Here is a 57671-nt window from a genome sequence, read left to right as displayed (position 1 = left end):
GAAGGGTTGATTTGTGCCATTTTGTTGGAATACCCTCAATTTCACTTTTACTGAAATTGATATGCAAATGTGGTAATAACTTATCGAGCGTAAATATGAAGAGTCCTCCTAGTAAAAAACCTCCGGCAACAGGTGCCCAGTGGTAACCTGGATAGATTTCTTCAGCGAAGTTGAGGCTTGGTGTAAGCAGTGACCAGAAACTTGCAGCAATCATTACTCCACCAGTAAACCCCAACATGGTGTCAAAGACAGATCTTTTGATGGTTTTAAAAAAGAATACTATCGATGCGCCCAAAGCTGTCATCAACCAAGTGAATACAGTAGCCAGCAATGCGGACCGTACCGGTCCCATCGCCAAAGCCCAAGCCTCTAATTTTTCTACCATAGTGATCAAATCAAAGTGAAATATGGTTGTTTTTAGCTGGACTTACAAAGGTTTGAGTTGTTTAGTTGAGTCACTTGAATAAAGCCTTTTCAAACTTCTTCATTGGATTAGAAATTGGCCATAAGGGCTACTACGAAATTTCTGCCTGGAGCAGCTATTCCCGAACCGTAGGTCCTATATCTGACATTGGTTATGTTTTCCACACCGGTACTTATGGAAATGTTTCCAATTAGTTGGTAGAAAGATTTAAAGCTAATTGTAGCCCATGAAGGGCTGAACGGGTTCCCATTTTCATCTACCGCATACAATTCTGGTTTTCCTCTTTCCTCCAGAGGTAATTGCTCAAAGGAAAATCCACTGGCGTATTCGGTATAGAGCTGCATTCTTAACTTTTCTCTGCTGTATTCCAATCGGGTAACTCCAAAAGTCGGGGGAGCATGTCTAGAAGGGCTTCGCTGTCCATCATCCATTTCTTCAGTACCTCTTTGTATATTGATTCTGGATGAAAATGTAAGGTAATTTGGTAGTTTGACTTCCAGGGCGGCTTGTAGTCCTAAGATGCTTACAAAAGCTGCATTTTGCAATGACAGTACCCTGCTGAGTTCGCCATCATAAAGGATGCTGTCCTGTCCATTTAAGCTTGTTTCTCTCCTGACAAGTGCATTTTCCAATCTGGTGTAGTAAGCGGTGAGGTCAATCATAATGTTTTCATTGATGACTTTTCCTGCGTTAGCTTCCAGGTTGTATGCATATTCAGCTTTAAGATTTGGATTAGGAATCATCACCGTGCCCGGTTCAGAGTCAAAAATTTTACCGATATCATCAACGTTGGGAGCCCTAAAACCGGTGGAGGCATTCAAATGAAAGGTCCATGTGTCAAATGGAGTGTAGACCCAGCCAGTACTTGCTGTTAAAGCACCTTCTTCATTTCTGCTCTCGGTGAACGGCAGTGGGTAAAACTCACTGTTTGCACTGAAATCAGCTCTAAGTCCAAACCTATTGTACCTTAGGCCACCTTGAATGAGTGAGGATGGACTGATTTTTTTCTGATAAGTAGCATATGCGGCATAGGAATTCCAACTAGCCATAGGGTATCTTGCTGCCGTCGAACTGCGCTGACCCGTCAGGATGTTGACTGAATTGCCCGTTGAGCGTACATCGTTCCAAACGTATTCCAAACCATAAAAAACCTTAGCATCATTGGGCAGTTCCTTGATGAAATCCAGATTTGCTGAATAGGCATCCACCTCTTCTTCTCTTGTTCTTCGATTGGGGTTATTGAAGTTTCTGTCAATCCTGCTTTCCCCAAAATGTTGCAGGGCAAGGCTCAGAGAGAATTGGTCATAGAGGATGTCTTTTTTTGCTGTGTGCGTAACCTTCAGGTGATTCATCATCCATGTTTGAGGACCATATTTCCATTCACCCGAAGCAGGAAGGCCGTTGGGGCGCATTCTAGTAAGTCTATCATACCTGTCAAACTCTGAACTAGCTGAGTAATGAAAGCCATATTGAAAATCCCATTTTTCATTGGGTGAAAAACGGAGTTTCTGCAAGATATTGATCTGATTGTATGCTGTTGGTGTTTGTACCTCGGGATCTGGATTGTCAACTACAATATCTTGGTCATTCTCTCTGATCACATTAAAAGGTCTCAAAAAGGCATCTGGACCACGGCTGCCCATCCTTAGGTCTCCATACTCTTGTCTACTGAAACTGGTCACACCTGCCCATTTTTTGCCACCATATTTCACATGAATATGACCTGTTTTCTCTCCATTGGCAGTACTGGTTCTCAAGCTTGTGTTTCCGCTGATAAGGAGATTGTCCTCAGTTGAGAATTCCGGTTGGAGGGTTTGGAAACTCATCACTGCACCGATGGCATCACTTCCGTAAATGATTGATCCCGGTCCAAAAAAAACTTCAGTGCTTTCTGTGGCAAAAGGATCCAGTGAAATAACATTTTGAAGATTCCCACTTCTGAAAATAGCGGTATTCATTCTGACTCCATCCACAGTGTACAGTAGTCTATTTGTCGAGAACCCCCTGATCATGGGACTTCCACCACCCTGTTGGCTTTTTTGAATGAAAACCTCACCTGAAATGGCCAGTAAATCAGCGGCTGTCTGAGGGTTTAGGAGTTCTCTTTCTTCCTTGGTGATAGAGGTGATTCTTGCGGGTATTTCCTGCCGGGATTGACTCCATTTGGTAGCTGATACGACGGCCTGTTCCAATGCAATAGTGCTAGATTCCAAATAGACAATAAATTCTTTTGCCTGAAGTTCGGCAAAAGTCCTTAATTTAGGTTTGTAACCATATAGCCTGATTTCGACTTTATCAGATGTGGAAAATGAGCTTAAATCAACCTGGCCAGATTTATCTGTAAATGCAATGATATTGTTTTTGGATTGGGAAACGGCTACAAATTCAATGGGTGAGTTGCTTTCTTTATCCAGAATTTTTAATGTCTGACAATGTACTTGTCCGATAGTTGATAAAAAAACTAAAAAGAAAATAGATACTTTCAAATTCATCATTTGGGTCAATGGATTTGTTCAATATTACTTCTAATTAATCTATTTTCAAGGCTCTTTAGGATTACCTTTGTTTTCTTCTTAGGAGTGGATAAAATCAAGTGTGAACTTTTCAAATTTTAATAATAAAGGGACTTTTCATTTAAAATAGTATGATTATTCACCACTTTGCCAGTAGATTATAATTCTAGTTTTAATGTTTGATTCAGATCAATAAATAACTTGGCAGAGACGGATCCAACTCGTCTCTCAGAGGACAGGTATCCCTTTGCCAAAAAAACCTCGTTTAATTGATTAGTGGCTTGATTGCGGATAATCATATAAGCATATTTTGTTTAATGGCATTTGGGATTTATAAAAAGTTTAAAAATTCTATCTAAATTTTAGTTTTATGATTATGTTTTTAATTGTATTATTTTAATAAATAAAATCATTTTTCATTGCGATTAAAAAATTAATACGCTAACTTTCATTTAGTTAACGCTGTTTTTGAATTTTGTTCTTGTGCGGTGATTGGAAAAGTTTTTAGGTTGGAAGCATAATTTTTTTGGTGGGATTTAAAAAGCTGCAAACTGTTTTTTACCTCTTAACCTTTTATGCAATGGAAGAAATGCAGAACATTCAGGAGCTTCTGTCCTCTGTTTTTGGACAATTTCAGACATTTACCAAAAAACAAAGAGATGACTGGGAGGCCGCTTTGCCTATAACGATTTCGGCTTTGGCAAAGCAAGATGTCAGTCAGATTAGAAATCAATCCTTTGTATTTGACAGGATGGATTTGTTTCAAAAAAATCAAATTGACGAACAAAAGAGGGCGTCGGTCAGGAAGGCAGTGAAAGACATAAGGCAGGAGGAGAGATCCTCAGATACCCGAGTATTTCTCAGAGAAGTGCCAATACGTAGTACTCAGGTACCTAATAGTGTGCCGCAGTGGGCTGCAGGTTCTAGGCCCGAAGTCACTTATGGACCTCTTCCACACATTGATGGGCGCGAGATTTTTGTAGATGTATATCGTGTAGAAAAGATGGTAACGCTCTTTCAGCCAGGTAATAACCAGCCTGCGCTGCTTTTTACAGGTCGGTGGAGTTCATCTGGTAGATTGGTATTGCAAAGTGATAAACTTACTGATTCGTCCAGAAATGAATATAGTTTGGTAGAAGGGTCTGTTTGGATAAGGGCTGATCTTTTTGCTGTTGGCCTTCCTTCAGATAGGTACATTGGATTGGCAGTAAAAAACGGTGCAGTCAAGCTCAGTACCAAACCATCTATTGTTGGAAACAGGCTGGTAATTCCCAATCAGTCCAAAGTAAGTGTTGCTTTGGAGCTTAAAGCGCAAGAATTCACTTCACAGGGTGAAGAAGGCTTAGGTCAGGATGCAAGAGAATTGAAATTAGACCAACCGGAAAAATTTGAATTTGAGTTTACAAGTCCAGGAATCGCCAAAATCAACAATATTACAGAAGCATCTTGCATGCTCTATGGGGAAGAGATGAGATTCAGCCATCTTACTTCCGGTACTCCATTTTTTCATCAAAGGACCAATAGGTTGATGATACCTATGCGATGTGATAAAGAGGAACTTGAAATCCTTGACCAAAAAAGCCCTTACGTGAAGTTAAATGGAAAAGCAGGTCTGGAAGCTTCATGGTGGGCTATCCCTGCAGCATTATTGGATATCAATGCTCCCCTTCAAGCTTCAGGTGCAGGAGGCTTGGCTGTTTTGACCAAAGAGGGTTTTAGGGTTTCCTGTCTTGGGCAGCATGGTAATGAAGGGAGATTGATTTCACCTTTGTTTTTATTGGATCCTGGAAGGATAGGCATAACCGATGTCAAGTCTAATTGGTTGGGAGTCTATCAGGATATTCAACATTACAAGGATAATCTAAATCCCCACGGCACTTCCTTACATCTCTTTTTTTCAAAAGAAAGTCCGTTTGTTTATAATGTGCTTGCAGAAGGTGTTGAGTTGACGATGACTGAAGTAAATGCCGATGTACAACTGGATAGACCAGTGCAAGTAAATGGCCATGCTTTTGAAATAAAGACTAAGAATTCAGTCTTTGTCACCTTTGCTTCCGCCGAAAAAAATGCAGTTTATTTTTATGATGGTAACATCATTTGGGACAACCAAGAGGGCAAAGCGGATCGTAGGATGCCAGGTTTTAAGACAAGAGCCATAGCTCTGGAAAACGGACTTTTTTCAGTTTCTCCTGTGAATTCCTGTATCATTTTCGGAGTAATCAATTCAACTTGGGACAAAATAACTGAAAGCCATACTTTTTTACAGTTTGGTCTATTTGGATACATGCCTACTTTGCCTGATCCTTATTTGGTCAATTATAAATGGAGGAGAGATACCCGAGTGAATATCCAAAAAGGATTGGATGGGGTTCAAAATTGGTTGATCTGTCAGCTTGTACAAAAGCCATTGGAGAAGGATTTGGATGAGTTGACAGTTAGTTTTCATCATGCGCAAGCGCTACAGGGGTTTCCTTCAGCCCCACAAAACGCTCCTGTGTCAACCGCTACTGCCCAACAAGCCTCTGTATACAAACCCATAAGGGAGTTTAAACCTATAGTTCCTGAAAACCGCAAAAACGATTCTAGGTTGGTAAATGAATTACCGGATTATGAAAAGCAATTTGGCGACTTGTTTGGTCAACAGCTGCTGGACTATTTTACCTTGTTGGATGTCAGTAGCAATGCCAATCAAATGGGGGTAGCCGTTGGGCCTGGGAACTATCGCCCTGGCAGAGGACGCAGAGATGAAAGGACAGGAGTGGCTAAGGAAGTTGAACAAGGGAATTATGATATTGAGGCAGTTAACCATTCAGGGTTGATCATTGATGGGATGCAAGTTCAGTTGCCTGCTACTATGGCTAGGGTATTTGTTTTGCCTCAAGTAGCTTGGGAACCAGTATACAACTTAAGTCCTCCTGATGCAGTGGAAGATACCAATGGTAACGAAATTACCATGCCAGGTGATCCCAAAGGAGGTTTTAATTATTATCCAAATGATGGTGGACCAACTAGGATTTTCAACAATTACCCAATTCCCATTCAGCTTGCCCCCCTTCCTTTAAGTCATTTTATTACGCAGAGATACAAAAATGACCAGAACTCCATACTTCAATGCTTTTTTACACTTCCGTTTGGCTTGAAGGCCGTTTCATTCCTGACTTATATAAATGAAAAGGAAAAGACTAAACCCTCAGTACAGATGGTTCAGCCAAGCTTCTTTGAAAATGTAAAAGGTGGGCTGCACATCAGTACAATAGCAGGAGATCACGGAAAGAAATTTTCTGATAAGGAAGTTGAATCCCCTGATAAAGATGACAAACCCATGTTTGCCGGAATGACCGTCCAACTTTCCAATATTCTGGATAATAATGGAAGCGCAACAGGTACAAGTACTTTAGGACACAGCGTCACCTACATTTTCAATGGAGAATTTTTTATAGATCAGGCACAACCTAGTCAGGTCACAGGCAGGGGAGTTCCGCTTTCAAGAATCGACTTTACAGGCTATGGAGCCAGTACTTTCAGTGATTGGGTCAGTCCTTCAGCAGCAATAGCTCAGACCTCCCAGGCCAAGTTTGAAGTGATGCTGGGGCGTACTGCTCATGAAGTGATTCAAGTGAAGAGTTTGATTTATCCTTGGGGCATTCGGGTAGTCAGAACGATCACAATTTTTAGGGGAGCAAATGGTTTTGTCTTCCGTACTGACAGTGGTTGGCAGGCTGAGTCAGATGGACTTTTTGATTTTAGTTATCAGTTCAAAAGGGACGGGGAGCTACACAAGGAAAAAAGTCCATATAAGCTGCATCCAGGCTTGGTCTATGGGCTTTTTGATATCAAAAATATAAAGGAAGACCCTACAATGCCTGAGTTTAGTGATACCAGGGATTATGTCAAGAATGAAGCATTTATCAATATTTTTGGTGAAGAGGTTGAACTTGGTGCAGCTAGAAAGCAAGATATAAAGTGTGTGCCGGTATGGTTTGATGCGGATATTCTGCTGGAAAACACAGTACAGGGGCATAATGACGGTAAAGTGCCTGCCAAAAAAATCCTAGGTTATGTACAATTGGCCCCAACTGGTATTCCGTTGACAGAGGACCAATTTGTTTCCTTACTGGACCTCCAAGGGGGCATCATAGGGGCTGATGTAGATTGTATTATTGACCTCAATAAGAGTGGTCAGCAAATGAGAGTAAGCAGGGTAGACTTTACCCACGCCAAGGACAATTCAGGTTCTCCTGTTTTTGTGATTGCTCCAAAAGGGTCGGTATTTCTTCCTAAAGATGGCAGTTGGACCTTGGTTTCTCATGAAAGGGGTACAGGAGATGTCACTCCATTGCCTATTCATGAAGCTATTCCTGTGATCAGAACAGGTGAGTGGATCAAAGAAAAAGTAGTCAATCCTGAAGTAGTCCAAAAAAACTTAATTCGCTTGGCCAACCCAGGTGAAATAGTAAGGAACCCTCAGCCTGATACCCTGAACTTTGGATTTTTACAATCCACAGCTACTCAAAAAGCACTGTTTCTTACACCATCATTTGCAAGAAATTCCAAAAAAATATTGAGCAAAACGCCACCATTGTTTGCTGATGCATACAGGCTCATGCGGGATAATACGATTTTCCCTAATAGTGGAAATGCGAGTAGTGATTTTGGATCAGCTGTACCCTTATACAACGTTTTTGCAGCAAATAATCCCAATATTGCTATTAAGGCTTTCAATGAGGTTGATTACCATGATGGCAATATCAAGGTCATGGAATTGCTGGAAATAGATCCTGTCAAGGCAGGTGAAGCTGTAGTTGCTCAAGGATTTAAGCTTTTGTCGGGAACAAAAAACCCATTAATAGGTCAGGCAGTATCCTTTGAAATGCCAACAGCCAATGAGGTGGAAATAGTGAATATGCCTAATGTCCTGAGGATTTATATGGACTATAAAATCACTCCCAACAATGGATCCCAACAAAATTCCAAGCTGGATTTTGACATCAACTCATTTGCTCAAAATGCAGCAGATACATGGAAGAGCCGGGTTAAAGATGTGGCCATGGTGGTAGACTTGGGCAGTTTCAAAAGGTTGATGAGCATCAAAGGAAATTTCGATGCCTACAAAGGGAAAATGCCCGGATATGAAGGAGACTTGTCTTCAGGAGGTAATTCATCCAATGGGATTTCTGTTCCTGAGGTACAACTTTCAAAAGAGTTGGAAACTGTAGTAAATATTTTGCAGATCCTCGCTTCTTTGGGCAATGGAGATTATGCCGATATTATGAAAAAAGGCTTAAAAATAGCCATGGGGAATGCAGGTGAGATTTGGGAATATAAATTTGAGGCTTCACAGGAAATCCCAACCATTCAGTTTCCTCCGGGTGAACTATACAATGACCCCAATACACCACTGAGGCTTGAAGCTTCCATGGCGCTTGGATTTTTCTTCAATGCCGCATTAAAGGTTACTTCTCAGCCAAATCAATTGATTCCCACAGCAGGGGCTTTTCTTCAGTTTAAAGGAGGCTTACAGGTGATGTGTGCCACAGTTAGTGTAGCCACCATTTATGCTGTAGGAAAAGTGGATTTGAAGCTTGCCTGCGATACCAAAGATGGCCCCAATGTACGTATGAAGTTTGGTTTTGGGGCAAACATCACTGTTGGGCTACCTGTCATAGGGAATGTGAGTGTGACTTATTTGGTAGGAGCGGATCTTTTTATAGCAAAGGATAAATTCCAACTGCTCGCTGTGATTCTGTTCAAGGGCCGGATAAGTCTAGCCATGGGACTGGTGTCAGTCACCATTTATATAGAAGCAGCTGGAGGTGTTTCAAGGTCAGGTAATAGAACAGAATGTGTTGCCTCCATGACATTTGGTCTGGAAATCAGCATCTGCTTTGTCATAGATATTAGTTTCGAAGAAACTTGGCAAGAAAGAAGGCAAATCGCCTGATCCAAACCATCATTTTTAAATAATCTTAATTATGGAAAAATTCAGAGCTTTCACCACGATGGTTTTCCCTCAAAGATTTGATGGGAAAAGCCTTCATGTTAACATAGTCATCGTTCCAAGGAATCATAATCCATTTGAACCATTTCAGCTAGGGTTAAGTCCAGTTCAGCAAGTGCCTCCTTTTGTAACACTTCAACCTGAGTTTTCTCTGGCATTTGTCAAAGGCTTGGACGATTTTCCGCTAAGCAATGCTTCAGCAGCCAATAGGCAACCAAGATTGGTGACTGCTGCCATCAAGCCCAGCGAAAAAAAGTATGATACCATTAAAGGTGTTGCAGATATTTTTGGTATTGACAATATCAGTGATACACAAGACAAACTTGGTGATGTGCTGGACTTAAACCTGAGTGTGAAGAAATTCCTTCCGGAGTCCTACAGACGAAGTTTTAATTTTACCCGACCTGCCCACCCCAATGCTGTCACGGACGATAGTTATGAATGTGCCTTGAAAAAAGAGGTTGATGAAATTATTGACTATCAACCCAAGAAGGTGTTGAGCTGGGGAAAAGTATTTGCCTACATATTCAAGCAACCTCTTTTAGCTGAAGCTTGCGGAATGATCTACAAAACAAAAATCGACTTGAGTCCTGATGAAATCGCAGATGGCGGGTATTTGTATGTAGATGTAAGCAATCAGGCATGGGCTGAAATCCAGAATCAAACTTTGGAGCATGATGATGGTCCCCTTATCAAAAGATACGCCGCTAGAATTCCCAAATTGGAAGAAGAGAAATCACGTCCGGTTTTTGCCCCTATTCTTTTCCCAGTTTTGTATAGAAAAAGTGCTCAGACAGAATTTGAGGTGGTTCCTCCAGCCCCATGGGACACACTTTTCAAAGAAAGTATCGTGTATGATGACGGGTTTGCCAAGATTGTCCATGCAGGTCAGGCAGTAAGCACAGATATTCTTAAAGAAATTCCAGACGGCATTCATCCCCAATATGAGTCTGGTATAAGGTTGGCTTGGGATGATGAACAGATCTTAATTTGGTATATCAGGCAACTGGTTGAGAATGAAGCAGAAATACCTGGAAATGGGAAAAGGGTAGACTCGCCTTTGGGAGTGGCAGGTTACAAAATTGATGTCAGGGAGCAGCAGGAAGGAGCAGAATGGGAAAACCTCAACAAGGCTTTTTTGAATAGGGGTATTATTGCACTTACAGATAACCTAGAAGATAGGACTGTTGAACTGCCACATCAGGTTTACCCCTCCAAGAAGCGTACCCTGCAGCCTAACCCTTATTGGTTGCCGATGTACTTTGCTAACTGGATCGGGAAAAGTATGGCTGTCGAAGATAGGGATGCCATAGAGATTTATAAAAACGATAAAAAAAATAAAGGTTTTATTGACGATAAAGAAAATCCAAAAGAAGAACCAAAACAAACCGAAAAAAATGATGTGTTGACAGCTCCGGAAATAAGAACGGAGCTGAGGTATGGGAAAACTTATCAATTCAGAATAAGAATGGCCGACCTTAGTGGGGGAGGGCCATCCCTTGAGGATGACCCGCTTCATGCAGGACCTTCTCCTCAGACCACTGTTTCTTTCAAAAGATATTTAGCACCTGATAATTTAAGAATAGAAAAACCGGATCATATCTCAAAGCTAGAGGGGAAATACTTTAATGCTGAGGATAAGGAGGAAACCACCTTTTTAGACAATCAGCTGTTGAAGATCCAAAGGCCACTTATGGAATATCCGGGAGTGGTATTGACTGGTAAATACCAACAAAGGGGACAGGATCCTATTCAAATGCTGAAAAATCTTGACTTCAATACGGATGATCAGTTGGTCTTGGGAGTTCCTGATCCCGATGCCAATATGGTGGAGTTCAAAATAGAAGTGAAAACATTACAAATGGACAATCAGCTCAGTCTTGAAGGGAATGAAAATTATATCACTTTGTACACCACCAAAAGAAATTTTTCGGAGGACTTTACTGAGGGATTAGAGGTTCCTATTGCTTTCATTGATGTGCCTGTTTTGAACCTTGGAGAACCTACCAACCCTTTTTTAAGGGACGACCTCAAAAAAGAAGATTTGGATAAAATGGAAGGAATTATCCTTCCAAAAGGAAGGCATATAAGATTAAGCCTAAGGGCAGTAGCAGATGGAGGCTCTGTGGATGATCAGACGTATTTTGGATTGATCAATGAAGGAAATCCAGAACTGGATAGCAGGTATGGGAAAGTATTGCAGTTTTTGTTTTATAAAGAAACTGATTCTGAAGAAAGTCTTTTGATACCATATAAAAATATTCCGACACATCAGGCATTGTTTTTAAGGGCAAATGAAGTCCCCGTGACCAAAGGAAATCTAAAGGATATTCTTAAATTTCATTTGCTCAAAAATAAATCTCAGGAAATCCCTGATATCGTTCAACGCTTGGCGATGGCATTGGGATTGAGGGCCAAAGGCATGACACTGTATGCTCCTAAAGGTGAAAGGATAGTGTTTGGAGTAAGCAGTAGAATCAGACATTCGCTTGCACCCGATGGCAGTAGTGTGACTTTTGCCAGCAGGTCTGAACTTCAGGATCATTGGTTAGGTTGCCTCAGCTATCAAGTCAATAGAGATTGGGCTTGGGACAGCCTTGAAACAACAGCATTCAGTATTGGCAAAACAACTGTCTTCAGAAGGGATATGATAGAGGCCGCTTCAGGTAATTACACGGCACGTCAAATCCTACAAAGAAAGCTTAAAGAGGTGCTTGGCTTAAGTATCGATTACCCATCAGATGGCCCTGCACCCATTCAGGAATCCAATGTAGGAGATATTGAATTTCTGGAGACCGCTTCATTCGAATCCTTGCAGGAGAATAGGTTTGGACGTGTTGAAAGAGGGTTCACACGGATAGTTTTTATAGATGCTGTTGAACCCAAATCTCCATTTAGGAGGTCGGTGTCCAATAGCAACCCTAGATTTCCTGATGAGTTATGGGTAGATTATACCATTACACCACATGTCAAAAAAGGTCATGCCCCGATAGATCAAGTGCTGGCTGAGGACCTTAAATTGCCAACTGTTTTACGACCAAGTCAGGTTCCTAAAATTGTATCTGTAGGATTAGCCTTTTCTCCTTATCACCGTTCCGATGATTACAGCAGCACCGAAGCACGCAGCAAATACCTTTGGGTGGAGTTTGATGAGGCTATTCAGAGTCCCGATGATACTTACTTCTGTCGGGTGTTGGCTAATTCCCCAGATCAATTGCTGAGTTCTAATAATTTGGATCAGTTTGCGGCACCGGAGGAATCTGACTTACCGATTGCCCCTGAGTTTACTCGTGTCGTTGTACCTGGACAATCCGATGATATGGCAGGCTTGGACGCCATGCAGCCCATGATCAAAGCCAATGACAGTGATAGGCATTATATTTTGCCTCTTCCTCCGGGACTTCATCCTGAAAGTCCTGAAATGTTTGGGTTTTTTACTTACGAGTTTAGGGTTGGGCATACCCATTGGGCGGAGCAGGAAGATAATTTGTGGTCTACTGCCCAAGGGAGGTATGGAAGACCAATTAGAGTGACAGGACTTCAGCACCCATTTCCGAATTTGCTTTGTAGTGTTACCAGAGATGAAAATTTTCTATATGTCAGTGCACCTTTTGCTAAGGCAGTTTTAAAAGGGAAAAATGTTACTGCAAAACCACCGAGAACAAGTTTGTGGTCTTTGCTTTATACCCAGGTAAGTCAGGCAGACGGACTGGATTTTAGAAATATCTTATTGTCAGAAAAGATTATGAGACATGATTTCGAAAAAGAGAAAGAGCAAAAGGCATCTGAAATTGAAAAAAAGCTTCAGTCTTTTACTTTTGTACCAGCAGCGTCTAATACCCCAAGCAAGCCAGTTAGTTTTGAATTCAAGCCTGAGATAGTGGATATTGGCGCTTTTCTTTCCCTTCACAAAAATCTACATTCAATGGGAACTGTCGCTTTTTCCAGCTTGGAAATTGCGGAATTATTAAAGAATATGGGACTACCTGAGGATAGTCCATTGAGTGTGATTGTAGTGGAAGTGTATGGTAATATCACCAACTTTTCGGATCATATTAGAAACATGAGAAGAGGTATGACAGGGTTTGCGGGATTTGCGGCAAACCAATGGTCCGGTGATTTCCAAGGTGGGAATCATTCCCATGAAAACCAACTGCCTCTTTCATCAGGGCTAGGACAATTTAGGATTTTGAGGACTTCTCCGCTCACAAAAGTACCATTTGTCTGTTGTCCTACTTGTGAAAATTATTAAGCAGAAAAGACCTGCTTTGGAAAAGGCAGGTCTTTTTTCATTTCAAGCTTTTTTTGATCAAGCTCGTCCCTTTAACATCAGGTTCCAATACATGAAAGGAAGCCCGTACTTTTTGAGTAGCCACATGGAGTACTGTTCCTTATTGGTATTTACAAACTTGGAAATGATTGGGTCGCTATCCCTTACATTGTTATATTTAAATTCTGCCAGGACCATCTTTCCGTAGCCCGTTACCAGAGGACAAGAAGAGTAACCTTCGTATTTTTGCTCTCCTATTTTCTTGCTTTTTATCAGCTTTATGATATTGTCGACCACTACAGGTGCTTGTTTTCTGACAGCTGCGCCTGTTTTTGCAGTAGGCAAAGCAACGACATCACCTAGCCCAAAGACATTGTCAAACCTTTTATGCTGTAAGGAGAATTGATCTACTTCTAGCCAACCTTTGTTTGGGCCTTCTTGATATGAAAATGGGGATTCAATGATGAAATCAGGAGCCCTTTGGGGTGGGGCAAGATGTAGCAGGTCATATTTCATCTTTATTTCGGATTCTCCCACAATATCTTCTCCTAGATTATTGTCCACTACCATTGCGCAGTTTTGCAAATGGCTGTTCATAAATCGATACGTAATTTCTTTTTTTTCTCCATCTATTTTGACGGGAGCATAATAGGTCTTTAGATTGATGTCCCTATCAATTATGATTTTGCTTAAAGTTTTTGCAATTTCCTTTACCCCAAATATCACAGTCCCTGGGGTTGCAAAAATCACATTAACTTTGTCCCTAATCCCTTTTTTCCTAAAATAATGCTCCGACAAATACATGATTTTTTGAGGAGCTCCACCACATTTTATAGGTGTATTGGCTTGCGTAAAGACCGCATTTCCTCCTTTGAAATTTTGCAGTTTTTTCCAAAAACCCTCCGGATCAGTATAAATACTTCCAACAGAATCAGTTTGCATTGCCTCTTTCAATCCAGGTAGCAAACTGAAATCAACAACTAAACCTGGAGCCACTACTAAGAAGTCATAAGTGTACTCCGAACCGTCTTTGGTGACTACTTTGTTGTTTTTCGGGTCAAAAGATTGTGCGAAATCCTTGATCCAATCTACCCCTTTTGGGATGTAATCAGCTTCTTTTCTCTCTGTTTTTTTAAAGTCGAAAGTACCCGCACCTACCAGCGTCCAAGCCGGTTGGTAGTAGTGTTTTTCTGAAGGTTCGATCAATGCTGTTTTGATTGACTTGTCTTTTCTGCGTAGTTGAGCAGCGACAGTAATGCCTGCTGTACCTCCTCCGATTATTATTACGTTATAGTGGCTCATGGCTATTGGGGTTTGATTTGATAGTAAAGCTAAACCCTTCAGAGCACTATAACAGTGATAAATCTCACATAAAAAAAGCTCCTTCTCTGGAGAAAAGGAGCTTTTATAACTTATAAAGGAAGGATGTTAGTTCTCAACCTCTTCTACTGGCTCTTCGAGCTCAATGTCTAAATCCATCATTTTAGGGTCAATTTCAAGCAGATCGGCAGCCTCATCGCCTGACACCAAACCTCTGTCCACCAATTCTGCCATCATGTCCAATTGGCGGGTCATATCCAATCCGTCCTTATGCGCTTGTTTGAATCTTTCTAGCAAATCATCGTCAGAAAATTCAGCATATCTTGACTTTCTGGCTTCTTTTAACTTGTCTTTTTTCTCAGCCAAAAGCGACTCTTTTCTTGCCAAATATCTGGACTCAAGACTATTGATATATTCCTCAGAGAGCGCAGACTCATAGAATGGAGTTTCGTCTATAGCAAGTTTTTCTTTGGATCCATCTTTATGTATTACTGTGATCACATCATCTTCTTCCATGATGTATTCATCTCCTGTAACTTCGTCTACGATTTTATCACCTTCGTATACATATCTTTCTTCTTCTGTTTTACCACCCGAACAAGCTACTGTAAATGCCATTCCGGTAGTTATCAAAAACATACTTATCTTTTTCATAATTGTTGGTGTTTGGTTTTTAATATAAAGTTTTATTTTGCTTCGTAATCCATTCTTCAAAAACTGTTTTGGCCTCCTCTTTCATCATTTGTTGAAATGGAATTCTCCTTTCGGAATCCGTCATTTCAATTTCTTCATAGATAAACTGATCATCAAAACCAGCCTCAGCGGCATCATTTTTATCATTAGCATAGAATACCTTACTGGGTCTTGCCCAATAAATAGCACCCAGACACATCGGACAAGGTTCGCAAGAAGTGTAAACTTCACAACCTTCAAGCTGAAAATGGTCAAGGTTCTTACATGCATCTCTAATGGCTACTACTTCTGCATGCGCTGTGGGGTCATTGGTTGCCAAAACAGAATTGGAACCTATCCCGATCACTTGATCGTTTTTCACAATCACACAGCCAAATGGACCACCTTTTCCTTGATCCATTCCTGACCTTGATAGGTCAATAGCCATTTTCATAAATGATCTTTGTTTTTCAGTCATCTCGAATATAAAATAATATAACGAAAACTCATCGTTTCCATCCTCAAAAATACGGCTTCTGCGGGATATTGTTCGGAATAATTAACTGAATTATAATTTAAAAGTTTTTATTTCAGTATAAAACAGCTGTTTTTGTATAGAAATAGTAATAAAAATTCTATAAATAATTTGAACTTCAATTTATCTCATCCACTTGTCCATAAATTTCAAAAATTCTTCTTTATAGTTGTCACTTACAGAAATCTGTGTCTTTCCGATGTTGACAATATTCCTGGTGACAGAATCGATATGGTCAAGGTTGATGATAAAGGACCTGTGGATTCTCATGAAAGTGTCTGAGGGGAGAAGTTCCTCCATATTTTTCATACTGGTCAAAGATAGCAATGGGTTGGGTTTGTCTTTCAAATAAACCTTTACATAGTCTTTATAGGCTTCTATGTGAGTGATTTCTTTGAGGATGACTTTGACAAGTTGATATTCGACTTTTAGAAAAATATAATCGGCAGACTTGTCCTGACTTCTATTCTCACCAGAGGAGGTTTCTAGTTTTTCATAAAATTGGTATGCTTTGGTGGCAGCTTTCAAGAACTCCTCATAGCTATATGGCTTCAATAAATAATCCAACGCATCGACTTTATATCCTTCGATTGCGAATTGGTTGTATGCTGTGGTGAAAATTATTTTGGGTTTTCGAACTTGATTTTTTCCATCAAGAATTCTGGCCAACTCCATCCCTGAGAGGTCTGGCATCTGAATGTCTAAGAAAATGAGGTCAACTTCATTTGAATTTAGATACCCTAAGGCCTGTATGGCATTGTCGAATTTTTCTGCCAGTTCCAAGAAAGAGGTTTGTTCAATAAACTTGCTGATGAGGTCCAAAGCCAATGGCTCGTCATCCACTGCTATGCATTTGATTTTCATGTCAGGGTTATTTTAAGGTCTACAGAAAAAGTATTGGATGCAGTGTCATTCTTAATTTCCAATTGGTTTTGATTTGGATAAAGCAACTCAAGACGTCTTTTGGTATTCGCTAGCCCTATTCCACTGGACTGTCCTTCCGGAGTATTGTCTTTGGCTTTGAAGATATCATTTTTAGAGTAAAAATGAAGTTGGTCACCAACTTTAGCCAAACGGATAAAAATCTTACTTTCGTGTTGGGAACTCACGCCATGTTTGAAGCAATTCTCAATAAAAGGTAAGAATAACATTGGGGCTATTTTTGCTTCTTCAATCCGTTCGGGTAGCTCAATTTCCAATTTCACCTTGCTTGACAGCCTCATTTTCATCAGTTCGATAAAGTCTTTGATAAAATCCAGTTCCTTGCTCAATAGGGTTTGGTTTTTTTCAGTTTCATAAAGCACATAGCGCATCATTCTACTCAATTTCAGAAGCGCAGTTTTAGCTTGCTCTACATCAATATTGGTCAAAGCATATATATTGTTAAGTGTATTGAAAAAGAAATGCGGATTAATTTGAGCCTTCAGATATGAAAGTTCAGAGTTGGTTTTTGCTTTTTCCAGTTCAAACCTCAGCTTCTCATCAGCTTGCCATTTTTTCACTGCAGCCACACTTGTACTTACTCCTACTGCCATGTAGAAGATCATGATATTGTAAAAATCGTAGGAATAGTTTCTAGGCCTAGGGACATGGGGGGTACCTGGCCTAAAGACCTCGTGCATCAATTGTTGCATATTTACCAGCTCATCAAATAGGATTACTAAGCCTATGTATGCAATCCCACCTATCAGGTTAAGTCCAACGAATAAGCCCGCTTGATTATTAAATAAAATTTTGGGGATCAGATAAAAATAATTGAAATAAAATGTAGCAATAAGCGCAAGGAACATCAAAGCCTGCTTCATCCAAAATTCATTTGGGAATTCAAGTTTGGTAGTCAACGGGGTCAATAGAAAGAGCACCGCCCCAAATATTGCCCAACCCAAAATGTGGGTGATAATTGAAATATTCTTTTTGATGATCACTTCCTGCATTTTATTAAAATAGGTGAATTTTTAGTAAACTAAAATAAAATTTTGCGATTTGGCTACTTTTATCTACCAATAGGGTGGTTTGGACGATGGATAACCGTATTTCTAAGATAAAATTTGGGTTCTTAAATGCCTCATGCCATTCATCCTTGTATTACTCTTATTCATCGATTGAATAAGCCATATGGTCTATTTGATTTTTTTTTGATTATCCATTTAGAAACCTTTGTTACCGGAAACTGTCTTAACTGACATACAACACATTCTACCATATACAAAAACATGAAGACCTTTTACCAAAAATTATTTGCACTCTCCTTTTTGATCTTGTTTGTCAATATTGATTTATTCGCACAAACAGTTGAAGTCGAAACTCCAGTTTATAAAATTTCCGGAAAGGTAATGGAAAGTGGCTCTGGTGAGCCTGTTGCTTATTCAGCCGTTTCTTTAATTGATGTGGAATCGGGCAAAACTATTGCCGGTGCCGTTGCTGACTTTGACGGAGAGTTTATCATTACCAATTTCACCAATGGGAAATATGTAGTGCAAGTATCCTTTATGGGTTTTGAGCCTTTTTCTTCACCTACTATAACGGTAACAGATACCAATTTCGATATCAATTTGGGTAACCTTTCTTTATCAACAGATGCGGTTGCTTTGCAAGAGGTTACTGTCATGGGACAAAGAGACTTGATTGAAGAAAAGGTTGACCGGACTATATATAATGCAGAAAATGACAGAACCCTCGTGGGTGGCGATGCAGCGGATGTAATGAGAAGGGTACCAATGCTTTCTGTAGATTTGGATGGGAATGTGTCTATGAGGGGTAGTTCTAATATTTTGGTCTTAATCAATGGCAAACAATCAGCCATTGTGGCATCCAATGTTTCTGAAGCATTGAAACAGATACCTGCCGAAGAAATCAAATCTATTGAAGTAATTACATCTCCATCAGCCAAATATGATGCGGAAGGTACAGGTGGGGTAATCAATATAGTTACCAAGAAAAACAACCTTCAAGGTGCTACCTTGAATATCAATAGCAGCGCAGGTCTAAGAGGTTCTAACCTTGGATTGAATGCTAGTTTGAAAAGAGGAAAAATGGGTTGGACTTTGGGTGGTTTTGGAAGAGCAGGATACAATATCCTGGGTTCTTTCGAAAACAATCAAATGGTGACTGGTGCTGATGGCACTGTGGCCAATATCTTTCAATCGGCAGATACAAGAACAAACATGATGTTTGGTAGATATAACTTTGGTTGGGATTATGAAATCAACAAATTCAATTTCATGACAGCATCTGTTAGCTTTGGTTTGAGAAATATGCAAAACCGTCAGGACGGATTATTGACAGAGACATTTATTGAAGAAGAATTAGTCAATTCTCTTTTGAGAGATGTCAACACCCGAAATTTTTCTAACAATGTAGATGTCAACTACAACTATACCAGGACTTATGAAAAGCCTTTGAAAGAATTTAGTATTTCAGGCCTTTATTCTCAGAACAACCTGACAAATGACTTTGTAAACAGTCTGTATAACGGCACTTTTGACGATATTTTAAGCAGAATAAAAAACAACAACCTTGGAAGAAACCAAGAGTTTACCATTCAGCTTGATTATGTAACCCCAATAGGAGACAATAAAAACCAAATACTGGAATATGGTGCTAAAAATATCCTAAGAAGAGCTGAAAGTGACTTCGCATATTTTACAGCTGAAGGATCTGATGGTGAATTTGAGAAAGTAGATGACATCAATCTTTCCAATGAGTTTAGCTATGATCAGAATGTAACAGCAGCTTACGCATCTTACATGACTAATTTTCTGAAAGACTACTCTTTTAAAGGTGGTTTAAGGTATGAATATACCACGATCAATGCAGATTTCAGAAACTCTGAGATAGATGCTGATATACCTTCTTATGGTCTATTGATTCCAAGTGTCAACTTGAGTAGAAAGCTTGAGAAAGGCAATATGATCAAGGCTGCCTACAACAGAAGGGTTCAAAGGCCTTTCTTAAACTTCCTGAATCCTAACATCAATGCTGCCAATCCGCAGCAGATTACCCAGGGTAATCCTTTACTGGATCCTGAATTGACAGATAATTATGAAATGTCATACAGCACTTATATCAAAGGTTCAAGCTTGAATTTCACCACGTATTTCAGGAATACCACAGGCTCTATCCAGCCTGTAAGAACAGTGACTGACAATGATGTCATTTATACCACCTATGAAAACATTGGCTTTGAAAGAGCATATGGATTCTCTGTATTCTCAAATATCAATGTTTCAGGTAAGTTTTCATTGAATGGTAGTGTTGACGGATACTATGCCGATCTGACCAATGGGCTGGATGACCCGATGTTCGCTGCATCAAATCAAGGCTTCGTGATCAGTGGTAGAATCTTCGCTAACTACTCTTTGCCTAAAAACTGGCAGATCCAATCATTTGCATTCGCAAGAGGTAGACAAGTTCAATTGCAAGGATTTGCCGGTGGATTTGGTATGTATAGCTTAAACCTGAACAAGCAGTTTAATGAAAACAGAGGAAGTATCGGTTTTGGTGCTGAAAACTTTGTGACAAGGGAAATGGTGATCAGAAATGAGTTGAACACGCCTACAATCATGCAACAGGGCAGCAATGCCATGAGGAATATGAATTTCAAGATCAACTTCAATTATAGAATCGGTAAGTTGAGCATGGATGGACCAAGAAGAAGAAAAAGAGGTGTTACCAATGATGATATCAAAGAAGGTGGTGGAGACAGTGGTTCAGGAGCAATCATGAATAATAATTAGTAGATTGGTTGATAAATTGAAAGGCCACCTAGCGCTGCAGGGTGGCCTTTTTTTTGTATAAATAGCGGTGATTTTTTGATTTTATCCCAGAGTACCGGATTGGGTTCGAGGCAAATACCTTATTTGAATTCAACCCCTGTCGGGGTTGTGGGGTAGTGGACAATTCTTCTTTTTCCTCTGGGTTTCACCCAGGGCAATTAACCTCTGGTATTCAACCCTTATCAGGGTTGGTTCAGGAGATTTGATGATCCCTTTCTACGTTTCCCTGCCAATTTTGTGGTTACAAAAAAGGCCTTCTGAATTGCTTCAAAAGGCCTTGTTGATACTATATTTTTTTGTCTTTTTACTTCTTATACATCACCTGCTTCACAGCATCCAATGTTCTTTTGACATTTGGAATAGTTGCATCTATGTAAGTAGGGGCATAACTCAAAGGGATATCCATTGAATTAACCCTAATCACAGGAGCGTCCAGGTAATCAAAAGCATTTCTTTGAAGGTGATAAGTGATTTCAGAAGAGATCGCTGCAATCGGATTGGCTTCTTCCACTACAACACATCTGTTTGTCTTTTTGACTGACTCCACTACTGTTGCGTAATCAATTGGTCTTACCGTTCTTAAGTCGATAACCTCTGCTTCTACACCTTCTTTTGCTAATTCTTCAGCTGCTTCCAAGGCTACTTTCATCATTTTTCCAAAAGAAACAATAGTAACATGTTTCCCTTTTCTTTTGATGTCAGCTACACCGATAGGAAGTAGGTATTCTCCTTCAGGGACTTCACCCTTATCAGAGTACATCAATTCAGATTCCATAAAAATGACAGGGTCATCATCTCTTACAGATGCTTTCAGCAATCCTTTCGCATCATATGGATTAGATGGAACTACTACCTTCAAGCCTGGAGTATTGGCAAACCAATTCTCAAAGTTGGAAGAGTGGGTAGCACCCAGTTGACCTGCATTACCAGTAGGGCCCCTGAATACGATAGGTACATTGTAGGCCCCGCCAGACATGGCAAGCATTTTTGCAGCTGAGTTGATGATCTGATCAATAGCAACTAAGGAAAAGTTGAATGTCATGAATTCGATCATAGGTCTTAGGCCATTCATGGCAGCACCTACACCCAAACCTGCAAAACCTAGTTCTGCGATTGGTGTGTCTATCACCCTGTCTGGTCCAAACTCGTCCAACATTCCCTGTGATACCTTATAGGCACCATTATATTCGGCCACTTCTTCGCCCATGAGAAACACATTTTTGTCGCGTCTCATTTCTTCTGACATGGCTTCTCTTAAAGCTTCTCTGAATTGGATAACTCTCATTATATAAACAATATTTTGGCTCGTAAAAATAGGAACTAATCCCTCAAATCCAAAACAAGATTTGGTATTCAGGAGCGTATTTTACTTCCTGCCAAGTAATGTTTTCTAAGGATTTTTACTTTATTATGAAAAACCAAGTTCTTCCTTCCTGTGAGCTATGCTGCCCATTGTCAGTTTGATAGCGACTTGATGCTTCTTGAATTCCTATCCTAAATTTGATTTGAGTCAAGCTGACCGTTCATATAATACACGAATTATTTATCATAAGATCTCTATAATCAAGGGGTAAATATTTTTTCAGCACTACTTTATTTTAGATTAAAGTTTTTTCATGACCATATTGAATCCCGCATAGGAAAATTATTGCCGTGGCATTTCAGTATGTGATTCGCATTTCGGGATCATGTCTGATTTCGTGTACTTTTGTGCCATGGTAAAAGTAGGATTGATTTCAGATTCGCATAGCTATATAGATGAAATAGTCTTGAAGCATCTTCAGGCTGTAGACGAGGTTTGGCATGCGGGGGACATTGGTGATTTGGGCGTCATTGAAGCTTTGCCTTCTGGTAAGATTTTGAGGATCATAACGGGAAATATTGACGATCAGGCAGCACAGGACAGGTTCCCTGAAACATTGATTTTTGATTTGGAAGACATGAAAGTATTGATGACACATATTGGTGGTAAACCTCCGAAATATGCAAAAGGAATCAAGTCTTTATTGAAAAAGGAAAAACCTCAACTGTTTGTGTGCGGACATTCCCATATCTGCAAGGTTGAATATGACAGGGAGTTAAACTGCCTGTATATGAATCCGGGAGCTATTGGTCAGCATGGGTTTCATGTGATGAGAACCTTGTTGTTGTTTGAGATTGAAAAGGGGGAAATCCAAGGTCTTCGAGTAGTTGAGCTTGGGAAAAGGGGGAGATTGAAATAGAGGTTATGTATCTTTTAATCCAAAGTTTCTGCTTTAATTCAACCCCTATCAGGGTTTTGGGCAGTATTTATGATTTCAAGCCAAGCCACCGGATTGCATCCGGGGTAAAAAATCGTTGGTATTCAATCCCTGTCTAGCCGACAGGCAGGCTTTCAGGATTTTAACGACTGAGCATCAGAAGTGTCAAATCAGAAGAAAAAACACACAAGGTAAAGACATCAAAATTCAATAGATATCAATTTTTCAGGGTTTATTTGAATCCATTTTTTGATCCAATAATGAAAAACAACCTGCAATACTTACTTAATCTCAACCCCTGAAAGGGGTTAAAGTCCGAAGGGGATTTACCCCGAGTGAAACTCGGAGGGAAACAATAAGCCGGAACCCCAAAAACTCCCAACTCTGACAGGTGTTGAATTAAAAACAACAAAGGCGATCAAATCTGACCGCCTCGTTATTTCTTAGGAAGAGAACTTTGCTTATTTGGCAAAGCTTTTTTTCAATTCTTCAATATCAACATTTTTGATTACCGGCTTGGCGCTCAATTGTTTGATTTTGATAACTCTTGTATTTTGAGCTTGTCTCTTTCTTCTTAGCTTTCTTTTTAAAGTAGTAACAGCCATTGTATTATCAGTTTATGTTGTTCCAAATGAGGTGCAAAATTAAAATAAAAATTTGATTTTACTTAACTTTGTCCAAAATAAAACAAAAAGATGCCCATTCAAAAACCAAGCTTACCAAAAGGAACAAGAGATTTTGGGCCAGTTCAAATGGCCAAAAGAAATTTTATTTTAGATACTATTAAGGAAACCTTCAAGCTTTTTGGCTTTCAGCAACTAGAAACGCCTACCATGGAAAACCTCAGCACCCTGACGGGTAAATATGGGGATGAAGGCGATCAGTTGCTTTTTAAAGTATTAAACAGTGGGGATTTTTTGAAGAATGTAGAAAAGGAAGACCTGGGCCTAGGTGCTAACAAAATCCTGCCTAAAGTGGCAGAAAAAGGGTTAAGGTATGATCTGACTGTCCCCTTTGCCAGGTATGTGGTCATGAATAGAAATGAGATTACCTTTCCATTTAAGCGTTTTCAGATCCAACCTGTTTGGCGTGCAGACCGACCTCAAAAGGGACGCTACAGGGAATTCTATCAATGTGATGCCGATGTGGTGGGTACAGATAGTCTGGTCTGTGAATTGGAGATCCTGTTGATGATCAAGCGTGTATTTGCTCACCTTGGTATCTCAGATTATAGTATCAAAATCAACAACAGAAAAATACTGACGGGAATCGCTGAAGTAATTGGTGAGTCAGGTAGAGAGGGAGAACTTTGTGTAGCCATTGATAAATTGGATAAGATAGGTTGGACGAAAGTGCAGGAAGAACTGCAGCAAAGAAACTTTTCGCAAGATGCCATTGAAAAACTTTCACCTGTAATTGAATTGGCGGAAGGTAACTCATCCAAGTTTGAGGTCTTAAAATCATACCTTGTTGATTCTGAAGTAGGAATGGCAGGGATTGAAGAACTGGAAGAAGTATTTGATTTGCTCAAACAATATGGTGAAAATGAAAGCCATGTGGATTTTGATGTAGTCCTGGCAAGAGGCTTGTCTTATTATACAGGGGCGATTTTTGAGGTAAAAGTTAATAATGTGTCCATTGGATCTGTGAGTGGTGGAGGCAGGTATGATAACCTGACGGGCGTATTTGGATTGGAGGGTGTTTCCGGTGTAGGTTTTTCATTTGGTGTGGATAGGATATATGATGTGATGGAAGAATTGAACCTTTTTCCAAACCAACAGGCAGATAATACTAAGGTATTGATCACTTATTTTGATGAAGAAGGGTTTAAGTATGGCTTAGGTTTGTTGGGTAAATTACGTGTTGCGGGAATTTCTTCCGAACTTTATCCAGAATCAGCCAAGATCAAAAAACAATTCACTTATGCGGATAAAAAACAAATTCCTTTTGTGATTGTGTTGGGTGACAATGAAATCAAAGAAGGTAAGGTTGCGCTCAAAAACCTCGAAACTGGCAATCAGGAAATGATGGATATTGCAACGGCTATTGAGTTGTTGAAGTAAATTTGGTTTTCTAGGGAAGTGATATTGCCACTAAGGCGCAAAGATACGAAGAACCGAGGGAGTTTGTGGCCAAATCCAAGATGCCACTATCATTGAAATGCTGCTAAAAAATGCAATGAAGGAAACACTCATAACGGCGAAGCAAAAAAAATGAGGATTATAAATCCTCGATATTACTGTTCGAGATTTAAATCTCGAACAGTAAAACAGCGCCTTGTGTATTAATGCCTTCGTGGCAAATTTATTCCACTTCTAATATCGCATTGATAGGGATAAAAAGATTTTTTTTGAGGGACACATAATCTGAGCCGACAGCCCATACGGTTGTGCTTACCTGAAAAACTTTTTCATCAGCTGTCTCGAAAGTAATATTTACCTTGTTTTTCAATAAATTACCAAGTGCCTGTGCACGCATCAGTTCGAAATTACGCTGCTTTCTTTTTACATCCTCCTGCAAAACTTCCTTCCTGGAAAATTTCAAGTTTATGATTTCTTCCTTTTCAATTTTTTCAACAGTTTTCATATTCTATTTAGTCATGGTGTATGGTTCCTCGTTTATTTCAATCGAATTGGAATGAATTAGGTTTCAAAAGATCTATTAAATTTTCATATATTATATATATAAGAAATTTAATTTCTATAAACGGTAAATATCCAATATTTCAATCCGTGATAAATTGAAGTGGACTAGTGGGAAAGAGCTATATTTGTTTCGGATAAAAAAAGCAAAGCTATGTTTGATATGATGAGCATCATGAATAAGGTAAAAGAGGCCCAAGGAAAAATTAAAGAGGCCCAGTCCAAATTAGTTCACCTCAAGGCCGAAGGAGAATCAGGTGCAGGTATGGTGAAGGTCATAGTAAATGGCAGTAGAAAGGTGGTAGCCATACAAGTGGATGACTCCCTTGTCACCCCCGCGGACAAAGATATGATGGCGGACTTGATTGTAGCTGCTACAAATAAGGCTATGGATGAGATCGATATCAAAATCAAAGAAGAAATGAAAGCCGCTACTGACGGTATGATGCCCAATATCCCCGGAATGGACTTCGGAAACATGTTTTAATGCAAAAGGCAGCAATAGTTATTCTCAACTATAATGGTAAAAGTCACCTTCAAAGGTTTTTGCCATCTGTGGTTGATCATTCTATTTATGATGTTATTGTAATTGATAATGCAAGCACTGATGGTTCATTGCCGTTTTTGAAGACTCATTATCCTGATTTGAAGCATTATGTGCTATCGGAGAATTATGGGTTTGCTGATGGCTACAATCGGGGACTTGCAAAGTTACAAGGGCAATATCAATATTATGTCTTGTTAAATTCTGATGTTGAGGTTACTCCTTTATGGGATCAGAATTTGATTCAATGGTTGGATGTAAATCCAAATTCGGCTGCTGTCCAACCTAAAATCCTTTCTTTTTCAAATAAGCAGGTTTTTGATCATGCAGGAGCAGCGGGAGGATATTTGGATGCATTGGGTTATCCTTATTGCAGGGGGAGAATGCTTTCATATTTGGAAAAAGACGAAGGACAATACGATCAGGATGTTGCTGTTGATTGGACTTCAGGCGCGTGTATGGCAATTCGTGCGAATCTCTTCCATCAGCTTGGAGGCTTTGACCCACTGTTTTTTGCCCATATGGAAGAAATAGACTTGTGCTGGAGGTTGAGAAACCAAAACCATAAACTGCATTTTCTGCATAAAGTGAAAGTTTTCCATGTAGGCGGAGCGACTTTATCTCGGAGCAATCCCTTCAAAACCTATCTGAATTTCAGAAACAGCTTATTCACCCTCAAAAAAAATCTAACACTTAGTGTTTTTTATAGGATTTATTTTTGCCGGGTATTTTTAGATCTTTTGGCAGCTTCAGTTTTTTTATTCCGTGGGCTTTATGGAGATAGTAAAAGTGTAATCAAAGCGCATGTTGATTTTCATGGACAGAAGGGGAAAACACAAAAGCCTGCATCACAAGCTCAAAAAGTGAGTAATTCAAAAATAAAGTCAATACTTTGGGAATATTATTTGCTTGGAAATAAAAAGTTTTCGAAGATTTAATCAAATAATACGGGATTGTTCATCTTTCTAAGGTATTTCCTAACTTTCATCATCATAGCCATACTCACATATAAAATAACCGGTGAACCCATTGTGATAAATGAACTGTAGATGAAGAATAACCTTATTGAATCTATTGGGAAATTAAATTTTTCTCCTAGTTTCGAACATACGCCGAAAGCTCTTTCTTCGAAAAACAATTTAAGCTTATTCATGATTTGTTGGTTTAGGCTGATTTAAATGTAACAAAATATTCCGAATAACAACATTATTATTGTTTACTCTTCAAATGTTTAGAAATCAAAGGTATAAACTTCTGCTCTTATTAGTTTTTAGTTTTGCTGTAGCATGCAGCCCCAAAATTAATAAATATGAATCGATCTTGGATGGGATTTCTGCAAAGCCCGAAATTCTGGCTTTGCATCGGGATTCTGTGCGGGTGGATATCTTTGGAGCATTGCCCCTTCCTTTATTGGATAAGCATACGAAGATTTTCCTTTACCCAGAATATAGATATGGCGAAGGAGCCCTTCGGCTTGGTGAATATGCCGCTTTTGATGGTGTTTATGACAACACTTCCCAAGCGGTAAGGCTTGATCAAAAAATCACTTTCCCTTACTTAAAGGGTATGGAAAAAGGAGAACTATCACTAAAAGCTTTGGTTTTTTACAAAGACAAGGTTCTGACTCCAAAAGAGAAGTCCCTTGCTTCAGGGTTGGATACTACTCCCTTGTTGACCCGATTTGGTCAGGTCACACCCAACGAGCCCATTCAGGATATAGGTGTATATATGGATAAGGATTTTTCAGGTTTTTCCACAAAGTTGGAAAAGGAGTTTACGGTAAGTTTCCCTTTAGCTTCATCTCAAGCACCTGGGAAAACCATACCTTCAGGTTTATACAATTTTTTAATTAGAGGTGAGAAGGGGTATGTCATTGAAAAAATAAAAATCACAGGGCTGTCTTCTCCCGAAGATGCTGAACTTACCAATCCAGGTTTGGCTGCCAATAGAGCCGAGAATTTAAAAGAAAGAATTAGAAATGTACAAGGCTTTTCCAAGCTACCTATCGAAACAGATTCCAGGTCAAATGATTGGTTTGATTTCAGATTACTCCTAAGAGAATATACAGGCATCAATACAAATCAAAGAGAAAGTTATTACAATGTGCTGACATCAAATGGGGATTTTGCTGAAAAACTCGTTCAGATGCGCCAATTTGATACTTACAGAAAAGTTTCTTCCGAACTATACCCAAGATTGCGTTCGGCAAAAGTGACTGTTTTCTTACAAAATGCCAGGTTCTCCGATCCTGAGATTGCAGCTTCTGTCTTTAAAATGCTCCAAGATGGGAGAGGGCTTGAAGGTTTTAGCAATGAGCACCTGATATATGCAGGACAGCAAGCGAAGCGCTTGGAAGAAAAAGAAAGGATTTACCAAAAGCTCACCGAGATTAATCCATCAGCATTGGCGTTCAATAATCTAGGGGTTGTTTACCTCAATCAAGCACAGAGAGAGCTAGGCAAAAGAGAAAAAAATATCCTCATCAATCAAGCCATTAAAATGTTTCGAGAAGCCAACAGACTGCAGGCTAATTCTATATCCATGCATAATGTAGGTCGGGCGTTTTTGTTGAGAGAAGATTACTTTGAAGCATACCTGGCTATTTCAGAGGCTTCAGGCTTAGAGAAAAATGAAAGCAATGCTTTTTTAAGGTATAATGAAGGAATAAGAGGGGCACTTGATATTATCAATGGAGATTACAGACTAGCTACCATCAGGTTCAACAGGGCACCTGAAAATGAAGTGAATTTCTTTAATAAAGGCTTGGCTTATTTTTTAGCGGAAGATTACCGTCAAGCATTAATTGCATTTGAAGAATCTGTTCAGGTTAATAGAGATTTTGGGTATGGATTTTATGGTCTGGCACTGGTTGCAGCAAAAAGTGGAGATCAGCCAGCACTGATAGAAAATTTGGAAAAAGCCATAATACGATCTGAGTATTTGAAAGAAAGAGCGATGAAAGATGTAATTTTTAAAGATTATTTGGTTGAGCCAAGGTTCGTCAGACTTTTTAAATAGCTAGAATGTTAAGAGATATTAAAACCAATGTTCAATTGTTAAAAAAAATTAAAATCTGATTTTTGGAAAAAATTTTTGAATTATTCATTTATCTCTTAAATTAGTTCCTGATATGTAGAAAATTCAACAAAAATGTTCATTCATCACCAAATTTTCGAAATATTAAGGAAGTAAAAGAGTACAACAGAATAACCTTAAAACCTATTTTAACAGTAATCCCAAATCTCAAAGCCTATGACATAACCCCCTTTTTTTATTTAGAATAACAAAATCGTTTTAGCAGTACAATGTAACGACCTCCTGATCTTAAGGATACAGGATTGTAGAAAAGATAGCTCAAGTTATCGTGGTTTAATCAAGCAATAGGAAATAGGCTAATACTAGCCTTGCAAACTATTGCAATTATTTTGCAATTGCTTGCAAACGTTTGCATGATTAAAAAATAATTAATTGCTTTCAAACCTTATCAATTAATAATTATTACCCAATCAATCTATGTTTATGGAAAAACTTTACAAAAGCTTAAGTGTATTCATACTACTCTTAGTGCTTTCCAGCGCCACAGCGCTGGCACAAAGAACAGTAACGGGTACGATCCTCGATGAGTTCGGGGACGGACTCCCGGGAGTAACTGTTTTAGTCAAAGGAACCACCACTGGTACCGCGACTGACATTGATGGAAAATATTCACTCAATGTACCTAGCGACCAAAGTGTGTTGGTATACTCTTTTATTGGCTATACAGCAGTCGAGCAAGTAGTCGGAAATAGGTCTGTAATTGACCTTACAATGAATCCTGATGAAAGGCAATTGACCGAATTGGTCATCACAGGTTATACTATTGATAGCCGTCGTGAAACCACTGGTGCGATTTCAACTGTAAATCCTAAAGACCTTACCATTATACCTACTGGAAACATCGAGCAAACCCTACAAGGTAGGATTGCGGGTGTAACGGTAGTAACCAATGGTCAACCAGGTACCCAGTCTCAAATCAGGGTGCGTGGTTTTGGTGCTTTTGGTGGTAATGAGCCTCTTTACATTGTGGATGGTGTACCTGTAGGAAATACAGACTTCATCAACCCAGATGATATTGAATCTACTACAGTATTGAAAGATGCTGCTGCGGCTTCTATTTATGGTGCCAGGGCAGCAAACGGTGTTATTATCTATACCACCAAAAGAGGATCTAGAAAAGCACAAAAGATGCGTTTCGATTACAATGGTATGACAGGTTGGACATTCCCAGGTGTAGGCTTGGACATGACTAATCCTCAACAATATGCTGACATCACTTGGCAGGCAGAAAGAAATCAAGCAAGGTTAGATGGCAGAGAACCAAATTTCGCTGGTATTCACCCGCAATTCGGAGGAGGCCAACAGCCTGTATTACCATACTATATTAACGTTGGTGGTCAAGCTGGTGTACCAGGACCATTGTCACCTGCTCAAATAGAAGAGCAAAGAGCCTTATATAATATTGATCCAGGAGCAGGTTCAATCCATCAATTGGTAAGAGCTGCAACAGGTGAAGGAACTGATTGGTATGGAGCTATCACAAGAGTAGCACCTATCCAAAGACATTCTTTGGGTTTCTCTGGCGGTACTGAAACCAGCCGTTATTTCTTCGGTTTGGGTATTCAAGACCAAGGTGGTATTCTATTAGGGAATGACTTTAGAAGAATATCACTTAGAGCTAACTCTGAGCATGACCTAGGAAGTAAAGTGCGAATAGGACAAAACTTCCAAGCTACATACCGTCAAGTCTTAGGACAGACAGGTGGAGCAGGTGGTCAAGGTGTAGCGAGAGATGAAAACGATATCCTTCAAGCTTTCCGTATGCCATCTATTATCCCTGTAAGAGATGAGTTTGGTGGTTATGCAGGTACTGCAGCAAGAGGTTTTAACAATCCTAGAAACCCAGTAGCCAACAGAGAAGGTCTTTTGGATAACAGAAACTTCAATGCCAATGCTTTTGGTAACGTATATATGGAGTTTGAGCCAATTGAGAATTTGACTTTCAGAACATCAATTGGTGGTCAATACAACAATTTCTATAACGTAGGATTCAGCCGTTTGCAATACGAAAACTCTGAAAATAACTCTGCATTCGGATATAATGAAGGATCAGGTTATTTTTTCAGTTGGACATTTACCAACACTGCACAGTGGAGAAAGACTATTGGAATGCATTCATTTGATGTGATTGTAGGTCAGGAAGCTTTGAATACAGGTGTTTTCAGAAACATCAACGCAGTTGGTCAAAATCCATTCTCAAGAGATCCTAACTTCATTACTATCTCTAACCTACCAGTTCCTACAAGAATCGTAAACTCAAGTCAGGGATTAGGTGTGAATTTCTTGTCTTATTTCTCAAGGGTTAACTATACCTTGAATGACAAATACTTGTTCTCTGCTGTAGTTAGAAGAGATGGTTCATCCAGATTTGGTCCTAACTTCCGTTATGGTACTTTCCCAGCATTCTCAGCTGCATGGAGACTTTCTTCTGAAAGCTTTATGGCATCTGCGACTTGGTTGGATGATTTGAAAATCCGTGGTGGTTGGGGACAAATGGGTAACTCCAATAACGTAGATCCTAACAACCAATTCTCTCTATTTGCAGGTAACGTAGGACTTTCTTCTTATGATATTGCAGGTACAAACTCTTCTGCTGTGATAGGTTTTTACAGATCTAGAATCGGTAACCCTGATGCACGTTGGGAAACTGCTGTGACCAAAAACGTTGGTTTTGATGGATCAGCCTTCGGTGGAAGATTGGATGTAATTGTTGATTTGTGGCAAAAAGACACCAGGGACTTGTTGTTCCAAGTTCCAATCCCTTCCGTATCAGGATTTAGAGCGGCTGCACCTGCAGTTAACATCGGTGAGATGATGAACCGTGGTTTAGATATCTTGGTTGCCACCAGAGGTAACTTATCTAATGATTGGACATATGAATTGCAAGTAAATGGTGGTTTCTTGAAAAACGAAATCGTTTCTCTGGCCCCAGGTCTTGATTTCATTACCTCAGGAAATGCTAACCCTAACTTTAGAGGAATTCAGCCAATCAGAAATGCAGTTGGACAACCATTGTCTTCATTCTTTGGATACCAAGTAGATGGATTGTTCCAATCTGATGAAGATGTAGCTAGTCATGCCTCTCAGCCAGGTGCTGCTCCAGGGAGATTCAAGTACCGTGATGTAAACGGTGATGGTGAAATCACTCCAGACGATAGGATTTTCTTGGGTGCTCCGGTACCGTCCTTTACAGGTGGTATGAACTTCACTGTAGGATACAAAAACTTTGATTTATCTGCATACTTCTATGGAACATATGGTAACAAAATATGGGCCCAGTGGAGATGGTTTACTGACTTCTACCAAACATTTGAAGGAGCTGCTATTTCTACTAGACTATTAGATGCTTGGTCTCCAGAAAACCCAACTTCTAGTATTCCTCAGGTAGAAAGAACAGCAAATGAAAGTACTTCAACTGTAGGTAATAGCTACTATGTAGTTGATGGTTCTTATTTGAGATTACAGAATTTGACTCTGGGTTATACCATGCCACAGTCTTTGTTGCAAAGATGGAAGATAGAAAGACTTAGAGTCTTTGGATCTGCCAACAACTTGTGGACTTTGACAGGATATGATGGACTTGACCCAATGGTTGGAGGCGATGTAGATTTGGCCTTCGGTGTGGATGTTGGTAACTACCCTGTAACAAGGCAGTATACTATTGGTTTAAATTTAAGTTTCTAACCAAACATTCTGTGATACATAGTGTTAACAGCAAAAATTCATAGACTTATTATATTATGAAAAAATTTAAATTTCAAATTGCGGCAGCCTTAACAGCGGGAATCATGCTGGTAGGTACAAGCTGCGAAGACTTCTTGGATGTTCCTGTGGTAGGACAGCTTTCTGAAGCTCAGTTGACTTCTCTTGCGGGAATTGATGCTGCTTTGATAGGTGCCTATTCACAAGTAAATGGTAGGGACCAGAGAATGTCATCTCCATCCAACTGGGTATGGGGAAGTATTAGAGGGGGAGATGCCAATAAAGGTACTGACCCAGGTGATTTTGCCACCATCAATCCAATTCAAAGGTTTGAGGCTAATCCAACCATTGATGTGATTGAAAACAACTGGCAAGGTCTATATGAAGGGATTGCTAGGGTAAACAGTGCTCTGAGGCTTTTAGATAATAGGGCTGATGATGTGACTGATGCTCAGGCCGCTAATATTGAAGGTCAAGCTAGGTTCTTAAGAGGGCATTATTACTTTTCTCTTTGGAGAAATTTCAACAGAGTCCCTATTTTGGATAAAGATATGGATTATGGCCGTGAGGGATTTGATGAATTGACCAATGATCAAGACGTACTTCCTTTTGTGATTGCTGATTTCCAGTTTGCAGTTGATAATTTACCAGCTACACAAGCACAAGTTGGTAGAGTAAATTCTTGGGCAGCTAAATCTTATTTGGCGAAAGTCTATATGTTCCAGCAAAGGTTCTCAGATGCCAAACAACTGTTTGACGATATCATTGCCAATGGTGTTACTTCAAATGGTTTGACTTATGGACTTGTACCATATTATGATGACATGTTCAGAGGTGTGAATGACAACCACCAAGAGTCTATCTGGGCCTATCAAGCTGCTGCTGGTACAGGTTCTGTTAACAATGCCAACCCTGAATTTGATTTGAACTTCCCATACAATACCGGTCCAAATGGTCCTGGTAACTGCTGTGGGTTCTTCCAGCCATCTTTCACATTTGTGAATTCATTCAGGACTAATTCTGAAGGTTTGCCATTGTTGGATAATTCATTCAATCAGCCAGCAAATAGAGTAGCAAATGATCAGGGTATTGGTTCAGCGCAACCATTTACTCCTGATGCAGGTCCTTTGGATCCAAGATTGGATCACACTGTAGGCAGAAGAGGTATTCCTTATTTGGATTGGCAAGATCATCCAGGTGAAGCTTGGATCCGTAACCAGCCAAATGGTGGTCCTTTCTCTCCTAAGAAGTATGTGTATGAAAGATCTGAGCAAGGTTCTTTCCAAGACAACTCTTCTTGGACTCCGGGCTATACTGGTATCAACTTTATGATTATAAGATTTGCAGACGTATTATTGATGGCTGCAGAAGCTGAAGTTGAGTTGGGCAACCTAGAAAGAGCTAGAGAATTGGTAAATAGAGTCAGAGAAAGAGCTATGAACTCTCCAATTGTAAGAGATAATGGTGAGATGGCTGCCAACTACAATGTTGGTCTGTATAATTCAGCTTGGTCTGATGCCAACACTGCTAGAGCAGCTGTTAGGTTTGAAAGAAAATTGGAATTAGGAATGGAAGGTCATAGATTCTATGATTTGATCAGATGGGGTATAGCAAAAGAAGAATTGGATTTCTACTTTGCTTTAGACGGTTCAATATTACAAGCCGCCCTTGGAGGATCAAGCTTCACTCCTGGAAGAGATGAGTGGTTGCCACTTCCTCAGTTTCAAATTGACTTAATGGGTGCTGACAGATTGATACAAAACCCTGGTTATTAAGAATAAATAATTCTTAATAAATATGTATTCAAAGGGATGGCACAAGCCATCCCTTTGTTTTTTTAAACCTTTTAGCTTGAAATTTCACCAAAAATATTTCGGGTTTTAGTAATTAAATCCCAATATTTGATTTCAATTACAACCCATCACAAGCCTTCAAGTTCCTATGAGAATTGTCCTGATCATATGCTGTTTATTCCTCTTTTTACAATCCTGCAATCAATCACCTGAAACTCTATTCATCCTTAAATCTCCAAAGGATACAGGCATACTTTTTAACAATGAAATAGTAGAAACAGATACTTTTAATATCCTTACAGATGAATATATATTCAATGGTGGAGGGGTAGCTGTAGCGGATTTCAACAATGATGGCTTGCCGGACTTGTATTTTACTGGAAATCAGGTAGCCAATAAGCTGTATATCAATAAAGGGGATTTAAAATTTGAAGACATTACAGCGGGATCAGGAACTGCTGCTGCTGATCGATGGAGTACAGGAGTGACAGTTGTAGATATCAATGGGGATGGATTGATGGATATTTATGTGTGTGCTGCCATGTACTCAGATGCTGAGCGACGTGCAAATATGTTATTTGTCAATCAGGGCCTAGACGAAGATGGAAATCCTTATTTTGAAGAACAAGCAGAGAAATACGGTATAGCTGAGGTGGGCAATAGCATGATGGCTACTTTTTTTGACTACAACAATGACGGTCATCTAGACTTGTATGTGCTGAATAATGAACAGAATAAAGCCATCCCTTCCAATTACAGAGAAAAAATTACAGATGGATCTGCTGTGAATAATGATAGACTTTATAAAAACAATGGTGATGGCTCTTTTACGGATGTAACCATTGAAGCTGGCATAACCATTGAAGGTTTTGGATTAGGCATTGCTGTTCAGGATATCAATTTTGACGGTTGGCCTGATATCTACATCTCCAATGACTATACACCAAACGATATTCTGTACATCAACAATCAGGATGGCACTTTTTCTAATCAAACCAAATCTTACATCCGACATCAAAGTATGTTCTCCATGGGATCGGATATTGCCGATTACAATAACGATGGTTATCCTGACATCATAACACTGGACATGTTGGGTGAACATAATTACCGCAAAAAGACTACCATTGCTAAAAACCCCTACCAAACCTATATCTCCAATGAACAGTGGGGGTATGAATACCAACATGTGCGCAATATGTTGCATGTAGGCAATGGTCCTGAAATCCCATTCAGTGAAATTGGTTTTATGGCAGGTGTTTACCAAACTGATTGGTCTTGGTCACCGCTTTTTGTAGATATGGACAATGACGGTAAAAGAGACCTGTTGATCACCAATGGATTTCCCCGTGACATTACAGATAAAGATTTTGCCAATTACCGTGCGGATGTAGGTGGGGTGGCTAGTACGAGACAACTTTTAGACTCAATACCAATTGTCAAAATTCCAAATTATTCCTACAGAAATAAGGGAGATTGGACTTTCGAAGATGTAGGAAATGATTGGGGATTGAATGTTCCCTCATTTTCCAATGGGGCTGTTTTTGTAGATTTGGATGGAGACGGGGATTTGGATTATGTGGTCAATAACATCAATGATCCAGCTTTTGTGTTTGAAAATACGCTTAATTCAACATCCTCAACCCATAAATACCTTAGGGTAAAATTGAAAGGGGTGAAAGAAAATCCAATGGGAATTGGAGCAAAAGTGGTTGTGAGGACCTCAGAAGATGAATTCTTATATCATGAACAACAGATTTCAAGAGGTTATATGTCGGCTGTGGAAGATGTGGTTCATTTTGGACTGGGTGAAATTACACAGCCTTTGCAGCTTGAGATTTTTTGGCAAGATGGGACTTATCAAAAGATCAAAGATTTACAATCCAATCAGGTGGTTATGGTGCAACAGAGTGATGCAGAAAGAGTCGATTTGGCTTCACTTGCTTTTCCTTTTGTTCCAAAGAATGTAAATCCATTGTTGGTAGAAAAATCCAATACCCTTCAGGTAAATTATGTCCATGAGGAGGACGATAAAATTGATTATAACATACAAAGGACCATACCTCACAAATTGACTCAATTTGGTCCCAGTTTGGTAGTTGGGGATATCAACAGGAATGGCAGAGAAGACTTTATAGTAGGCAGTGCTGCTGGGAAAACACCTGTGGTCTTTCTGCAAAATGAAGATGGAACCTTTGAGGAAAACCCCCTTTTCACCAACGAATCAGATATGAGGTTTGAAGAAATGGGAATGATACTTTTTGATGTGGACAATGATGGAGATTTGGACCTTTATATGGTTTCCGGTAGTTCAGAATTCAGACCTGGATCAGAAGAATATATTGATAGACTTTGGATAAATGATGGCAAGGGTAATTTCACAGCGGCAGATACCGAGAATAATGCAAAAGTAGAGGCCAGTGGCTCGGTGATCCGGGCTGCAGATTTTGATGGAGATGGATTTATGGATTTGTTTGTCGGAGGACGTAGCCCAATAGGTCAGTATCCCATGCCCGAAAAGTCATTTATTCTGAAAAATGAAAATGGTCAACTCAGGGATGTGACAGATGAAGTAGCTCCAGGATTAAGAAATATAGGGATGGTAACTGACGCATTGTGGACAGATGTGGATGGCGATGGAGTGTTGGATTTAATGGTAGTGGGTGAGTTGATGCCGATTACCATATTCCAAAATACAGGAGGGAAGTTTGAAAAAATGAGAAATACCGGCCTTGAGGAATATCTTGGTTGGTGGAATAGTCTTGCTTCAGGAGATTTCAATGGGAATGGTAAGGTGGATTATGTAGTGGGGAACTTAGGTGCTAATAATTATTACCACCCTACCAAAGAGAGACCTGTAAAAGTATACGCCAAGGACTTTGACAGTAATCAAAGTATAGACCCAGTTATTTTTGCCTATTTCAAAGATAATGGAGGTAACTATATTTCTGTTCCCACACATTCGTGGGATGATTTGTATGGGCAAAGTACCCTTTTTAGAAGAAAATTTACCCGGTACAAGGAGTACGCCAGGACTACTGAAGAAACTTTGTTTACCGCTCAGGAATTAGAGGGAGTTACCAAGTTAGAAGGTAACTATGACAGAAGTAGTTTTATCGAAAATTTAGGAAACGGTAAATTCAAAGTACATGAATTGCCACTTCTTGCCCAGACAGCACCAGTCAATGGATTAGCAGTAGATGATATCAATGGTGATGGCCATTTGGATGTATTGTTGATTGGCAATGATTACGGGAATGAGGTCTTTTCTGGGAGGTATGATGCATTCAATGGACTGGTCTTGTTGGGAAATGGCAAAGGAGAATTTGAAACAGTCCGTGCTATTGAAAGTGGGTTTGTAGTGCCTGGAGATGCCAAGTCCATGGCCATGGTTATAGGTGCAGATGGTGTAATGAATTACCTGTCTACTCAAAACAGGTCAAAGCTTTTGATCCATCAAGCTAAAAGTTCTAAGCCAGGCCAAATGTACAATGCTCCTGCAAAATTCCACACCTTGATACTTGAGTTGGAAAATGGGAAGTCTCAAAAAATTGAATTGTATAATCGGTCTGGATTTTTGAGTAATTCTTCGCCTGCCATTCTTCTCCGGGAAAATGTGAAATCTATTAAAGGTGTTGACTATAAAGGGAATCAAGAGGATTTGACGCTTTCGGGTGAACAGATTGGGATGAAGTGAAGCATGGTTTTAAGTGTGTCCCAGGTTTGTATTTACTTCAGATCTCTCTCCCGACAGTAGTACGGGATACCAATGACATATTTGTAGGGACCGTCACGCTGAGATTTTAACATTTAGGATGACGTACACCAACTGTCATTTTCTTTCTGTAAATGCTTAATTTTAAAAACTCCCTATGACTATGACTATTAAATATTTCACGCAACGCTCGCAGCGATTTCGCAGCGGCCGCCGCGAGAAAACAATTGTCATTTCCTTTCTGTAAATGCCAAATTTTAAAAACTCGAGATGACAAGGTGAGGCAATTCAAAGAACTCATTCTCAAAAATTGAATTAAGCTTCGTAAATCGTACTTCCTAAATCAAAAATTTTTGAGACTCTGACGCCGATGTGAGTGTCTTCACTCACATCCAAAAAAACATCGTCCATGCCTACGGCACTTTAAGACCCATACCTAATCTTTAATCCCGGCAATAAATTACCGGGCTGTTATTTCGGTTATGCCATGCCTACGGCAGGAAATCCTACGGCATTGGGTCATCGTCAAAGATATGTGAGCCTAAAAGACTCTCCATGGCCCTTTCATCCTTTCTTTAGATTGTTAAAGGTTAAAAATGTTAAAAGTTAAGTTGGCGTTTTTGCAGGGTCTGCCCTCTACCTATGACCTTGTAAAACCAACTTTCACCTAAGGTTCACTTTTCTCGCATCTCGCTTCTCGTATCTTGAACACAACCCTCCACCTACGTCTCACCCATTCTTACCTATACAAATCCCCGATATCCGCCTCGCATATCTCAATCATCAACTTACCCACTTTTTTGCAGACTTCATCAAAATACCTTTTGCCCTTTTCGGCGCTGGCCTTTTTGGGATTTCCAATACCGGTGTCTTCGGTTACCTGAGACCATCTTCTCTCTGCCCAGGCCCACTTTTCTTTGAGGGTCTCTATACGTGGTTGTTTTTCATTTCCTTCTCCCGCTTCTTCCAAAGGGGAAACCAATTCAGGGTGTAAATGCAAGATCAAACTCGTTTCCATTTCATCGGCGTGATCTCCCGCTTCCTCAAAATATTTACTTCTATCCAATGACTGAAACCAATTGCAGGTCATCAATAACATTTCGGGGAACTCAAGTCCAAGTTCTCGCAACATGGTTTTAAAATCATTGCCACCATGACTGTTGACAATCAGGAATTTCTTTATTCCTTGACGGTTTAGAACAGTCAGTATATCGCGAATGATCGCCATTTGTGTACTTGGATTCATGTTGATGTCAAGATAAATATCATGTTGTCCAGTATTTACACCAAAGGGAATGGTTGGCAGAACAGTTACTTTTGCTCCTTTTTCCCATGCGAGTCTTCCCGATTCAGCGGCTATAGCATCTGCTTCATAAATATCTGTCCCATATGGCATATGGTAATTATGTGCTTCTGTAGCTCCCCAAGGCAATACTGCCAATTCAAAGCGATCTTCTTTCAGGTTCTTCCAGTTGTTTTCAGAGAGTATGTAAGGTCTCATAAGGTTATATTTTTAACGTTTTATCCTATTTCATCGGAATTTTTCGAGATTGAACTTGCTAGGTCTAAAAATCTTCAGCTCATCAAGAAATGAACTCAATTCTTTCACGCTACTAGGTTTTGTGTCCCGTTTTTTCCGTGTCAAATCACTATTGAAGTTAAGATTGTTTTTCGATATATGTCAATAGACTTTTACCAATGGTGGATACTTTTTTAATTTTTTTATAAAAGTTTAAAGAAGTCCTTGATATTTTTAAGATATTGTTGTCTCGTTGGTTTGTGAATCATCTAATCTTAAAAATATCGAATCCCATGTCAAACAGAAGGTCATTCCTGAAAAAATCCCTACTCGGAAGTTCTTTGATTTTACCGAGTGGTTTAGCAAGTGCATCGGCTTCTTTTTTCAAAAAGTCTTTATCAGAAAAACAGAAACCTCTAATTTTATCTACCTGGGAACACGGTATGCCTGCCAATGACCGCGCTTGGGAAGTATTGATGCAGTCTGACAATATCGTGGATGCTGTGGAAGAGGGGGTGAAGGTTACCGAGCTAGACATGGATAACCTTTCGGTAGGTCTTCAGGGGCTGCCGGATAGAGAAGGTATTCCCACGCTTGATGCTTCGATCATGAAAGGGGACGGGTCCTGTGGTACAGTCGCTTTTGTAAGACAAGTAAGGCACCCTATTTCATTGGCCAGAAAAGTGATGGACGAAACGCCGCATGTAATGTTGGCTGGTGAAGGAGCAAGACAATTTGCCATAGCGCAGGGTTTCCCTATGGAGGAAGAAACGCTCAGTCCCAGGGCTGAAGAGATGTATCAAGAGTGGAAAATTGAATCAAAATACAAACCCATCATCAATATAGAGAATCACGATACCATAGGCATGATCGGCATTGGGGCAGATGGGAAAATGGCGGGTTCCTGTACCACCTCTGGGTTGGCCTTTAAAATGCATGGTAGGGTTGGAGACAGTCCCATCATTGGGGCAGGGCTTTATGTGGATGATGAAGTAGGTGCTGCCACCGCTACCGGCCTAGGTGAATCCATTATAAGGATATGCGGGAGTTTCCTGATTGTAGAATTGATGCGTCAGGGACGGACACCACAAGAAGCATGTGAGGAAGCAGTCAAAAGACTTGTGGCTAAAAACAGTAAAGATATCAAAGACATTCAAGCAGGATTTCTTGCAGTCAACAAAGATGGTGAGTATGGTGCTTATGCCGTACATCCTGGTTTTAATTTCGCCAAGCATCATCAAACTGACAAATCATTGGTAGATTCTAAAAGTTGGTTTAAATAATGGGGATTTTACTCGAAGCACCTGTTTTTACCTTGGAAGCTGCCTTGAAAGCAGCTGAATATGGGGTAAATAGACTTGAACTTTGCGCCGATTTTGGTGAAGGTGGTACTACGCCTAGTGTAGGGACTTTTGATTTTTTGAAGTCAGAATTATCTATCCCGATTTTTGTGATGATAAGACCAAGGGGGGGAGATTTTATATATAGCAAAGAGGAATTGAAAGTCATGGAAAATGACATCAGATTCCTAAGAAATTTAGGTGCCGATGGTTTTGTTTTTGGAGCATTGGATGAAGTGGGTCAAGTGAATCAGGATGCCTGCCAAAAACTTATTTATGCCGCTGAAGGACTTCCCTGTACTTTTCACAGAGCCTTTGACATTACAGTAGAGAAGAGATTGGCCTTGGAAAGTATCATTGACTGTGGTTTTTCCCGAATCCTTACTTCCGGTGGTGAAAATACCGTCACGCTAGGAATGCAGAATATTAAAAATTTCATGACTTGGGCTGGGAATAGGATTATCATTATGCCAGGAGGTGGAAGCAGGCCTGATCATGTCTTGGAATTGAAGCTCTTAGGCAATTTAAAGGAAGTTCATGCAAGTTGTAAAACTTTCCGTTTGTCTAAAAGCAGGTACAATCACCCAAGTGTATGTTTGTCCACGGATCAGGAAGCTTTCAATAATGTGCTGACAATTGACAGGTATCAAGTGCAGGAATTTTTAAAGGTGTTGTAAGGATGACTGAAAGAGAAAAACTTCTAAATGGAGATTTTTATAATTCCAGAGATACTGAATTGTTGGAAATGTACCATCAATCCAAAGAGTTGATTCAAAAATGGCAGAATCTATCTTCCAGAGATGATTTGGGTAAAATGGAAATCCTGAAAGAATTGCTCGGGTCGGTTGGGGAAGGAGTGTGGATAGAAGCACCTTTTTACTGCGATTATGGCAAGCATATTTTCATCGGAGAAAATACCTTCATCAACACAGGTGGGGTGATGTTGGATTGTAATTTGATCAAAATTGGAAAGAACGGCCTGATTGGACCCAACGTCCAAATTTACACTGCGACACATCCTTTATTGGCTTCTGAAAGGATTTTGAGTCCTTCACCTGATACAGCGCCTTACCTCACAAAAGCACTTCCTGTGACAATAGGAGACAATTGTTGGATTGGTGGTAATTCGATTATCTTACCTGGGGTAAAAATTGGGGATAATAGCACGATAGCTGCAGGTTCCATTGTCACCAAGGACATACCTTCAAATGTCTTAGCCATGGGGAATCCCGCAAGAGTTGTCAAAAAACTTGAATAATATTGAAATAGTTGTTTTCAATTGATATTAAAATACTCATTTTTGGTATTGCGTTAAATACTTTAGAGTTTAGAATATCACCTATGAAAGTCAGTCCTTTGTATTTTTTTATAGTTCTCATTCTTATTTCTTGTAATTCAAATAAACCGAATGAAAAAGATGATTTGGCTTTGGTAAAGGAATTGTCTCTTACAGAAGGTGAACTGACAGGGAAAACACTTGCGGATGCTTATTGTGGGGCTTGTCATGTAAAGCCGGAGCCTGATTTGTTAGATAAGCTAACTTGGCAAACTTCTGTATTGCCAGATATGAGACGGAGAATGGGTTTGATCTTAGAAGAGGATTTTGGTCATGCAGTAGGTGAAGATATCGATGCACCAGCTGGTATTTATGCCGCAGAACCTTTGATTTCCAGGGAAGATTGGGCATTGATGGAGTCATATTACCTCGAAAATGCTCCTGATAAATTGGCAGAGAATGCTCTTGACTTTGGGTTATTGCCGGAAAACAGTTCATGGCGACTTAAGGAACCTAGTACCAATAAAAAAAGACCGAATTTGAGCACTTTTGTTAGATGGGAAGATAGAGGTAAGGTTCTTTTTGTAGGAGACCGGTACAGGCAAGTTTTTAAATTTGATATGAAAAATAACCTTATCCTTGACTCAATTCAGGTGACAAGTCCAGCTTCAGATATACTTTTTCAGGGAGAAAATAGCTTTGACTTGCTTACAATGGGAGTGATGGATCCTTCTAATACATCTATTGGAAGGCTTGAATCTTTTAGGGGTTTTGATGAAAATGCTGCCAACCTGCTATTGGATAGCCTTACCCGTCCTGTCCATTTTTCCTATGCAGATCTGACTGGAAATGGAGAGAATGAATTGATCGTTTGCCATTTTGGACATCATGTAGGTAAACTGACCTGGTACGAAAAATCAGGCAATGGATATACCATGAACTATTTGAACAACAGGCCTGGTGCGAGAAGAACGATCATTGAAGATGTCAATGGAGATGGTAAGCCTGATGTCATTGCATTGATGACGCAAGCCAAGGAAGGGGTTTACGTATACCTCAATCAGGGCAAGGGAAAATTCAAAGAATACGAATGGTTGTCGTTTTCACCTCTGTTCGGAAGTTCAGATTTCGTGTATGAGGATATTGATGGAGATGGACATAAGGATATAGTGCTTGTCTCAGGAGATAATGCCGACTTGTCTCCCATACTGAAGCCTTACCATGGATTGCGGATTTTCCTCAATGATGGAAAAAACAATTTTGCAGAAAGTTATTTTCAACCTTTTCATGGTGCCAGTGCTCTGATTGTTGAAGATTTCACGGGTAATGGTCATAAAGATATTGCTGTGATTTCATATTTCCCTAAGAGAGACGAAGGTCAAAAGGCAAACTTTTTATTTTTTGAGAATCATGGAGAATTGGCTTTTTCGCTTTCCAAAAAACAGGCCCTTGGAGAATGGTCACTGATGACTATGGACACGGGAGATATCACAGGAAATGGAAAAAAAGACTTGATTTTAGGAGGCTTTGATTTTGCCAGTATGCGTGCTTTTCCTCCTGGAGATTGGGTTCCGTTTTTGATTTTGGAAAACCACTACTAAATAGTTTTTTTGAATTGCACATAACTGTTTTGACCGATAAATATTCTTGAATAATACTTTTATAAAGTATTTGGTTTTGATTAGTGAGAATAAAGTCTTAATTTATAAGGCTCACATAATCCAAAATAACCATGGTAAAAAGTTTTCAAGGCGTCAGGGTAGTAGAAGGAAAAAAAACTGCCGCTCCCATAATGGTCAAAGACCACATGAGTACCAATCTAGTCACATTCTATCCCGAAGATTCTATTGATCATGTGCTTGAAATGTTGACCAAAAGAAAGATATCAGGTGCCCCAGTGATCAATCATGACGGGAACTTGGTGGGAATTATTTCAGAAGTAGATTGTCTCAAAGAAATCATCAAAGGAAAGTATTCCAACACCCCTTCTTTTCCCGGGAAAGTAGAGGAACATATGACAATAAATGTATTGACTCTATCTCCCGAAATGTCACTTTTTGACGCAGCACAGAAGTTTCTGGAATTGAAAATCCGTAGGTTTCCGGTTTTAAAAGATGGCAACCTAGTAGGTCAGATCAGTTTATCAGATATCATTAGGGCATTCCCAAAATTGAAAGAGACGACTTGGTAAAAAAGTTGCTAACTGTTTTATGCTTAAGAGTTATTGAAATATATGTTACCGCATGTTTGCACTTAGGATTTAGAAAACCAAAACATTTCACTTTATCCTAACCTTTATTTTAGGTACAGCAGGGGAGGATGAATTTCGACCGGGCCTGCCTGGATGATCACGGCAGACAGGCCAGCGAAGGCCATGTGGGCTGATAGGATTCGAAATTCTAGCCCCGATCGCTATCGGGGTTGGCTACTTTTTCATCATGGAAAAAGTAGCTTTATAAATAAAAATTAATTGAAAGTGAACATTTAGAATAAAATTAAAACAAGAATTGCTTACGGGCACTTAATCGAGTACACATATATATTGGAAAAGCTTTAGGTATTTCATATTCCTAAAGCTTCTTCATATTGTTCAGAAAAAGAATCTGATGAATTTTTTCTTATCTAAAGAATTAGTAGTTTGCGATTTCTACTAATTCTTGTTGTGATGATCAAAAGAAGTTTTTACCTGCTTTGCGTTGGGGTCTTTATATTTTCCTGTACAAATTCAGAGAAGGGTATAAAAGAAACACCCACAAAGACTTTTCAACTTGCTGATGAAACCATCCAGCTGGATCTCCCGGACGGTTGGGGGCATTTTGGACACAAACTCTTCTCTGCCAATGACAATATTTACCTTTTCAACTACTCGATGAATAGCATTGCTGTTTATGATCTTTCCAATTTTGATTTACAATCTGTGACCACTTTTGATAAAGAAGGGCCAGATGGAGTTGGTAGTAGCATTGGAGACATTCAGGTGGATGAGCGAGGGGATTACTGGATAGCATCTCAACTGGAAGAGATTTTTCATGTAAGTCCTGAAGCAAAAGTTATCAACCGCTACAAACTCAATACTGATGAACTTTCTGAAAGGGGAGTTTCAGCGATGACTTTTAGTTTCATTCAAGAAGGAAAGAAAATTTACCACCCTTCCTTGCCACAGGTTTTCAAATGGACTGAGTTGAGTCCTGAGGAAATAGCTGCTATGCCGAATTTGGTAGCTTATGATTTGGAAGAAGGAGTTTATGAGGACCTGAATGATTTTGATCTTGGGTTTTTAGGAGACAATCTCAACAAATTGATTATCCCCTCTATTGCTTACGGAAAAAATGGAGAGATATTGATCAACCATAATTTCCGTGACCTTTATGTTTACAAAAATGGCAGTGTAGAACAGTTTTATGCTGGAATATCTACTTTTCCAAATGATCCTCCGGTATCCTCTGTGGATATGTTTGAGGACATGATGGAAGTGATGCGTATCATCAGTTTCAGCGATATGTATGAGTCAGTCAGTTTTTTTCCTAAACAAAATGTTTATGTGAGGAAAGCAAAATTTGCCGAAAGTCCAGAAGACGGTATGGATGCAGATGGTCAATTTTTGCAGTCAACATGGGGCCTTGTTTTCTTAGACGAAGATTTCAATCATTTGGGAGAATTGGTTTTACCGGAATCCATGGCCAATGGCAATTACCTTTTTGATACCGAGAAAGGGTTCTGGTACAGCACGGATCATCCCAATAATCCAGAAGTCGATGAGGAAGTTCTTCAGTTTAGGTTGATTAAAGTGGATAATTAAATATAACCGGCGACTTTATACATCGTAATTCCAATCCATTCCTTAAACAGCCTATGCCAAGTAGAAATGCTATTTGGATCAGGATAAAAAAGGCTAGGTATGTTGAATTTAATGTCATGTGCGTAGTAGTCCACAGGAAAGGATTCCGTTTGTAAACCTACCTTATCGAAGCAGCCTTTAGATCGGTACATGTGAAAAGCAGAGGTAATCAGCAGAAATTCCTGGTTAGTATGGTATCCATTTTCTATGAGTGTTTCTTTGGCCAAAACGGCATTTTGGTAAGTGTTTTTGGCTTGGTTCTCCACCATAATATCCTCTTCGGGTATTTCTGCCAATAGCATCACATCCCGCAGCCATTCTGCTTCCGTATTGGGGTTGACAGGATTCAGGCCTTGTCCACCAGTGATGAGGATTTTTTTGATTTTCCCTAATTTGTACAATTGAATGGCATGGGTGACCCTGTCTGCCCCTTTGTCAAAAAAGGTGCGGTCGTATGCTGTTTTGCTCAAATTGGTGACTCCTGTCAAGACAATACCTACCTCATAATCAGGCAAGGTATCAAAAGCTTTGAAATCTGGTTCCCAAGCCAACATGCACAGGTTTGAGATAAATGGATTGCTGAAAAAGAGAAGCAAAATAAATCCAGTCAAGATTAATTTTTTGGCATAGACTTTTTTATGCAAAATAAATCCTGCAGCAAACAAGACAATAATAAAGGTAAGGGGCATTGCTAGAAAACTCAGGAACTGGGAGAGGTAAAAGAACATAGCTGTATTTTTCAGGCAATATAAAGCAGACTGAATCTAGGCTCCAAATATGTGCAAAGCAATCAGAGGAAAATTAGAAAAACTAAAGGAAAAAGAGGGAAATAGATAGAAACACTAAGAAAGCTAAGAAGGCTAACACCAAATGGTTTGAATTGGAGCTGTTTTCTTCCTGCTCCATATCTTCTAAAAAAAGTTCTGAGCTTTGTTCGCTGATTTGGTGAAGGTTGTGGTACTGCAGTTGCCTTTCCGGAATATTACCTGCCCTGTCTAGGATGGAAGTATTGCCGGATTTTCGGATTTTGGTATGTTTTTTTCTTACAACCATGCTATAATTTAGGGAAAACAAATCGTTTAACAAAATTTCATTGGTTTTTATCCAGCAAATATCGCTGATGTGCGCAGATGGTTTGACGGTAAAATTTAATTTTTCAGATTTAAAAGCAATCTAAAACTTACTAATCTGCAGTCTAAATAGTTTGGCCAAATTGATTTACCGCCAGGCTGTGCCCCCGGCATAAATCTTTGAGTCCTTAAAACAATTGTTAAAGATAATTATTTCAAGAAAATGGTCTTCACGGCCAATAATGATTTCAATATTCTCTTTTTCTCTTTGCGTCTTCGCGTGGAAAAATATTTAAAAACTTACACTTACCCTTTTTCTTTCCCCAATCCCTAAAAGGAATCCTTCTATTCCTTATTTTTGAAACATGACTTTGACCAAACCTAACCTATTGCCTGCCTTGGAGGAACTTCAAGCTAAATTGGCAGGAGAACTGAAATTCGATTCCCTCACCAAAACACTTTACGCCACGGATGCCTCTGTTTACAGAGAAATGCCCCTGGCTGTGGCTTTCCCTAAAAACGAGGATGATATCCGCCAATTGATTCTTTTTGCAAAGGCAAATAAAACTTCCCTGATTCCCCGTACAGCCGGAACTTCCTTGGCCGGTCAGTGTGTGGGCAATGGAATAGTGGTGGATGTGTCCAAACACTTTACCTCAATCCTGGAATTCAATAAGGAAGAAAAATGGGTAAGGGTACAGCCCGGTGTGGTGCGAGATGAACTGAATAGGTACCTGAAACCGCATGGACTTTTTTTTAGCCCTATCACCTCTACAGCCAATAGGGCCATGATAGGCGGTATGGTGGGCAACAATTCCTCTGGAACCACTTCCATCGTCTATGGTACCACAAGGGATAAAGTAATGAAGTTAAACACATTACTTTCTGATGGATCTGAAGCGGTTTTTGAATCAATTACTAAAAAAGAATTTGAGGAAAAATGTCAGTTGGATAGTATTGAGGGTGAGGTGTACAGACAACTCAAATTGGAATTGTCTGACCCAAATGCCCAAAAAAACATCGAAGAAAACTTTCCCAAAAAAAGTATCCATAGAAGAAATACCGGCTATGCAGTAGATGCTTTGCTGGACACAGATGTTTTTAAAGAAGATGGAGAGCAATTTAATTTCTGCAAACTGCTTTCCGGATCAGAAGGTACATTGGCTTTTACCACAGAAATAAAAATCTCCCTTGATCCATTGCCTGACCCGGTTGAGGTGGTAGTTGCGGCTCATTTTGGATCCATTCACCAAAGCATGTTGGCTGCCCAGGTGGCCATGAAACACCCAGCTACAGCGGTGGAGTTGATGGATAAAATTATCCTTGATTGTACCAAAGAGAGCATTGAATACGGGAAAAACAGGTATTTTGTAGAAGGAGATCCTATGGCTTTGTTGATGGTGGAGTTTACCGGAAAAACAGAGGAAGAGGCCAGAACAAAAGCTGAAAAACTGATTGCCGACCTGGAAGCTGCAGGTTTGGGATATGCTTATCCCGTTATCGGGCCAGACAAAACCAAATCTGCTTGGGCCCTGAGGTCAGCCGGTTTGGGATTGCTCGCCAATATTCCAGGTGATAGAAAGGCGGTGGCCTGTATAGAAGATACAGCTGTGGACATTGAGGATTTGGCGGATTATATTGCGGAGTTTGATAAAATGATGGAGGCTTACGGACAGGAACCTGTGCACTATGCCCATGCCGGCGCGGGTGAAATCCATTTGAGGCCTATACTGGACTTGAAGAAAAAGAAAGACCAAGAGGAGTTTTATCAGATTTCTTTGGATGTGGCCAAACTGGTGAAAAAATACAATGGTTCACTTTCGGGTGAACATGGAGATGGGAGGGTGAGGGCTCCTTTTATTCCCATCATGGTCGGAGAGGAGAATTACCAACTTTTCCGAAGGATCAAATACACCTGGGATCCTGACAATATTTTTAATCCCGGGAAAATAGTGGATACGGCTCCTATGAATACTTTTCTCCGATATGAGCCTGATATGAAGACTCCTGTGCAGGAAACTTTGATGGACTTTGGACATGTAGGAGGTTTTTTGAGAATGGCTGAGAAATGCAATGGATCGGGCGATTGCCGTAAACTGCCAGCTTCGGGTGGAACCATGTGCCCTAGTTATCAGGCTACCCGAAATGAAAAAGACACGACCAGAGGCCGGGCCAATACCCTGAGGGAATTTTTGACTTTGGATAAAGAATCCAACCCTTTTGACCATCCTGAAATCAAAGAGGCCTTGGACCTCTGCCTTTCCTGTAAAGGCTGTACGGCCGAATGTCCTTCCAATGTGGACATGGCTTCTATGAAAGCGGAGTTTCTCTACCAATACCAAAAGAAAAATGGTATTCCCCTGCGTTCCAAAGCTTTTGCCTATATCAATGACCTCAATGGACTGGCAGGGATTTTACCTGGAGTAAGCAATTTTGCATTGAGTAATGGCCTGACCGGAGGCTTGATGAAATCTGTCTTAGGAGTAGCACCCAAACGGCAGTTGCCTACCATCCAAAAAGTGAATCTCAGGACCTGGTATAAGAAAAACTATTCCCAGCTTCCTGTACCGACTAAGATTGTCAAAACTATTTATTTGTTTGTAGATGAGTTTACCAATTTCAATGATACGGAGATTGGGATTACTGCGATCAAATTACTTAGAAAATTAGGCTATGAAATCATAGTAGTCGATCACCAGGAAAGCGGCAGGTCGGCACTTTCAAAAGGCTTGTTGGATAAAGCCAGAAAACATGCAGATGCGAATGTGGAGGTATTTGATAAATTGATTGATGGGAATACGCCATTGGTTGGGATTGAGCCATCAGCAATATTGAGTTTCAGGGATGAGTATCCCAAGTTGGTAAGCCCCAAGTGGGTAGAAGCAGCCAAAAAACTGAAGTTCCATACCCTGATGATTGATGAGTTTATAGGTAGGGAAATCGCTGCAGGCAATATTACAAGCGATCAGTTTACAGATCACGCTCAAAATATCAAACTACATGGCCACTGCCACCAAAAAGCTTTATCATCTCTTACATGGACACAGAAAATGTTAAGCCTTCCGGTGAACTATACGGTAGAAATCATTCCATCGGGCTGTTGTGGTATGGCCGGTTCATTTGGCTATGAAAAGGAGCATTATGCACTCAGCATGCAGATCGGAGAAATGGTGTTGTTTCCTGCTGTGAGGGATGCAGCTGAAGATACATTGATCGCTGCTCCGGGTACTTCCTGCCGCCATCAGATAGCCGATGGCACAGGTAAAAAAGCCAAGCATCCGGTGGAGGTATTGTGGGAAGCGCTGAGGTAGAGGCGAGATGCGAGAAGCGAGAAGCGAGAAACAAGAAGCAAGAAACAAGAGGTTAGAAGCGTGACAGAAATGAGACAGAAGCGAGAGAGAAAGAAAGGATGAAGGATGAGGGAGGAAGGATGAAAAGGGTGAGAGTGACTTTTGAGCCCCTATAGTCGGGGTTTGAAAACATGAAGGTTTAGCCTTAAACAGAAGTGAGATGTGAAAGAAAGGATGAAGGATGAGGGATGAAGGATGAAAAAGGTGAGAGTGACCTTTGAGCCCCTATAGTCGGGGTTTGAAAACATGAAGGTTTAGCCTTAAACAGAAGTGAGATGTGAAAGAAAGGATGAAGGATGAGGGAGGAAGGATGAAAAGGGTGAGAGTGACCTTTGAGCCCCGATAGTTCGGGGTTTGAAACCTCGAAGGTTTAGCCTTTAACAGAAACGAGAAGCGAGACAAGGTTGACATGTAAAGTCTGTAATTCAAGGATCAAAATGAAAAACGGCCTAACCTTGTCATCTCGAGTTTTTAATATTTAGAATTTACAGAAAGAAAATGATAATTGTTTTCTCGCGGCGGCCGCTGTGAAATCGCTGCGAGCACTGCGAGAAATATTTAATACGTCATATATAGTTTTTAAAATTTGGCATTTACAGAAAGGGAATGACATCACCACGGCGTCATTCTGAACGTAGTGAAGAATCTCTTCCTTTCAAGCCTGGAGATCCTTCAGTCGTACCTCCTTCAGGATGACGGCTAACCAATTGTCATTGCCATTTCTGAAAGTTTTTAAAATGTTGGGCACTCAGGGTGACGACCCCTATGAATCTGTCATTGGTATCCCGTACTACTGTCGGGAGAGAGATCTGAGAGGAAACAGAGTCAAGAGTACGCTATTTAGATATAGAGGGATGTGAGTGGGGACACTCAGATCGGCGTAGTTCAAGGAGAAACGCCAATAATACATCTATGATGGCCAATGAAGCTTTTCAACTTCTTTTTCTCTTTGCGTCGTTACGGGAAATGAATTTAAGATTTTGAATATAGATTTCAGATTTTAAACCGCCCACTTTTCCATGCGATAGGCCGAATCCCAAAACATCCATTCCAGCTTACTCGCCATCTCAAAAGCTGTCAACATTTCCTGCTGCGCTGACCTGCTGGCACTTTCTGCCAATTCATCTGTGATCTCCAAGGCCAATTGCACAGATTTGGCAAATTCTTCTCCTGAGTAGGTGTCTATCCAGTCTTTATAAGGATTGTTGGGAATGTTTTTCTGCTGACTGTAGATGAAATCTCCCACTTTTTTATAGATCCAGAAACAGGGTAGTACCGCAGCAACGGCTGTTTCTATATTGCCATAGGCCGCTTGATTGAGAAGGTAATTAGTATACAACAGGCAACTCGGACTCGGTTGTACATTTTCAGGTAGACCCAATGTCTTAAAGTATCCTTCATGTAATGCCCTTTCTACCACGATGGCCCCACTGGCAAATTGGGAAAAGGCCAACACATGTTCCGTGCTTCTCATCCTGCTGGATATCATGCTCAGCGCTTTTCCAAATTCCCCTAGGTAATAGGCATCTTGAGCCATATAGAATTTAAACTTCTCTTTAGGCAATGTCCCTTTCATCAACTCTTGGTTGAAGGGCATCTCTATGATTTTATCATATAGAGGCGTAATGTGCTCCCAGGTACTTTCAGTCCACGTCATGGGTGATTTGTTTTTGAGGGTTGTAAAAATGATTGAGCGGACCATTTCCAAGTCCGGTTTTGATATCTTTTCCGGCAGCTATTGCCCCGCTGATATAGGATTTGGCGTTTTCTACCGCCTTGGTTAATGTCAGGCCTTTGGCCATTTCTGCAGCGATAGCAGAAGACATCGTGCAACCTGTACCATGTAGGTTTTTGGTGCTGATGTATCCACTTTCAAAAGAGATGGTTTTCTGGTCTTTTTGTACCAATAGGTCCTTGACAATACTTGCTTTTAAGTGACCTCCTTTTACCAGTACTGCCTGACAACCCATTTCTATTATTTGAAGACCTGCTTTTTCCATAGAATCTTCATTATTGATTTCCATTCCTGATAAAATTGTGGCCTCGTCCAAATTGGGAGTCAACAGGCTACAGATTGGGAATAGAGTTTCTTTTAGGATCTGTATGGTGTCAAACTCAATCAACCTATCTCCAGAGGTAGCGACCATCACGGGGTCAAATATGATGGGAATTTTAGGATGATTCTTTAAAACTCCGGCGATTGTTCTGGCTACTTCAGGCCTATTTACCATGCCGATTTTGATGGCTTTTGGAACAATGTCTTCTAGGACAGTTTCCAATTGCTCCCGTATATGATGAACAGGGATAGCATGCACAGATCTTACACCTTTGGTGTTTTGGGCCGTTGTCGCCGTGATGACTGTCATGCCGTAGCAACCTAGCGCAGAAAATGCTTTTAAATCAGCCTGAATGCCGGCTCCTCCACTACTGTCTGAACCGGCAATACTGAGTACCGGAATGTATGATTTTACCATAGTTTATGCTTTAAGCCTTTCTCTATTTCCTTTTTGAAATCTTCTGCTGCATGGGCTGGGGATGGAGCAGAACAGATTCCGGAAACCACCGCCAAGCAATCTGCTCCATGGCTGATAATTTCAGCTGCATTGGAAGTTTTAATGCTGCCTATTGCCACGAGCTTTTTTTCTGTCTTTTTTCTCAACAAAGACAGTCCTTCTAGTCCCCATTCGTAAATGGTGTCTGTTTTGGTTGGGGTAGCATAAATAGGGCTCACACCATAGTACCAGGCTTTTGAAGATTCAGGACTTTCATAATCCTCACTTTTATCTAAAGACAATCCTATTGGATAAGTCTCCCCCACGATTTTTTGGGCCTCAGAAATGGAATGATCACTTTGCCCCACATGCAATGCGACCGCACCTACAGCTTTTGCCACCTCCACGGAGTCATTGATGACCAATGGTACATGGTATTTGTCACAAAGAACTTTGAGTTTTTCTGCTTTTTGGATAAATGACTCTACATCCAAACTTTTTTCCCTCAGCTGAACTATGTCCACTCCACCTTTTAAGCTTTGTTCAACCACCCAAAAGAAATCCCTTCCCATGCAAAGTGCGTGGTCTGTTACCAAATAGAGTCGATATGGAAAATCAGGATACATTAAAGGATTTCAGTGATTGCTTTTTCTTCTAATTTTTCTGGAGTCAATTGATAAAGGGCGTCATAGAAATGTAACTGTAAAGTTCCGGGGCCTTCTGCCTTTTCAGCGGCAATGTCCCCCGCTACGCCCATGACTGTCATTGCAGCCAATGTCGCTGTAAAATAATCTTTTTCTACCGCTGCAAACGCTCCAACTATAGCTGATGCCGTACATCCCATTCCTGTTACTTTTGCCATCAATGGGTTACCGTTTTTGACTTTGCCGATTTTTTCTCCCAGAATTACGTAATCCACTTCGCCTGAAATACACACTACTGCCCCTGTTTCATTGGAAAGTCTTTTTCCCGCATCCAAAGCTTCATCTGAAGTATTGGTACTGTCTACGCCTTTTGTTTGAATGTTGACACTAGCCAATGACATGATCTCGGAGGCATTCCCCCTTATGATGTCAGGCTTGCAGTTTATAAGCTGTGTCAATGTCTGATTGCGATAAGTGGTTGCTCCTGCACCTACAGGATCCAATACATAAGGCTTTTGAAGAGATTTCGCTTTTTTAGCGGCGGTCAACATACTTTCCACCCAATACTCATCGAGCGTGCCAATATTGACGACCAAGGCACCGACTATGCTGACCATGTCTTCCATTTCGGACCGGGCATGCGCCATGATGGGGGATGCGCCCAAAGACAACAATGCGTTGGCTGTGTTGTTCATGACCACATAATTGGTGATGCTTTGTACAAGAGGGGTTTGATCTTTTACTTTTTTGAATGCACTGATTATTGACTCCATATCTGATATTTATTTTGGTGATAAAAACTTTAGGAGCACAATAACCCTTTGGTATTGTCTGAACTTTTTCCTTCGCCGGTATGATCCGTATCAGGTTCAAAGGGTATGATCTCAGCCCGAACAGGCACCCCTAAAGCGAATCAAAGTTATGAATTCGTAAGGCAAAAAAAAACCGGCCGCAGATCGGCCGGTTATAAATTTATTCAAAACTTTATTGATCAAAGATTTACTTTTCCTTTGGATACCTGATTTGCCAGTACCAAGGCATTGTATACGTTAGCTATTTTGCCTGATTTGGATATTTCGTTGAGCGAGTATAAAGCTGACAGATCACCACCTACGCCTACTTTCACTTCAGGGCTGATGCCTGATTCCATGATGATTTTTTTGACTTGTTCGGCTGTCAATTTTGGGTAATATGAACGAATCAAAGCTGCTAGTCCCGCAACAGCAGGGGCAGCCATAGAAGTGCCGCTCTGGTAAGTGTAGTCATCCTCTGGCATGGTAGAATATATCTGCGCACCAGGTGCAAAAACGTCCACATTTTTAGCCCCATAGTTTGAGAATGGTGCCACCATCCTTGCTCCGTATTGTGAACCGATCGCGCCTACAGTGATGACATTGTTGGTGAATTCGTTTCCATTATCATACTTGTGGTCGTTAGGGAAATTGGTGTTTTCCGGATTATCCAAATCTAAAGCATCATTGCCGGCCGCGTGCACGAAAAGTACATCTTTATCAGCAGCATACTTCAAAGCGTCATACACCCAATCCGCATTAGGAGAAAAGGATTTACCAAAACTTGCATTGATGACCTTGGCTCCATTGTCTACAGCGTATCTGATAGCCAAAGCGATGTCTTTGTCATATTCATCTCCGTTAGGCACTGCTCTTACAGACATGATCTGTGCATTATGGGCTACACCTTTTATACCCAATTCATTATTTCTATTTGCTGCAATGATCCCAGCCACATGTGTACCATGACTTTCATCCGTTACTCTGTGTATTGGGTTGCCATTTCCGTAATCCTGATCATCATAATCATAAGGATCATCACCTACTACATCACGGCCATCAAATTCTACATTAAGGTTGTATTTCAACTGGTCAGAATAGTAGTCATAGGCTCCAGAGAGGCTTTCTTTTACCTCGTTGAGGTCATCAGCACGGCTGAGCATTTGGCTCAAAAAGCCAACCTGCATAGAAAGTTGACCTGAAGCTTCGATTCCCTTGAGGTCCTCTAAGGTATACTCTTCTTTACCCAGTTCTTTTTGCACAGCCATGTCTGCTTCTTCAAGAGCGGAAAGCATGGGTTGAATTTGAGAGATCGTCTGCGTTACTTCAGTCATTTTCTCATCTAACTTGGCTTTTGCTTGAGCTTGATAGTCCTCATCTCCAATCCCCAACCTCAAAATTCTGGTGAATTCTAATTGTTCGTTGTAAGATTCACCTAGAAAATTATAACCATGGATATCATCCACAAAGCCATTTCCGTCATCATCATTACCTGTACCGGCACTTTCACCTGAATTTACCCAAAGGATATCATTCAAGTCTTCGTGGTTGAGGTCAATACCAGAATCAATCACCGCTACAATGACAGGTTTGCCCTTTTTCTTTTTAATGATATCGGTATAGGCCCGATCGACGCTCATTCCCGGTACGGTGTCCCGAAGGAGATCAAGGTGATGCCAGTTCTTTCTTTCCTCTTCTGATAGGGGATTGGTTCTTGATTCTACAGCTGGGCTTGCTACCAACATAGTGCTGCCGGGTTTTAAGGATGCGCAACCTGATACCCAAGCTGAGGATGTAATTACAATTGCGGCTATTGCCGTATTGGATAATTTTTGGATTTTATTTCTATTCAAAATCATTAAGTTTGGATTTAAGTCCGATTTAGGGAGTTTTTTAAATTAAGGCAAGAAAATTTTCAGTTAAAACTATGTTTTAACGATTTTTAGGGTAAAAGTGTATGGCTTTAAAGACCGTCAAAAAGCACAAAGCTTTCCAAATATTCGGGGACTATGGCATTCCATTCCAATTCATCCTTTAGCCTATTGGCCAATCCTTCTGAAGCTTCTTTTTCTCCATGTACCAAAAAAGTCATTTTCGGTTTTGTAGCGAAGCCTTCTGCCCACTCAACAAGCTCTTCTTGATCTGCATGTGCAGAAAGCCCTTCAATGTAGTAAGTTTTGGCTTTAATGGGAACTTCTATACCATACATGCGAGACGTTTTTTCTCCATCCAAGATCCTCCTTCCTCTTGTTCCTTCTGCCTGATATCCGACAAAGATAAAGCTGTCTTGTTCATTGGGCAGCCTGTTGTAAAGATGGTGCAAAATCCTTCCCCCTGTAGCCATACCGCTTGCAGATAAAATGATGGCGTCTCCACGGATGGCATTTAGGGAGATTGAGGCCTCTTGACTTTGATAGTAATGGAGATTTTTATTCAAAAAAGGGTTGCTGCCATCATCTTCAAAGGCCGGTCCTAATTTATGGTACTGATTGAATCTTTTGTACAACTTTGTCACATCGATGGCCATAGGACTGTCGACATAAATGGGGATGTCAGGAATTTTTCCTTTTTGTTGCAAAAGGTGCAGGTAATATAAAATGAGCTGGGTTCTGCCTACCGCAAAAGCTGGGATGACAGACACACCTCCGTTCCTGTAGGTTTCTCTGATTGCGCGTGCAAGGTCTTCTTCTGGTTTATGATGTGTTTGTTTTCTGTTGCCGTAAGTAGACTCCAAAAGCAAGATGTCTGCAAATGGTAATCTCTTTGGAGGATTGAGGATAGGGTCATGGTATCGGCCTAAATCTCCAGAGAAGACGATTTTCTTCTCTTGAATCTCTCCTTTGATTTTCATTTTGACTATGGCAGCACCCAAGATATGTCCGGCATTATAAAAGGAGATTTTCACAGCGTCTGTCAGGATGATTTCTTCTTCGAATTCAACACTGTATAACAGTGGGAAAACTTTTTCAGCATCCTCTTTGGTATAGAGGGGGAGCGGTTTTTCATGCTTGGAATATCCTTTTTTGGCTGCGTACTGTGCCTCTTCTTCCTGTAGTTTACCGGAATCTAACAAGAGAATTTTGACCAATTCAGCAGTTGGTGTTGTGCAATA

General features: G+C 40.2%; 38 protein-coding genes and 1 riboswitch (2 of these 39 only partly in view). Of the genes, 18 read left to right on the top strand and 20 right to left on the bottom strand.

All coding sequences use genetic code 11. The annotated features are described in order from the left end of the window. Both CLW00_RS10520 and CLW00_RS10515 read right to left on the bottom strand, forming a co-directional pair. On the bottom strand, positions 1 to 385 hold the beginning of the coding sequence (locus CLW00_RS10520) for a ZIP family metal transporter (protein ID WP_106133643.1). Its footprint begins 440 nt before the window's first position; 385 of the gene's 825 nt are visible here — the first part of the coding sequence; the start codon lies at positions 383 to 385; its stop codon lies beyond the left edge, outside the window. A 107-nt stretch (positions 386 to 492) separates the two neighbouring features. Then, the gene (locus CLW00_RS10515) at positions 493 to 2919 is read right to left on the bottom strand and encodes a TonB-dependent receptor plug domain-containing protein (protein ID WP_245917227.1); all 2427 of its coding nucleotides are present in this window, start codon (positions 2917 to 2919) and stop codon (positions 493 to 495) included. 598 nt (positions 2920 to 3517) lie between these two features. Between CLW00_RS10515 and CLW00_RS10510 the strand changes: the two genes are divergently transcribed. Beyond that, positions 3518 to 8878: a hypothetical protein gene (locus tag CLW00_RS10510; protein WP_106133641.1), complete on the top strand. Its 5361-nt coding sequence runs from the start codon at positions 3518 to 3520 to the stop codon at positions 8876 to 8878. Positions 8879 to 8909: 31 nt separating this feature from the next. Beyond that, positions 8910 to 13187: a hypothetical protein gene (locus CLW00_RS10505; RefSeq protein ID WP_106133640.1), complete on the top strand. Its 4278-nt coding sequence runs from the start codon at positions 8910 to 8912 to the stop codon at positions 13185 to 13187. A 57-nt stretch (positions 13188 to 13244) separates the two neighbouring features. On the opposite strand, the gene CLW00_RS10500 is transcribed toward CLW00_RS10505, so the two are convergent. The 5 genes from CLW00_RS10500 to CLW00_RS10480 all read right to left on the bottom strand — a co-directional run bounded on the left by CLW00_RS10500 (position 13245) and on the right by CLW00_RS10480 (position 17666). Beyond that, positions 13245 to 14507, bottom strand: a complete 1263-nt coding sequence (locus tag CLW00_RS10500; RefSeq protein ID WP_106133639.1) for an NAD(P)/FAD-dependent oxidoreductase — start codon at positions 14505 to 14507, stop codon at positions 13245 to 13247. 126 nt (positions 14508 to 14633) lie between these two features. After that, positions 14634 to 15179 (bottom strand): hypothetical protein, encoded by a 546-nt coding sequence (locus tag CLW00_RS10495; protein WP_106133638.1) that lies wholly within the window; start codon positions 15177 to 15179, stop codon positions 14634 to 14636. Positions 15180 to 15198: 19 nt separating this feature from the next. Then, complete coding sequence (locus CLW00_RS10490; protein WP_106133637.1) at positions 15199 to 15675, bottom strand: nucleoside deaminase; 477 nt, start codon at positions 15673 to 15675, stop codon at positions 15199 to 15201. Between the two features lie 180 nt (positions 15676 to 15855). Then, on the bottom strand, positions 15856 to 16596 hold the full coding sequence (locus CLW00_RS10485) for a LytR/AlgR family response regulator transcription factor (protein WP_106133636.1): 741 nt from the start codon (positions 16594 to 16596) through the stop codon (positions 15856 to 15858). Then, positions 16593 to 17666 carry a sensor histidine kinase gene (locus tag CLW00_RS10480; RefSeq protein WP_106133635.1) on the bottom strand — a complete coding sequence of 358 codons (1074 nt, stop codon included), beginning with the start codon at positions 17664 to 17666 and terminating at the stop codon, positions 16593 to 16595. Before CLW00_RS10480 ends, CLW00_RS10485 begins: the two co-directional genes overlap by 4 nt. Before the next feature lie 279 nt (positions 17667 to 17945). Here CLW00_RS10480 and CLW00_RS10475 point away from each other — a divergent pair, with 279 nt between their 5' ends. Continuing rightward, positions 17946 to 20468 (top strand): TonB-dependent receptor, encoded by a 2523-nt coding sequence (locus tag CLW00_RS10475; RefSeq protein ID WP_106133634.1) that lies wholly within the window; start codon positions 17946 to 17948, stop codon positions 20466 to 20468. Positions 20469 to 20811: 343 nt separating this feature from the next. Here the strand turns inward: CLW00_RS10475 and CLW00_RS10470 are convergent, their stop codons facing one another. Beyond that, positions 20812 to 21792, bottom strand: a complete 981-nt coding sequence (locus tag CLW00_RS10470) for a pyruvate dehydrogenase complex E1 component subunit beta (RefSeq protein WP_106133633.1) — start codon at positions 21790 to 21792, stop codon at positions 20812 to 20814. A gap of 430 nt (positions 21793 to 22222) precedes the next feature. On the opposite strand from CLW00_RS10470, the gene CLW00_RS10465 reads away from it, so the two are divergent. Further along, complete coding sequence (locus tag CLW00_RS10465; RefSeq protein ID WP_106133683.1) at positions 22223 to 22729, top strand: metallophosphoesterase family protein; 507 nt, start codon at positions 22223 to 22225, stop codon at positions 22727 to 22729. 479 nt (positions 22730 to 23208) lie between these two features. On the opposite strand, the gene CLW00_RS21385 is transcribed toward CLW00_RS10465, so the two are convergent. Further along, positions 23209 to 23352 (bottom strand): hypothetical protein, encoded by a 144-nt coding sequence (locus CLW00_RS21385; protein WP_170073207.1) that lies wholly within the window; start codon positions 23350 to 23352, stop codon positions 23209 to 23211. Between the two features lie 90 nt (positions 23353 to 23442). On the opposite strand from CLW00_RS21385, the gene hisS reads away from it, so the two are divergent. Next, positions 23443 to 24810 (top strand): histidine--tRNA ligase, encoded by a 1368-nt coding sequence (hisS, locus tag CLW00_RS10460; RefSeq protein ID WP_106133632.1) that lies wholly within the window; start codon positions 23443 to 23445, stop codon positions 24808 to 24810. A 241-nt stretch (positions 24811 to 25051) separates the two neighbouring features. Here the strand turns inward: hisS and CLW00_RS10455 are convergent, their stop codons facing one another. Next, on the bottom strand, positions 25052 to 25333 hold the full coding sequence (locus CLW00_RS10455) for a hypothetical protein (RefSeq protein ID WP_106133631.1): 282 nt from the start codon (positions 25331 to 25333) through the stop codon (positions 25052 to 25054). 210 nt (positions 25334 to 25543) lie between these two features. On the opposite strand from CLW00_RS10455, the gene CLW00_RS10450 reads away from it, so the two are divergent. Together CLW00_RS10450 and CLW00_RS10445 are read left to right on the top strand one after the other, a co-directional pair. Continuing rightward, positions 25544 to 25876 (top strand): YbaB/EbfC family nucleoid-associated protein, encoded by a 333-nt coding sequence (locus tag CLW00_RS10450; RefSeq protein ID WP_106133630.1) that lies wholly within the window; start codon positions 25544 to 25546, stop codon positions 25874 to 25876. Next, positions 25876 to 26871 carry a glycosyltransferase family 2 protein gene (locus tag CLW00_RS10445; protein WP_106133629.1) on the top strand — a complete coding sequence of 332 codons (996 nt, stop codon included), beginning with the start codon at positions 25876 to 25878 and terminating at the stop codon, positions 26869 to 26871. The genes CLW00_RS10450 and CLW00_RS10445 overlap by 1 nt, the downstream gene beginning before the upstream one ends. Here CLW00_RS10445 and CLW00_RS10440 read toward each other — a convergent pair. Beyond that, on the bottom strand, positions 26868 to 27086 hold the full coding sequence (locus CLW00_RS10440) for a PspC domain-containing protein (protein ID WP_106133628.1): 219 nt from the start codon (positions 27084 to 27086) through the stop codon (positions 26868 to 26870). The genes CLW00_RS10445 and CLW00_RS10440 overlap by 4 nt on opposite strands. Positions 27087 to 27160: 74 nt before the next feature. On the opposite strand from CLW00_RS10440, the gene CLW00_RS10435 reads away from it, so the two are divergent. The 4 genes from CLW00_RS10435 to CLW00_RS10420 all read left to right on the top strand — a co-directional run bounded on the left by CLW00_RS10435 (position 27161) and on the right by CLW00_RS10420 (position 38221). Continuing rightward, positions 27161 to 28951 (top strand): tetratricopeptide repeat protein, encoded by a 1791-nt coding sequence (locus tag CLW00_RS10435; protein WP_106133627.1) that lies wholly within the window; start codon positions 27161 to 27163, stop codon positions 28949 to 28951. A gap of 495 nt (positions 28952 to 29446) precedes the next feature. Next, positions 29447 to 32713, top strand: a complete 3267-nt coding sequence (locus tag CLW00_RS10430) for a SusC/RagA family TonB-linked outer membrane protein (RefSeq protein WP_106133626.1) — start codon at positions 29447 to 29449, stop codon at positions 32711 to 32713. A 56-nt stretch (positions 32714 to 32769) separates the two neighbouring features. Then, complete coding sequence (locus tag CLW00_RS10425) at positions 32770 to 34506, top strand: RagB/SusD family nutrient uptake outer membrane protein (protein ID WP_106133625.1); 1737 nt, start codon at positions 32770 to 32772, stop codon at positions 34504 to 34506. Positions 34507 to 34672: 166 nt separating this feature from the next. Next, on the top strand, positions 34673 to 38221 hold the full coding sequence (locus CLW00_RS10420; RefSeq protein ID WP_106133624.1) for a VCBS repeat-containing protein: 3549 nt from the start codon (positions 34673 to 34675) through the stop codon (positions 38219 to 38221). Between the two features lie 757 nt (positions 38222 to 38978). Here the strand turns inward: CLW00_RS10420 and CLW00_RS10415 are convergent. Next, the gene (locus CLW00_RS10415; protein WP_106133623.1) at positions 38979 to 39740 is read right to left on the bottom strand and encodes a creatininase family protein; all 762 of its coding nucleotides are present in this window, start codon (positions 39738 to 39740) and stop codon (positions 38979 to 38981) included. A gap of 311 nt (positions 39741 to 40051) precedes the next feature. On the opposite strand from CLW00_RS10415, the gene CLW00_RS10410 reads away from it, so the two are divergent. The 6 genes from CLW00_RS10410 to CLW00_RS10385 all read left to right on the top strand — a co-directional run bounded on the left by CLW00_RS10410 (position 40052) and on the right by CLW00_RS10385 (position 46173). Beyond that, positions 40052 to 41041 (top strand): glycosylasparaginase, encoded by a 990-nt coding sequence (locus CLW00_RS10410; RefSeq protein ID WP_106133622.1) that lies wholly within the window; start codon positions 40052 to 40054, stop codon positions 41039 to 41041. Beyond that, positions 41041 to 41775, top strand: coding sequence for a copper homeostasis protein CutC (locus CLW00_RS10405; protein WP_106133621.1), 735 nt, complete (start codon positions 41041 to 41043; stop codon positions 41773 to 41775). Before CLW00_RS10410 ends, CLW00_RS10405 begins: the two co-directional genes overlap by 1 nt. Before the next feature lie 2 nt (positions 41776 to 41777). Continuing rightward, the gene (locus CLW00_RS10400) at positions 41778 to 42356 is read left to right on the top strand and encodes a sugar O-acetyltransferase (RefSeq protein ID WP_106133620.1); all 579 of its coding nucleotides are present in this window, start codon (positions 41778 to 41780) and stop codon (positions 42354 to 42356) included. 83 nt (positions 42357 to 42439) lie between these two features. Continuing rightward, positions 42440 to 43975, top strand: coding sequence for an FG-GAP repeat domain-containing protein (locus CLW00_RS10395; RefSeq protein ID WP_106133619.1), 1536 nt, complete (start codon positions 42440 to 42442; stop codon positions 43973 to 43975). A gap of 131 nt (positions 43976 to 44106) precedes the next feature. Further along, positions 44107 to 44565, top strand: a complete 459-nt coding sequence (locus CLW00_RS10390; protein WP_106133618.1) for a CBS domain-containing protein — start codon at positions 44107 to 44109, stop codon at positions 44563 to 44565. Between the two features lie 474 nt (positions 44566 to 45039). After that, positions 45040 to 46173 (top strand): DUF4221 family protein, encoded by a 1134-nt coding sequence (locus CLW00_RS10385; RefSeq protein ID WP_106133617.1) that lies wholly within the window; start codon positions 45040 to 45042, stop codon positions 46171 to 46173. Here CLW00_RS10385 and CLW00_RS10380 read toward each other — a convergent pair. Then, positions 46170 to 46940 carry a YdcF family protein gene (locus CLW00_RS10380; protein ID WP_106133616.1) on the bottom strand — a complete coding sequence of 257 codons (771 nt, stop codon included), beginning with the start codon at positions 46938 to 46940 and terminating at the stop codon, positions 46170 to 46172. The two genes, CLW00_RS10385 and CLW00_RS10380, sit on opposite strands and share 4 nt — an antisense overlap. An 82-nt stretch (positions 46941 to 47022) precedes the next feature. Continuing rightward, positions 47023 to 47265, bottom strand: coding sequence for a hypothetical protein (locus tag CLW00_RS10375; protein WP_106133615.1), 243 nt, complete (start codon positions 47263 to 47265; stop codon positions 47023 to 47025). A gap of 382 nt (positions 47266 to 47647) precedes the next feature. On the opposite strand from CLW00_RS10375, the gene CLW00_RS10370 reads away from it, so the two are divergent. Next, positions 47648 to 50593 carry an FAD-binding and (Fe-S)-binding domain-containing protein gene (locus tag CLW00_RS10370; RefSeq protein WP_106133614.1) on the top strand — a complete coding sequence of 982 codons (2946 nt, stop codon included), beginning with the start codon at positions 47648 to 47650 and terminating at the stop codon, positions 50591 to 50593. A gap of 1039 nt (positions 50594 to 51632) precedes the next feature. Here the strand turns inward: CLW00_RS10370 and tenA are convergent. The 6 genes from tenA to CLW00_RS10340 all read right to left on the bottom strand — a co-directional run. Further along, positions 51633 to 52289, bottom strand: a complete 657-nt coding sequence (gene tenA, locus CLW00_RS10365; protein WP_106133613.1) for a thiaminase II — start codon at positions 52287 to 52289, stop codon at positions 51633 to 51635. Beyond that, entirely contained in the window at positions 52276 to 53106 is an 831-nt protein-coding gene (thiD, locus tag CLW00_RS10360; RefSeq protein ID WP_106133612.1) for a bifunctional hydroxymethylpyrimidine kinase/phosphomethylpyrimidine kinase, read from the bottom strand. The genes tenA and thiD overlap by 14 nt, the downstream gene beginning before the upstream one ends. Continuing rightward, positions 53100 to 53750, bottom strand: a complete 651-nt coding sequence (gene thiE / locus CLW00_RS10355) for a thiamine phosphate synthase (RefSeq protein WP_106133611.1) — start codon at positions 53748 to 53750, stop codon at positions 53100 to 53102. Before thiE ends, thiD begins: the two co-directional genes overlap by 7 nt. Beyond that, the gene (gene thiM / locus CLW00_RS10350; protein ID WP_106133610.1) at positions 53750 to 54541 is read right to left on the bottom strand and encodes a hydroxyethylthiazole kinase; all 792 of its coding nucleotides are present in this window, start codon (positions 54539 to 54541) and stop codon (positions 53750 to 53752) included. The genes thiE and thiM overlap by 1 nt, the downstream gene beginning before the upstream one ends. Before the next feature lie 50 nt (positions 54542 to 54591). Further along, a riboswitch (TPP riboswitch) is annotated at positions 54592 to 54683 on the bottom strand. Between the two features lie 76 nt (positions 54684 to 54759). Beyond that, positions 54760 to 56418, bottom strand: coding sequence for a S8 family peptidase (locus CLW00_RS10345; protein WP_106133609.1), 1659 nt, complete (start codon positions 56416 to 56418; stop codon positions 54760 to 54762). A gap of 104 nt (positions 56419 to 56522) precedes the next feature. Beyond that, positions 56523 to 57671, bottom strand: partial view of an MBL fold metallo-hydrolase RNA specificity domain-containing protein gene (locus CLW00_RS10340; RefSeq protein ID WP_106133608.1) — the 3' portion only. 252 nt of this gene lie beyond the right edge of the window; the window shows 1149 of its 1401 coding nt (coding positions 253–1401); its start codon lies beyond the right edge, outside the window — the gene reads right to left on this strand; the stop codon is at positions 56523 to 56525.

It is taken from the genome of Mongoliibacter ruber, from assembly GCF_003003005.1.
Taxonomy (GTDB): Bacteria; Bacteroidota; Bacteroidia; order Cytophagales; family Cyclobacteriaceae; genus Mongoliibacter; species Mongoliibacter ruber.
The sequence above is the reverse complement of the archived record's forward strand: the minus strand, read 5'-3'. Positions and strand labels throughout refer to the sequence as shown.

What these genes read in the sequence shown, in the direction of transcription:
- thiM (WP_106133610.1), bottom strand. Translation starts at nt 54,541, where the DNA reads ATGGAGTCAATAATCAGTGCATTCAAAAAAGTAAAAGATCAAACCCCT.
- CLW00_RS10490 (WP_106133637.1), bottom strand. Translation starts at nt 15,675, where the DNA reads ATGACTGAAAAACAAAGATCATTTATGAAAATGGCTATTGACCTATCA.
- CLW00_RS10420 (WP_106133624.1), top strand. Translation starts at nt 34,673, where the DNA reads ATGAGAATTGTCCTGATCATATGCTGTTTATTCCTCTTTTTACAATCC.
- CLW00_RS10455 (WP_106133631.1), bottom strand. Translation starts at nt 25,333, where the DNA reads ATGAAAACTGTTGAAAAAATTGAAAAGGAAGAAATCATAAACTTGAAA.
- CLW00_RS10430 (WP_106133626.1), top strand. Translation starts at nt 29,447, where the DNA reads ATGTTTATGGAAAAACTTTACAAAAGCTTAAGTGTATTCATACTACTC.
- CLW00_RS10395 (WP_106133619.1), top strand. Translation starts at nt 42,440, where the DNA reads ATGAAAGTCAGTCCTTTGTATTTTTTTATAGTTCTCATTCTTATTTCT.
- thiD (WP_106133612.1), bottom strand. Translation starts at nt 53,106, where the DNA reads ATGGTAAAATCATACATTCCGGTACTCAGTATTGCCGGTTCAGACAGT.
- thiE (WP_106133611.1), bottom strand. Translation starts at nt 53,750, where the DNA reads ATGTATCCTGATTTTCCATATCGACTCTATTTGGTAACAGACCACGCA.
- CLW00_RS10400 (WP_106133620.1), top strand. Translation starts at nt 41,778, where the DNA reads ATGACTGAAAGAGAAAAACTTCTAAATGGAGATTTTTATAATTCCAGA.
- CLW00_RS10465 (WP_106133683.1), top strand. Translation starts at nt 22,223, where the DNA reads ATGGTAAAAGTAGGATTGATTTCAGATTCGCATAGCTATATAGATGAA.
- CLW00_RS10495 (WP_106133638.1), bottom strand. Translation starts at nt 15,179, where the DNA reads ATGAAAAAGATAAGTATGTTTTTGATAACTACCGGAATGGCATTTACA.
- CLW00_RS10385 (WP_106133617.1), top strand. Translation starts at nt 45,040, where the DNA reads ATGATCAAAAGAAGTTTTTACCTGCTTTGCGTTGGGGTCTTTATATTT.
- CLW00_RS10415 (WP_106133623.1), bottom strand. Translation starts at nt 39,740, where the DNA reads ATGAGACCTTACATACTCTCTGAAAACAACTGGAAGAACCTGAAAGAA.
- CLW00_RS10380 (WP_106133616.1), bottom strand. Translation starts at nt 46,940, where the DNA reads ATGTTCTTTTACCTCTCCCAGTTCCTGAGTTTTCTAGCAATGCCCCTT.
- CLW00_RS10425 (WP_106133625.1), top strand. Translation starts at nt 32,770, where the DNA reads ATGAAAAAATTTAAATTTCAAATTGCGGCAGCCTTAACAGCGGGAATC.
- CLW00_RS10505 (WP_106133640.1), top strand. Translation starts at nt 8,910, where the DNA reads ATGGAAAAATTCAGAGCTTTCACCACGATGGTTTTCCCTCAAAGATTT.
- CLW00_RS10500 (WP_106133639.1), bottom strand. Translation starts at nt 14,507, where the DNA reads ATGAGCCACTATAACGTAATAATAATCGGAGGAGGTACAGCAGGCATT.
- CLW00_RS10345 (WP_106133609.1), bottom strand. Translation starts at nt 56,418, where the DNA reads ATGATTTTGAATAGAAATAAAATCCAAAAATTATCCAATACGGCAATA.
- CLW00_RS10510 (WP_106133641.1), top strand. Translation starts at nt 3,518, where the DNA reads ATGGAAGAAATGCAGAACATTCAGGAGCTTCTGTCCTCTGTTTTTGGA.
- CLW00_RS10405 (WP_106133621.1), top strand. Translation starts at nt 41,041, where the DNA reads ATGGGGATTTTACTCGAAGCACCTGTTTTTACCTTGGAAGCTGCCTTG.
- CLW00_RS10450 (WP_106133630.1), top strand. Translation starts at nt 25,544, where the DNA reads ATGTTTGATATGATGAGCATCATGAATAAGGTAAAAGAGGCCCAAGGA.
- CLW00_RS10390 (WP_106133618.1), top strand. Translation starts at nt 44,107, where the DNA reads ATGGTAAAAAGTTTTCAAGGCGTCAGGGTAGTAGAAGGAAAAAAAACT.
- CLW00_RS10445 (WP_106133629.1), top strand. Translation starts at nt 25,876, where the DNA reads ATGCAAAAGGCAGCAATAGTTATTCTCAACTATAATGGTAAAAGTCAC.
- CLW00_RS10435 (WP_106133627.1), top strand. Translation starts at nt 27,161, where the DNA reads ATGTTTAGAAATCAAAGGTATAAACTTCTGCTCTTATTAGTTTTTAGT.
- CLW00_RS10375 (WP_106133615.1), bottom strand. Translation starts at nt 47,265, where the DNA reads ATGGTTGTAAGAAAAAAACATACCAAAATCCGAAAATCCGGCAATACT.
- CLW00_RS10515 (WP_245917227.1), bottom strand. Translation starts at nt 2,919, where the DNA reads ATGATGAATTTGAAAGTATCTATTTTCTTTTTAGTTTTTTTATCAACT.
- CLW00_RS21385 (WP_170073207.1), bottom strand. Translation starts at nt 23,352, where the DNA reads ATGGCTGTTACTACTTTAAAAAGAAAGCTAAGAAGAAAGAGACAAGCT.
- hisS (WP_106133632.1), top strand. Translation starts at nt 23,443, where the DNA reads ATGCCCATTCAAAAACCAAGCTTACCAAAAGGAACAAGAGATTTTGGG.
- CLW00_RS10410 (WP_106133622.1), top strand. Translation starts at nt 40,052, where the DNA reads ATGTCAAACAGAAGGTCATTCCTGAAAAAATCCCTACTCGGAAGTTCT.
- CLW00_RS10470 (WP_106133633.1), bottom strand. Translation starts at nt 21,792, where the DNA reads ATGAGAGTTATCCAATTCAGAGAAGCTTTAAGAGAAGCCATGTCAGAA.
- CLW00_RS10485 (WP_106133636.1), bottom strand. Translation starts at nt 16,596, where the DNA reads ATGAAAATCAAATGCATAGCAGTGGATGACGAGCCATTGGCTTTGGAC.
- CLW00_RS10480 (WP_106133635.1), bottom strand. Translation starts at nt 17,666, where the DNA reads ATGCAGGAAGTGATCATCAAAAAGAATATTTCAATTATCACCCACATT.
- CLW00_RS10440 (WP_106133628.1), bottom strand. Translation starts at nt 27,086, where the DNA reads ATGAATAAGCTTAAATTGTTTTTCGAAGAAAGAGCTTTCGGCGTATGT.
- CLW00_RS10370 (WP_106133614.1), top strand. Translation starts at nt 47,648, where the DNA reads ATGACTTTGACCAAACCTAACCTATTGCCTGCCTTGGAGGAACTTCAA.
- tenA (WP_106133613.1), bottom strand. Translation starts at nt 52,289, where the DNA reads ATGACGTGGACTGAAAGTACCTGGGAGCACATTACGCCTCTATATGAT.
- CLW00_RS10475 (WP_106133634.1), top strand. Translation starts at nt 17,946, where the DNA reads ATGAAGACCTTTTACCAAAAATTATTTGCACTCTCCTTTTTGATCTTG.